The sequence below is a fragment of the Shewanella inventionis genome (assembly GCF_014641855.1).
Lineage (GTDB): Bacteria > Pseudomonadota > Gammaproteobacteria > Enterobacterales > Shewanellaceae > Shewanella > Shewanella inventionis.
The window spans coordinates 1-57,671 of sequence record NZ_BMII01000004.1; the positions used below are offsets into that span (position 1 = coordinate 1).

39 protein-coding genes, 6 tRNA genes and 2 pseudogenes (1 of these 47 running past the window's edge) are annotated in these 57,671 nt (G+C 41.9%); 24 read left to right on the forward strand and 23 right to left on the reverse strand.

Annotated elements, in window-relative coordinates; genetic code table 11:
- Positions 1–128: 128 nt before the first annotated feature.
- From IEW93_RS03050 to IEW93_RS03060, 3 genes and pseudogenes are all read left to right on the forward strand, one after another.
- A pseudogene (locus IEW93_RS03050) lies at positions 129–392 on the forward strand (BCCT family transporter); the annotation flags it as partial.
- A gap of 24 nt (positions 393–416) precedes the next feature.
- Positions 417–1,124, forward strand: a complete 708-nt coding sequence (locus IEW93_RS03055) for a TorF family putative porin (protein WP_188736814.1) — start codon at positions 417–419, stop codon at positions 1,122–1,124.
- A gap of 127 nt (positions 1,125–1,251) precedes the next feature.
- Positions 1,252–1,734, forward strand: a complete 483-nt coding sequence (locus IEW93_RS03060; protein WP_188736815.1) for a MarR family winged helix-turn-helix transcriptional regulator — start codon at positions 1,252–1,254, stop codon at positions 1,732–1,734.
- 84 nt (positions 1,735–1,818) lie between these two features.
- Here the strand turns inward: IEW93_RS03060 and IEW93_RS03065 are convergent, their stop codons facing one another.
- Positions 1,819–2,487, reverse strand: coding sequence for an SDR family oxidoreductase (locus IEW93_RS03065; RefSeq protein ID WP_188736816.1), 669 nt, complete (start codon positions 2,485–2,487; stop codon positions 1,819–1,821).
- Positions 2,484–2,798 carry a hypothetical protein gene (locus IEW93_RS03070; protein WP_188736817.1) on the reverse strand — a complete coding sequence of 105 codons (315 nt, stop codon included), beginning with the start codon at positions 2,796–2,798 and terminating at the stop codon, positions 2,484–2,486. Before IEW93_RS03070 ends, IEW93_RS03065 begins: the two co-directional genes overlap by 4 nt.
- A gap of 243 nt (positions 2,799–3,041) precedes the next feature.
- Here IEW93_RS03070 and IEW93_RS03075 point away from each other — a divergent pair, with 243 nt between their 5' ends.
- Positions 3,042–3,713, forward strand: a complete 672-nt coding sequence (locus tag IEW93_RS03075) for a haloacid dehalogenase type II (protein ID WP_188736818.1) — start codon at positions 3,042–3,044, stop codon at positions 3,711–3,713.
- 117 nt (positions 3,714–3,830) lie between these two features.
- On the forward strand, positions 3,831–4,682 hold the full coding sequence (gene yghU, locus IEW93_RS03080; protein WP_188736819.1) for a glutathione-dependent disulfide-bond oxidoreductase: 852 nt from the start codon (positions 3,831–3,833) through the stop codon (positions 4,680–4,682).
- Positions 4,683–5,035: 353 nt separating this feature from the next.
- On the opposite strand, the gene IEW93_RS03085 is transcribed toward yghU, so the two are convergent.
- Entirely contained in the window at positions 5,036–7,051 is a 2,016-nt protein-coding gene (locus IEW93_RS03085) for an oxidoreductase (RefSeq protein WP_188736820.1), read from the reverse strand.
- Between the two features lie 163 nt (positions 7,052–7,214).
- Here IEW93_RS03085 and sppA point away from each other — a divergent pair, with 163 nt between their 5' ends.
- On the forward strand, positions 7,215–9,059 hold the full coding sequence (gene sppA / locus IEW93_RS03090) for a signal peptide peptidase SppA (RefSeq protein ID WP_188736821.1): 1,845 nt from the start codon (positions 7,215–7,217) through the stop codon (positions 9,057–9,059).
- Positions 9,060–9,204: 145 nt separating this feature from the next.
- Positions 9,205–10,218 (forward strand): asparaginase, encoded by a 1,014-nt coding sequence (gene ansA, locus IEW93_RS03095; protein ID WP_188736822.1) that lies wholly within the window; start codon positions 9,205–9,207, stop codon positions 10,216–10,218.
- A gap of 84 nt (positions 10,219–10,302) precedes the next feature.
- On the opposite strand, the gene IEW93_RS03100 is transcribed toward ansA, so the two are convergent.
- From IEW93_RS03100 to IEW93_RS03145, 10 genes are all read right to left on the reverse strand, one after another.
- A complete protein-coding gene (locus IEW93_RS03100) occupies positions 10,303–10,584 on the reverse strand; it encodes a YeaC family protein (protein WP_188736823.1) in 282 nt (93 codons plus the stop codon).
- The gene (locus IEW93_RS03105) at positions 10,581–10,898 is read right to left on the reverse strand and encodes a zinc ribbon domain-containing protein (RefSeq protein WP_188736825.1); all 318 of its coding nucleotides are present in this window, start codon (positions 10,896–10,898) and stop codon (positions 10,581–10,583) included. Before IEW93_RS03105 ends, IEW93_RS03100 begins: the two co-directional genes overlap by 4 nt.
- Positions 10,899–10,930: 32 nt before the next feature.
- Positions 10,931–12,055, reverse strand: coding sequence for a M14 family metallopeptidase (locus IEW93_RS03110; RefSeq protein WP_188736827.1), 1,125 nt, complete (start codon positions 12,053–12,055; stop codon positions 10,931–10,933).
- Between the two features lie 294 nt (positions 12,056–12,349).
- Positions 12,350–13,009 (reverse strand): response regulator transcription factor, encoded by a 660-nt coding sequence (locus IEW93_RS03115; RefSeq protein WP_188736828.1) that lies wholly within the window; start codon positions 13,007–13,009, stop codon positions 12,350–12,352.
- A 158-nt stretch (positions 13,010–13,167) separates the two neighbouring features.
- Complete coding sequence (locus tag IEW93_RS03120) at positions 13,168–14,967, reverse strand: DUF885 domain-containing protein (protein WP_188736830.1); 1,800 nt, start codon at positions 14,965–14,967, stop codon at positions 13,168–13,170.
- Positions 14,968–15,253: 286 nt separating this feature from the next.
- Positions 15,254–16,570, reverse strand: coding sequence for a DEAD/DEAH box helicase (locus IEW93_RS03125; RefSeq protein WP_188736833.1), 1,317 nt, complete (start codon positions 16,568–16,570; stop codon positions 15,254–15,256).
- Between the two features lie 193 nt (positions 16,571–16,763).
- Positions 16,764–16,853: transfer RNA gene (locus tag IEW93_RS03130), tRNA-Ser, on the reverse strand.
- A 244-nt stretch (positions 16,854–17,097) separates the two neighbouring features.
- Positions 17,098–17,730, reverse strand: coding sequence for a YchE family NAAT transporter (locus IEW93_RS03135; protein ID WP_188736835.1), 633 nt, complete (start codon positions 17,728–17,730; stop codon positions 17,098–17,100).
- 477 nt (positions 17,731–18,207) lie between these two features.
- Positions 18,208–20,259 (reverse strand): dipeptidyl-peptidase 5, encoded by a 2,052-nt coding sequence (locus tag IEW93_RS03140; protein WP_188736837.1) that lies wholly within the window; start codon positions 20,257–20,259, stop codon positions 18,208–18,210.
- 190 nt (positions 20,260–20,449) lie between these two features.
- Positions 20,450–22,006: a fumarate hydratase gene (locus IEW93_RS03145; RefSeq protein WP_188736839.1), complete on the reverse strand. Its 1,557-nt coding sequence runs from the start codon at positions 22,004–22,006 to the stop codon at positions 20,450–20,452.
- Positions 22,007–22,196: 190 nt separating this feature from the next.
- Between IEW93_RS03145 and pabB the strand changes: the two genes are divergently transcribed.
- Positions 22,197–23,633: an aminodeoxychorismate synthase component I gene (gene pabB, locus IEW93_RS03150; RefSeq protein ID WP_188736841.1), complete on the forward strand. Its 1,437-nt coding sequence runs from the start codon at positions 22,197–22,199 to the stop codon at positions 23,631–23,633.
- A 22-nt stretch (positions 23,634–23,655) separates the two neighbouring features.
- On the opposite strand, the gene IEW93_RS03155 is transcribed toward pabB, so the two are convergent.
- Positions 23,656–24,282, reverse strand: a complete 627-nt coding sequence (locus IEW93_RS03155; RefSeq protein ID WP_188736843.1) for an HD domain-containing protein — start codon at positions 24,280–24,282, stop codon at positions 23,656–23,658.
- A 285-nt stretch (positions 24,283–24,567) separates the two neighbouring features.
- On the opposite strand from IEW93_RS03155, the gene IEW93_RS03160 reads away from it, so the two are divergent.
- The 3 genes from IEW93_RS03160 (at position 24,568) to IEW93_RS03170 (ending at position 29,826) form a co-directional block, all read left to right on the forward strand.
- Positions 24,568–25,245 (forward strand): glutathione S-transferase family protein, encoded by a 678-nt coding sequence (locus tag IEW93_RS03160; protein WP_188736845.1) that lies wholly within the window; start codon positions 24,568–24,570, stop codon positions 25,243–25,245.
- 232 nt (positions 25,246–25,477) lie between these two features.
- On the forward strand, positions 25,478–27,199 hold the full coding sequence (locus tag IEW93_RS03165; RefSeq protein ID WP_188736848.1) for a phospho-sugar mutase: 1,722 nt from the start codon (positions 25,478–25,480) through the stop codon (positions 27,197–27,199).
- 233 nt (positions 27,200–27,432) lie between these two features.
- Entirely contained in the window at positions 27,433–29,826 is a 2,394-nt protein-coding gene (locus IEW93_RS03170) for a TonB-dependent receptor plug domain-containing protein (RefSeq protein ID WP_188736850.1), read from the forward strand.
- A gap of 92 nt (positions 29,827–29,918) precedes the next feature.
- On the opposite strand, the gene IEW93_RS03175 is transcribed toward IEW93_RS03170, so the two are convergent.
- The 6 genes from IEW93_RS03175 to malQ all read right to left on the reverse strand — a co-directional run bounded on the left by IEW93_RS03175 (position 29,919) and on the right by malQ (position 42,079).
- Positions 29,919–31,610: a glycogen synthase gene (locus IEW93_RS03175; RefSeq protein ID WP_188736852.1), complete on the reverse strand. Its 1,692-nt coding sequence runs from the start codon at positions 31,608–31,610 to the stop codon at positions 29,919–29,921.
- Positions 31,611–31,619: 9 nt separating this feature from the next.
- Positions 31,620–32,882, reverse strand: coding sequence for a glucose-1-phosphate adenylyltransferase (gene glgC / locus IEW93_RS03180; RefSeq protein WP_188736854.1), 1,263 nt, complete (start codon positions 32,880–32,882; stop codon positions 31,620–31,622).
- 98 nt (positions 32,883–32,980) lie between these two features.
- Entirely contained in the window at positions 32,981–35,503 is a 2,523-nt protein-coding gene (locus tag IEW93_RS03185) for a glycogen/starch/alpha-glucan phosphorylase (protein WP_188736857.1), read from the reverse strand.
- Between the two features lie 3 nt (positions 35,504–35,506).
- Positions 35,507–37,606 carry a glycogen debranching protein GlgX gene (gene glgX, locus IEW93_RS03190; protein WP_188736859.1) on the reverse strand — a complete coding sequence of 700 codons (2,100 nt, stop codon included), beginning with the start codon at positions 37,604–37,606 and terminating at the stop codon, positions 35,507–35,509.
- 44 nt (positions 37,607–37,650) lie between these two features.
- The gene (gene glgB, locus IEW93_RS03195) at positions 37,651–39,876 is read right to left on the reverse strand and encodes a 1,4-alpha-glucan branching protein GlgB (protein WP_188736861.1); all 2,226 of its coding nucleotides are present in this window, start codon (positions 39,874–39,876) and stop codon (positions 37,651–37,653) included.
- A gap of 13 nt (positions 39,877–39,889) precedes the next feature.
- Positions 39,890–42,079 carry a 4-alpha-glucanotransferase gene (gene malQ, locus IEW93_RS03200; protein ID WP_188736864.1) on the reverse strand — a complete coding sequence of 730 codons (2,190 nt, stop codon included), beginning with the start codon at positions 42,077–42,079 and terminating at the stop codon, positions 39,890–39,892.
- Between the two features lie 459 nt (positions 42,080–42,538).
- Between malQ and IEW93_RS03205 the strand changes: the two genes are divergently transcribed.
- Positions 42,539–43,114 (forward strand): CoA pyrophosphatase, encoded by a 576-nt coding sequence (locus IEW93_RS03205; protein ID WP_188736866.1) that lies wholly within the window; start codon positions 42,539–42,541, stop codon positions 43,112–43,114.
- 76 nt (positions 43,115–43,190) lie between these two features.
- Here IEW93_RS03205 and IEW93_RS03210 read toward each other — a convergent pair whose 3' ends face one another.
- Positions 43,191–43,526 carry a hypothetical protein gene (locus tag IEW93_RS03210; RefSeq protein WP_188736867.1) on the reverse strand — a complete coding sequence of 112 codons (336 nt, stop codon included), beginning with the start codon at positions 43,524–43,526 and terminating at the stop codon, positions 43,191–43,193.
- 247 nt (positions 43,527–43,773) lie between these two features.
- Between IEW93_RS03210 and asnS the strand changes: the two genes are divergently transcribed.
- Positions 43,774–45,174 (forward strand): asparagine--tRNA ligase, encoded by a 1,401-nt coding sequence (asnS, locus tag IEW93_RS03215; RefSeq protein ID WP_188736869.1) that lies wholly within the window; start codon positions 43,774–43,776, stop codon positions 45,172–45,174.
- Between the two features lie 54 nt (positions 45,175–45,228).
- On the opposite strand, the pseudogene IEW93_RS03220 reads toward asnS, so the two are convergent.
- Both IEW93_RS03220 and uvrB read right to left on the reverse strand, forming a co-directional pair.
- Positions 45,229–46,001: pseudogene (locus IEW93_RS03220) on the reverse strand (EAL domain-containing protein).
- A gap of 72 nt (positions 46,002–46,073) precedes the next feature.
- Positions 46,074–48,095, reverse strand: coding sequence for an excinuclease ABC subunit UvrB (gene uvrB / locus IEW93_RS03225; RefSeq protein ID WP_188736871.1), 2,022 nt, complete (start codon positions 48,093–48,095; stop codon positions 46,074–46,076).
- Between the two features lie 1,470 nt (positions 48,096–49,565).
- On the opposite strand from uvrB, the gene IEW93_RS03230 reads away from it, so the two are divergent.
- The 11 genes from IEW93_RS03230 to rsxG form a co-directional block, all read left to right on the forward strand.
- Positions 49,566–49,641: transfer RNA gene (locus IEW93_RS03230), tRNA-Asn, on the forward strand.
- Between the two features lie 32 nt (positions 49,642–49,673).
- Positions 49,674–49,749: transfer RNA gene (locus IEW93_RS03235), tRNA-Asn, on the forward strand.
- A 24-nt stretch (positions 49,750–49,773) separates the two neighbouring features.
- Positions 49,774–49,849, forward strand: a tRNA-Asn gene (locus IEW93_RS03240).
- 31 nt (positions 49,850–49,880) lie between these two features.
- Positions 49,881–49,956 (forward strand) — tRNA-Asn (locus IEW93_RS03245).
- Between the two features lie 27 nt (positions 49,957–49,983).
- Positions 49,984–50,059 (forward strand) — tRNA-Asn (locus tag IEW93_RS03250).
- Positions 50,060–50,532: 473 nt separating this feature from the next.
- Positions 50,533–52,431 (forward strand): EAL domain-containing protein, encoded by a 1,899-nt coding sequence (locus IEW93_RS03255; protein ID WP_188736873.1) that lies wholly within the window; start codon positions 50,533–50,535, stop codon positions 52,429–52,431.
- Between the two features lie 139 nt (positions 52,432–52,570).
- Positions 52,571–53,149: an electron transport complex subunit RsxA gene (rsxA, locus tag IEW93_RS03260; protein WP_188736875.1), complete on the forward strand. Its 579-nt coding sequence runs from the start codon at positions 52,571–52,573 to the stop codon at positions 53,147–53,149.
- Position 53,150: 1 nt separating this feature from the next.
- Positions 53,151–53,729: an electron transport complex subunit RsxB gene (gene rsxB / locus IEW93_RS03265; protein WP_188736878.1), complete on the forward strand. Its 579-nt coding sequence runs from the start codon at positions 53,151–53,153 to the stop codon at positions 53,727–53,729.
- The gene (rsxC, locus tag IEW93_RS03270; RefSeq protein WP_188736880.1) at positions 53,723–56,287 is read left to right on the forward strand and encodes an electron transport complex subunit RsxC; all 2,565 of its coding nucleotides are present in this window, start codon (positions 53,723–53,725) and stop codon (positions 56,285–56,287) included. The genes rsxB and rsxC overlap by 7 nt, the downstream gene beginning before the upstream one ends.
- A gap of 2 nt (positions 56,288–56,289) precedes the next feature.
- On the forward strand, positions 56,290–57,342 hold the full coding sequence (gene rsxD, locus IEW93_RS03275; RefSeq protein WP_188736881.1) for an electron transport complex subunit RsxD: 1,053 nt from the start codon (positions 56,290–56,292) through the stop codon (positions 57,340–57,342).
- A 2-nt stretch (positions 57,343–57,344) separates the two neighbouring features.
- Positions 57,345–57,671, forward strand: the 5' portion of a protein-coding gene (rsxG, locus tag IEW93_RS03280) for an electron transport complex subunit RsxG (RefSeq protein WP_487250666.1). Its footprint extends 318 nt past the window's final position; only the first 327 of its 645 coding nucleotides appear in the window; it begins with the start codon at positions 57,345–57,347; the stop codon falls past the right edge of the window.

Consider the following 57,671-nt stretch of genomic DNA (forward strand, 5'->3'; position numbering starts at 1 on the left):
AAATCGTCTTCAGTCAGAGACAAGCTTTAAGAAAGGAGTAAGAGCAAAACAAATGAAAGCCAATCGCAACACCGATTACCTTGAAAAGGTTATTTTTGGCAAGTGAAATTTCATGCTCTTACCCTGGCTTGTACACCGACAATTTAAACCTCACGGTTGAACGTTTTGGTAAAGTGCCCTACATCATCGGCAACATTGCATTATTAAGCGGCTTAACTTTATTGTTTAAATTAGACTTTTTAGAAATACAATGGGTAGGCGCTTTGGCCATTGCCATTATTCTTAGTTGTTTCGTTTACATATTAAAAGATCATTTAAGCAAAGTGTCAGACATTGAACGCTCACCTAAAGCGAACAAAATTGATTTTACCAAGATTGAACTACTAGATTAATACAATAAAAAACAAGGATTGATAATGAACACGAAATTAAAAACACTTGCGCTATTAGGTTTATTTACACTGCCAGCAACAATAATGGCTGATGAATTAACCAGCACAATTAACGCCACCACAGATTACACCTTCAATGGTGTTAGCCAAACAGACAATGGCCCTGCATTACAAGCTAGCCTTGATTATGCATTAGACAGTGGCTGGTACATGGGTGCCTGGGCATCGAATGTTGACTTTGGTAGCGGCGAAGACACCTGGCTTGAGCTGGATTTTTATGTGGGTAAATACATGGAGCTTACCGACAGAGTCTCACTTGATGCCGGTATTGCGTATTACACTTACCACGGTGATGATGCCTCGGATGAATATTACTACCCTGAAATTTACAGCAAATTTGGCTATAGCTCGTCGTTAGGCCAGAGCGAATTAAACTTCTGGTATTCATGGGATTACTTCGGTTTAGATGCGGGCCATTACATTGCGATGGTCGCCCATACTTTTAACATTGCTGAAGGCCATGACATTCGTATCAGTTTTGACCGTTCAACATCAAACGATAAAAATAAGTGGTCATGGGATGGCGATAAGTCTTACAACCATTACCGTGCAGAGTACATGACCAGCTGGGAAGGCTTTGATATCAATGTCGCCGTTGAAGACACCAGCATGGACACCGATTTAAGTGATACACGTGCATTGGTGTCGGTATCTCGCACTTTTACGCTGTAAACTACGCGCAATAACAAAGGCAGAATAACCCAAAAGGTTGTTCTGCTTTTTGATTTTATCCATGTGTCTTAGCGCTTTTTCTGATAAGGTGCGAGCAAAATGCTAATTCGATGGTCTAGAGGACATTATGGAAAAGTACGAACAATTATTAATTTCATTGCGCCGCGTGATCAGAGCGATTGATATTCACTCACGTCAATTAAATAAACTTTCTGGCCTAACGGGCCCACAACTGATGGTGATGAAAAAAATCCATGAGCTTGATGCCCCTTTAGCCAAACAAGTCGCAAAAGAAATCAACTTAAGTGCGGCCACGGTCACGACTATTATCGATCGTCTAGAAAGCCGTCATTTGGTGATCCGAACACGCAGTGAAACTGATAAACGCAAAGTGCATTTATCATTAAGTGACGCTGGTAAAGAATTACTCAGTGGCTCGCCCAAACCACTCCAAGAACATTTTATTAAGCATTATCAAAATCTTGAAGAATGGGAACAAAGCCAGCTTTTATCAGCCGTTGAACGCATCGCTTCAATGATGGACGCCGATGAAATAGATGCATCGCCAGTATTACTGGTTGGCCAAATCCAGCCAGAAGTACCACAGTAAACTGCCCTACTTTATTGTTAAGCATATAGCCTTATACAAAAACGCGAGCTCATGCTCGCGTTTTTTATCTGGTTTATTAGTCTATTACCAGGGAAGCTCTTGACCATTAGAGTGTTTAAATACACCCGTGGTTGCCATGCTTAACCCATCAATCAAGCCAATCAATCGTGAGGCTGACTCAGTGGCAGAAATATCACCGCCGTGGTTCACCATCTCTGTTTGCACATAACCTGGGTGGTAAATGCCCACTGCAATATCTCTTGGGGCTAAATCATGGGCTAATGACATCGACGCTGCATTTAACGCCGCTTTTGACATGCGATAACCATAACGGCCACCCGATGTATTGTCAGTAATTGATCCCATGCGAGAAGTAATCATCGCCACTTTGGCCCCGTTAACTAAATTAGCTTGTAAACTGGCCACAATATGCAAAGGTGCTATAGCGTTAACCTCAAACTGCTCACGTATGGTATCAAGGTTAAGGCGCCCTAGTCTTTCGTCGCGTAAAATACCGGCATTACAAATTAACAAATCAATCTGTACCCCATGTAAACTGTGTTGCATGGTTTCAATACCAGAGGCTTGAGTTACATCTACGCCTTCAATTACCTTAACATTATTGCCTAAGGCCGCTAACTCAACTGACGTCTGTCGACAAAGCGCATAAACAACATGGTTTTGCTGAGCATATATTGTTGTCAGCGCAAGGCCTATGCCTCGGTTTGCCCCAGTGATTACTATTGTTTTCATGATTGTTCCTTAGTTTCAGCCTGTTCAGCAATAATCATTTTGCCTTTAAATACGCCAAACAGCGCAATACAGGCACCAGCAAAAGCAGCAAATGAACACATTAACCGGTAATCACTGTTTTCAAGAAAAAAATTTGTCACACTGAATACGAGCAATATCAGCATACCGATATTTTTTACTTGCATCATTTTAGGCTCAAACATCAGCCAGGTATCGCATTTAGGGCATTGGGCTTCAACACCATGTTTACCTTTGCGAAGCACTTTTAATGCGCGTCTTGCAAATTGACTTTTGCAGTAAGGACATTCCATTTTTGTTCACCTTGATCCACTCTTTGGCAATATGATAGCGCGACCTAACTGTCTGATAAAGTTACAATGCCGTTAAATTGATCATATTAACAATCAAATCTTTACACCTAACTTGAATGCTTGCTCAAATATTATATTGAACACTTGATATTGTTGGTTTATAGTTTGGCCATTGATATACAGATCCAAAAAGAATGTCTACAGTAGATATACTTTTGGGGTCATGCAGGAATGGAAGAGCCTATGAACTATTCGATTGGTTTTGATGTGTATGGCACGTTAGTCGACCCTGTTGATATGGGGCTACATCTTGAAAATCTTATTGGCGACAAAGCCGCAGAATTTGGCCAGTTATGGCACGATAAAAAAGTAGAATATGCCTTTAGACGCGCATTAATGCAACAATATGCTGACTTTACGGTTTGCACTCAACAGGCGCTACAATATTGTTTAAATGTATATCAGCTATCTTTATCATCTACAGAACAGCAACAATTAATGGCAAAATTTGCCGAGTTAAGTGCTTTTGATGATGTAATACCAGGACTCATGTCATTGGCAAAACAAGGACATAAACTGGCAGCATTTTCTAATGGCCCTGAAGCCTCAGTACGTAAACTGATGAGCAATGCTCAAGTATTACCTCACTTACATGACGTAATTAGCGTTGACGATTTACACACCTACAAACCCAATCCTGACGTTTATCAGTATTTAATGAGACGAATGCTCGCCGATATGAACTCATGCATGATGGTGTCGGGTAATCCTTGGGATGTGATTGGTGCTAAATCTGCTGGTTTACAAGCTGTGTGGGTTAAAAGAAGCCCAAATAAACTCTTTGATCCATGGGAAATACAACCGGACTTAATTGTGAGTGATTTAGCTGAATTAGCCAAAGTACTCAATGGATAATGGTTACATTTACCACATCGGCTTGAGCATTTAGCAGATACGGCGATAACAACAAACATTTAATACAAATACGGCTTTGCAATGGCTGGCGAAAATTTATCAAAAATGAGGGATTTTATGACTAATCAATATGTTCCACCGAAAGTATGGGTTAATGAGCCAAGCAGCGCTAACAAATGGTCAAACATTAACAAACCGGTTTCGGGTGCAAGGTTCGAAAAATCTTTACCTGTTGGCGAGCATGCTTTGCAACTTTACTCCTTGGGTACACCTAATGGCCAAAAAGTCACTATTTTACTCGAAGAATTATTAGCCCTTGGGGTTAAAGAAGCGGAATATGACGCTTACTTAATTAACATTAGCGAATTAGATCAGTTTTCAACAGGGTTTGTCGCCGTTAACCCAAACTCTAAAATCCCAGCGCTAGTGGATAACTCGGGTGATGAAGCCGTTAATGTGTTTGAGTCAGCATCAATCCTTGTGCATTTAGCTGAAAAATTTGGCCACTTTTTACCAAAATCAGGTCCTGCACGCACGAAAACCTTTAATTGGTTATTTTGGGCACAAGGTTCTGCGCCGTTTCTTGGTGGTGGATTTGGTCACTTTTATGCCTATGCCGATGAAAAACAAGAGTACCCCATTAACCGATTTGCCATGGAAGTAAAACGTCAATTAGACGTATTAGACAAGCAATTAGCCCAAAATACGTTTATTACAGGTGACAGTTATACCATTGCAGACATGGCCATTTGGCCCTGGTATGGCAACCTGGTTTTAGGCAATTTATATAGCGCTGCAGAATTTTTGGAAGTTGAAAGCTATAGCAATGTTATGCGCTGGGCAAAACAACTGCTACAACGCCCTGCGGTACAACGCGGTAAAATTGTTAATACCTCATGGGGTGATATCAATTTAGCAGAGCGCCACAGTGCCGCTGACATTGACGCTGTACTTAACAGTGAAAAATAACCTGTACTAAATACGACTGGTATTTTCAAACTAATAAAAAACCTAGCAATGATTGCTAGGGTCTGTTTTCTTTCAAGGTTATTTTTGCAGCGAATTGTTGGCCATTTCTACAAGGCAGAGACTTTGAGGTGTAGTTATTCTACATAAAAAGTCGATAACGCAGTAAAAATGGCCAACAAACGCTGCCCGAAGGGTTCGGCTAAAAACGTTTTACTCTTTGTTAAATGGATTTTGCTTAGATTGCTAGGCATCAATCCATTCGCCTCGATTAAAACGTTTTTAACTCGAACAAAATTCAACCAGCAAAGAACAACAGACCCTAGGGTTTTTATTGGTTAACGGCTTAACTTGGCTTAAATCACCATGGCTAATTCGGCACCTTGACGAATAGCGCGTTTAGCGTCAAGTTCAGCGGCAACATCAACCCCACCAATAAGGTGAACAGGTAATCCTGTGGCTTTCATTTCGTCAACCAGTTTGGTGTTAGACTCTTGACCAGCACACAACACAACGTTGTCAACTGCAAGCACTTCTGTTTGTTCACCCACTTTTATGTGTAAGCCTTGCTCGTCGAACTTTTCATAACTCACGCCGGTTTTCATTTTCACTTCATGCTGTTTTAGCACGCTGCGATGGATCCAACCTGTGGTTTTACCTAAGCCTTTACCCATTTTACTGGTTTTACGTTGCAGTAAATACACATCGCGACCAGGTTGGTGTTCTGCTTCTTCAGTTAAACCACCTGCATGTTGATATGTTTTATCAATACCCCACTGCTTTAACCATTTGTCGGTTTGCAAACTGGTTGACTCACGCTCACACAAGAAATGCGCCATATCAAAACCAATACCACCGGCACCAATAAGTGCCACGGTTTGGCCAATTTCAACCTGTCCATTAAGCACTTGTTGATAATCAACCACTTTCGGATTATCAAAACCCGGGAGTTTCAGCTCACGTGGAACCACGCCCGACGAAATCACCACTTCATCAAATTTTTCAGTCGCAAGTACTGATGCATCCAATTTGGTGTTTAGGCGTAAATCAACCTTATGCAGATTAATCTGGTTGATAAAATAGCGGATGGTTTCATTAAATTCTTCTTTACCCGGTATTTTACGTGCCAGATTAAATTGGCCGCCAACTTCAGATTTGGCTTCAAACAGCACCACATCATGACCGCGGCTTGCAGCGTATACAGAAAACGCCATGCCAGCAGGCCCTGCGCCCATTACAGCAATGCGTTTTTTATGGGGGGTTGGTGTGAAATTGATTTCGGTTTCATAACAGGCACGTGGATTAACTAAACAGGTTGCCCGCTTCATTGAGAAGGTATGATCTAAACATGCCTGATTACAGCCAATACAGGTATTAATGAGTTCTGGCGTATTGGCAGCGGCTTTATTGACAAAATCAGCATCGGCTAAAAATGGCCGCGCCATTGATACCATGTCGGCTTGTCCAGAAGCAATGATCGACTCAGCTATCTCTGGCGTGTTAATCCGGTTTGTGGCAATTAAAGGAACCTTAACTTCTTTTTTAAGTCTTTCGGTAACCCATGCAAATGCGCCACGTGGCACGCTGGTTGCAATAGTCGGCACTCGAGCCTCATGCCAACCTATACCGGTATTAATGATGCTAACACCGGCTTGTTCTAACCATTTAGCTAACTTAACCACTTCATCCCATGTTGAGCCATTATCGACTAAATCGAGCATCGACAAACGGAACACAATAATAAAGTCTTTACCAACCTTTTCACGAATGGCGTTAACTATTTTTACCGGAAATTGCGCACGATTATCAAAGCTACCACCCCACTCATCAGTGCGTTGGTTTGTTCGAGAACTGATAAATTGGTTAATTAAGTAACCTTCTGAGCCCATGACTTCAACACCGTCATAACCAGCCTTTTTTGCTAATGCAGCGCTGGTTGCATAATCTTTAATTGTGCTACGTACTTGACGGCCAGACATGGCTGATGGTGTAAAAGGCGTAATGGGTGATTTTATTTTGCTCGGCGCTAGGCTAAATGGATGATAACTGTAACGGCCAGCATGCAAAATTTGCATACAGATTTTACCGCCCGCTTCATGCACTGCATCAGTCACGATTTTATGCTTACTCACCTGCCAAGAGAAACTCAATTGACACGCATTAGGCGCTAGGCGTCCGCGTAAATTAGGCGCAATACCACCAGTAACAATTAAACCAACACCGCCTTGAGCACGTTCTTTGTAAAATGCTGCCAGCTTCTCAAATCCGCCTTTTTCTTCTTCTAAGCCTGTGTGCATTGAGCCCATTAACACGCGATTTTTCAGCTGTGTAAAGCCTAGATCTAAAGGTTCTAATAAGTGTGGAAACGACATTCAAACATCCTTTTTAAACAAGTGATTTAAATCAGCATACAACGACATGACAGTTTGCTCAATCATTTAAGCAATCGTTTGTTAAAAACCTTTACAATTCAGTTTCACATTTTATTTGATTTTCAGTTAGGATGACTATATTAGACTGATAAAGGAGTGGCTAATGTCCGCTAAACCCTCGTTTTTAAAAAGGATGTTTTTACTGTTGTGGAATACAGTAAACACGATTCGTAAACTGATTATAAACTTCATTTTCTTTGGTATTTTGGCCATCATCGGGGTGGTATTACTCAGCAGTGACGACGAAATTATTGTCGAAGACCAATCTGCATTAGTACTAAACCTCTCTGGCAGTATTGTTGATCAAAAACATTATGTAGATCCTTTCGAAGCGGCATTAACCCAAGGCCAAGAGAACGATCCTAACGGTGAAATATTATTATCTGACGTGCTTTACAGCATTAATAATGCCACTGAAGATAAGCGCATCACTAGCATAGTATTAGACTTAGCCAATCTGCAAAGTGCTGGGATCAGTAAAATGACCGCCATTGGCGAGGCGCTAAACAAATTTAAAGCGGCTAATAAATCTGTTATTGCCATGGCCAATAATTATGATCAAAACCAATACTTTTTAGCCAGTTTTGCTGACAAAATTTATCTTAATAACAAAGGCATGGTGTCACTTGATGGCTTAAGCCGTTATCGCCTTTATTACAAAGCGGCGTTAGAAAAACTTAAAATTACCACTCATGTTTTCCGTGTGGGTACCTTTAAATCAGCCGTTGAGCCTTTTATTCGTGACGACATGTCTGAAGCTGATAAAGAGGCCAGTAAAGTATTGTTAGGCGATATTTGGCAGAGTTATTCATCTACAGTGGCCAGTAATCGCCAAATCGCACCCGATCAACTCGTGCTAAGTACAGATGCTTACCTTGAGCAGCTAGAACAAGCTGAGGGCGACAGCGCACAAATGGCCCTAAATATGAAATGGGTCGATGAGTTAGTGAGTGCAGAGGCATTTCGCTTAGCCATGATAGAACGTGTGGGTAGCGATAAAGAAGGTAAAAACTATCGCCAGATCAGCTTTAACGACTATCAAAGCGTTATAAAGCCAATGCCTAAATTTATTGAAAATGACTCTGTTGCCGTGATTGTCGCCAAAGGCAATATTTTAAACGGTAAACAAGCTGCAGGTCAGATTGGTGGCGAAAGTACCTCTGAGCTACTAATGAAAGCACGCTTTGACCCTGTGGTGAAAGCGGTCGTATTACGCGTTGACAGCCCTGGCGGCAGTGCATTTGCATCAGAGCAAATTCGTCAAGAAGTGTTAGCACTCAAAGCAGCAGGTAAGCCGGTTGTAGTGAGCATGGGCAGTTTAGCGGCATCTGGTGGTTACTGGATCTCAGCGAGCGCTGATTACATTGTCGCGACACCAACCACGTTAACCGGTTCAATTGGTATTTTTGGTATGTTTGCCACGTTTGAGCAGGCATTGACTCATATCGGCGTAACATCAGATGGTGTGGCAACATCAGACTGGGCTGGTTTATCACCCGCTCGTGAACTCAGACCTCAAGTTGCGGCTGTTATACAACGTCATATTGAGCGCGGATATCATGAGTTTATTTCGTTAGTAGCACAAGAGCGGAATATGACTTTAGAGCAAGTTGATAATATTGCTCAAGGTCGTGTATGGACAGGTAAACGAGCCCTCACGTTAGGATTAGTTGACGAGCTAGGTGATATGAACACCGCGCTGTCTAAAGCTGCTGAGTTGGCTAACATGGATAAATTTGACGTGAAGTTGATTGAACAAGAACTCAGCGCAGAGCAACAACTGATGCAGCAACTATTTAATGCAACGGCTTCGTACATACCAAGCAGCTTTAGCCAAAGCACTGTGGTTGAGAAAATGGTTAAGCAATGGGCGAGTGTTTATGAGGAGTTTTCAAAGTTTGATGACCCAAATAATGCCTATCTATATTGTGAAAATTGCAGCTATTAATCGATGTGTTAATGCTTCAACATTTCACCATAATGAATAATATTCAAAAAAGGCCTGCTTAGCAGGCTTTTTTATTGGGGATCTGCAAATAAACTCGTATAATTTACATTATCTTCATTAACGTTCTCTTTCGAGTGCACACTTCATGACAAAACGTTCAATCTACGTAGCTTATACTGGCGGTACTATCGGTATGCAAAAAACGGCGAATGGCTTTGTGCCTGTTGCGGGTTTTTTAACTGATTGTGTTCAATCTATGCCTGAGTTTTACCACGACGAAATGCCAAGTTTTGTCATCCATGAATATAGCCCCTTGATTGACTCATCGAACATGGCACCTACCGATTGGCAGATGATAGCCAATGATATTCATGCCAATTATGACAAATACGACGGCTTTGTGATTTTGCACGGCACTGACACTATGGCCTATACCGCGTCGGCATTGTCGTTTATGTTACAAGGCTTATCTAAACCGGTTATTGTCACTGGTTCGCAAATTCCTTTAGCGCAACTGCGCTCAGATGGGCAAACCAATTTACTCAATTCGTTATACATTGCAGCCAACTACCCCGTGGCAGAAGTATGCTTGTTTTTTAACAATAAATTGTTTCGTGGTAATCGCTCAACCAAAGCCCATGCAGACGGTTTTGATGCGTTTGCATCGCCTAACTTCCCGCTACTACTTGAAGCTGGGATTAAAATTAATGTCAAAGCAGGCAAAATCAGCTCGCCAACAGCACAACCCTTAGAAGTGGTCACGATTAGCCCACAACCTGTTGGTGTAGTGACCTTGTACCCTGGTATTTCGACCGACATTTTTATGAATATTTTGCAGCAGCCAGTTAAAGCCCTCATTATGCTGACTTTTGGAGTAGGCAATGCCCCGCAAGATAAAAACCTACTCGACACGTTAAAGCAAGCTGACGAGAGAGGCATTGTATTGGTTAATTTAACCCAATGCTTCCAAGGTAAAGTGAATATGGGTGGTTATGCTACAGGCAATGCATTAGCCAAAGCCGGTGTCATTAGCGGTTCAGACATGACCATTGAAGCGGCGTTAGCTAAATTGCATTATTTACTATCAATTGGATTGACACCAAAACAAATAAAAGAACGTATGCAGCAAAATCTAGTGGGCGAACTCACTGAAGGTTAAGTTTAATTTATTGAATTTATTTAATAAAACAAAAAGCGCAAACCACATGGCTTGCGCTTTTGCATTTAATTATTTTCACATACGTTACAAATCAGCTTCTTTAAACTCGGCAATGGCCTCGCCTTTAAACTGCTTTTTCAATTCAGATTTAGACAGTTCATTGATGTTTCCACCAGATGCGATGGTAAAGTGATCAGTTTGATTAAGTTTTCGAGCTTGATACATCATGACAACCTGTAACGTAGATTCACGTTGCTGTTCGGTTAACACGGTACCATCTTCCCATTTGCCAAGTTCAGTTGCAGACAACAAACGTTGGTACACTTCATCTGGCATTTCATCGATGACTTTATTGATATCGTTCATACTGATTTCCGTTTATGTAACACAATTCTAATTCGAGTGATCAAGTAGCCTGTAAACCCTGTCACAAAGCTTGCTATTGCTATGTATAAGGTGACACCTTGAGCAGGCTCGCCGCCCCAAAACCATACAACGACACCCGCGATAAACAAGGTTAAATAGATAAAACTTTGATTCATCAAACTATTTGAACGCTCTATATGACTAATGACAGACAAAGATTGTGTGTTTCCAGTCAGATCAGTTTTACAATGCTGGCATTGCTTAGCCTGACTCGAAATACGTTTCTGACATTTAGGACATGCTACTAACGCCATGTGAACATTTTCCTGCTTAAATTAACTGAATACTACAAGCTATCAACTACAGCTAACATGGCTATAAGTGATGCTTCGCCTAGGTAAATACTGCGCTCTGGTGACCATCCCACAAATGGGTCTGACAAATTGGCATTGTCTTTAAATGGCATTTCTAATGTATTAGATAAACATGAGAAAGTATTAGCAACCCAATTTGAACCCACGGTTAAATTTGCTTTACCTGGCTCGTCTTTATCGTAACCAAACTCAGTTTGGAAGTCTGCACTGGCAATGGTTAAGGCGCTCACAAATTGTTGTTGTAACGCTGCCATTTTATCAGTGTAGTTTGGTACCCCTTCGCATCCTGCTAAAAACACATAAGGTAAACCTTCATCACCGTGAACATCGTAAAATAGATCTACGCCAGTTTGATGCATTTTGTTCACTACATAATACACTTCTGGGCTTTTTTCTAGGCTGGGTGTTTGCCATTCACGGTTTAAGTTTGTGCCCACGGCATTGGTACGTAGGTGTCCACGTGCGCTTCCGTCTGGGTTCATATTAGGTACAACATAAAAATTTGCCTTGTCTAACAATGCCTTAGATGTTGGGCAGTCGCTATCAAGTAATCGGTTTAATAGCCCTTCTACTAACCATTCAGCCATGGTTTCACCCGGATGCTGGCGAGCCGTAATCCAAATGTTTTTCTTGTCTGGGTTACCATCTCCGATGTTAAGCAAGGTCATGTCACGACCATCTAAGGTTAAACCTAAATGCTCTAAACTGACTGCAGGATGAAGCTGGACTTCACTGATAAGATCTAAATGACGTTCATAGCTGTATGGTGCAAAGTAAGCGATTTGTATTGCTTCGCAATCTAATTGTGCTTGGATCGTTAACACGCCATTTTCATATTTTGTTGGTAATCTAAACCACGTCGCGCGGTCGTAACTGGCTACTGCTTGATAGTCTTCCCATCCCTTTGGATAAGATGCGTTACCGGCATTGAGGATATTGAGGGTATATGTTTGACCGACCTCACCTTCTAAACGAAAATTAAACCACTGATAAAATTCATCACCAAAATCTGGACGAATAGCGAGTTGAATGTCGTCGTGTTTGTCGATATTAATGACGTTAATATTGCCACCGTCAAAGTTTGCACTGATCCGCATTAGGACGTTCCTTTAATTAGCTTACGCTTATATTTATCCTGAACTCGGGATAAGGGATGACATTATGCTATTGAAAACAGCATGTTTACCCACATCAATTTCAAACGTGTTATTTGTTTGCTAATAAAACAAATAGACTCACCAATAGTTGAGCTATGGTTAGTCAATTCAGCGTTGTTAACAGGCAAAGGGCTGTTTGAAAGGTGTTTATATACCGTGCTCAAGTTACTTAGGCATTTATATGCCTTATTTTATGCGCCATAGCTTATCAAATGCGGCTATTACTGTGAACCTTTAAAAGCTAAAGCTGTAACCCTGCCCGCGTACGGTATTTATCAATTCACGTGGTAAATTACCTTGTGCAAGCTTACGTCTAGTATTGCTGATATGCATATCAAGATTACGGTCAAATCGGCCTAGTTCTTTGTGTAACACCCGTTGCTGTAATTCTGCTTTGGTTACCACTTTACCTTTATGTTCAAAAAGGTATTTAAACAGGCGATACTCTGTTTGAGTCAACACTAATGACTTATCAACTAAATGGACAGTATAGTCAGTATCATCAAAACTAATTTGCTCGCAGAAGGTATCGTTTAAAGGCGGTTGTGATCGTCGTTTAAGCACATTGAGACGCAGTTGTAACTCACGAACATTCACCGGGTGGCTAAGATAATCATCTGCACCAAGTTCGAGTGCATTAATGCGTTCAAGTTCATTATTGGCATCTGCAATCACGATAACAGGTGTTGGCGCCTTTCTGGCCACTAAAAGCCAAAACGAATCCATTTTGGGGACGGCAAAATCGAGTAAAATGGCGTCTAGAGTTAACGTTTCCATTTTTATCAAGGCATCGAACGCATTATTAACATGATGCACACAATAACCTTGTGCCGTTAATTGATAGAATAGTTTATTAGTTGCAGAGTTTAATTCAATTAATAGGATATGTTTCATACACAAAACCACTTAATGATAACGATTTCTATTTAGATTATCACATCTATTCGTGGCTGACTATGTTGAGATATCACATTAATATTAACTTTTTAAAAAGCAAAAAAATGGCCCGATCGTAATCAGGCCATTTGCAGCAATTGATGGTGATAACAGAATTACTTTTCTGTCATTAATTGCTTAATAAATTTAACTGGTGCACTGCCATAACTTAAAAATGTTTCATGGAATTGCTTTAAGTCAAAATCATCGCCCAGTAGTGCTTTTTGCTGTTCACGAAAATCATAAATTTCACGGTAACCTGCATAATAACTGGTTAACTGAACCTGGCTTAATGTTGCACGGCGCCATTTACCTTCAGCTTCTGCACGTTGCTGAAATGCTTCGTTTTCAAGTAGGCTTATCACCTCTTGCTCACCCATGCCTTTAACCTGAATGCTGTAATCTAGGATGGTGTTACAAATCACTCGTAGGTTCCACTTGTAATACATTAACCACATTTCAGGCTCAAAATTACCGTAGCCCTCTTCTAGCATCATTCGCTCAGTGTAAACCGCCCAGCCTTCAATCATGGCACCATTGCCAAATAAACTTTTCACTAAACTCGGTGACTGGTTTGAATAAACAAGTTGGGTGTAGTGGCCAGGAATAGCCTCGTGAATATTCAGTACTTGTAAAATCCAATGATTGTACTCACGTAAATAGCTTTCGGCTGACTCATCGCTCATGCTATCTAGAGGCGACACGTTATAGTAGGTATTGCCGCCTTGATCATATGGCCCAGGAGCACTGATAGATGCGCCAGCAAACCCACGCATGTATTCTGGGGTTTCACGTACTATTAACGGTTTATTAGGATCTAGCGTGACAAGCTGTTTGTCGTTAACGAACTGAATCAGCTCTGGGATCTGTTGACGCACTTCTGCTACGAAATCTTCGCGCTTAACATGCTTAGCTGATAACACATCAATTAATTGTCGAATGGCCACTTTGTCATCGGTTGGCTTTGGCGTGTTAATGTATTTAGACCAAATTTGTGTGGTAATTTTGGCCATTTCTTGTTGGATTTGGTTTTTGTCTGCGATTGCTTTTTCATATAACTGTTTAGCGGTCATACCCGATTGAATATCAAAAGCAAATTTTTCTTCGTATAAGGTTTCACCAATACGAAAATCACGCGCGCCATCTTTGGTCAGTTTTACTTCAAGCTCACTCAGCCAGTCAATATGTTGAGTAATGGCGGCTTTTGCGGCATCAAATCGTTCGGTAAACAAGGCTTTTTGTTCAGCCGTTAAACCTGAGTCTGCCACTTGCTTTGCTAATGCATCAGATAATACCGAAAACGCACCTTGGTTTTGCATAATGGCAAGTTGCGTGTGTTCTAACGTTGGGTCGCTTATGTTTGCTCTGGCGGCCTCATAATAGGCCGGCACATTTTCAAGGCGCGCAATAACAGAGGTTAATCGCTCATCAAGCGGTGCAAAATCTTCATTAATAATTTGTGCAAAACCTCCAGCAACATTGTAGTTTGATGGATCCCATTGCCAGCTTTTAAAACTGTGTATATCCCATTTCATTGATTCGGCTAAATTACTAAGCAATTTATAGTCAATTTGTTCATTGGGAGACAATGTCAGTGGATCAAACTGGGCTAAGGCGGTTTGCTGTTTGTCGACAAAAGCTAACGTCTTGTCACGGCTTTGTTTGTTGGGGATCTCTAAATATCCATCGTTAACATGTTTACCACTGTAGAGTGCCCATGTTGGCGACAATTGCCAGAGCTCATCAATAAACTGTTGAGAGTATTCACCAAAGTTAACTTTTTCGGCACCTAAAGGTGTGGCAGCCTCTTTTGCCGCTGTGGTTTGTTCAGTTGCGACACTCGCTTGATTGTCACTACAGCCGAGCAAACTTGTAAGCGCAAAAGAAATGGCCAAAGGCAATAATGCTTTCTTCATTTTATGTCCCTAAATTTATCGTTCTTGTTTTTGATTGGTATGCACATAGTTAAGCATGCCCGCTGATTTTTTGCAGCCACTTGACACCTTTTGTGACACAAAAAATGCCTTTAAGAGCAGGCAATGCTGAAGCGTCACTGGGCACGCCTTAATTCATCATGATATGACAATAAAAGGTGTGGACCTAAGGCCTGCTAAGTTAATGGTAGAAGATGTGTGCCAGACTATGCAGCTAGAAACAAGCATGGCTTAAGCGCATACCGCGCTTAAGTCATGAATAAGATTGTTATAGATTCCAAGGGTTAGGCTTTGGCCCTTTTTTTATGGGTGCTTTTTGTGTTTTTGCTTTTCTAAAATCAGTATTGTCGCCTTTAGATTTACCTACACTTAAGGTTGGCCTTTCATCTTGAGTTTTCGGTTTATTTTGCCTGCTTTTAGGCACGTAATTGAGGATAGACTCAGGCACAGGTTTGCTTGGCTCAAACCCTTCAATCACTTTACGCTCGAGCAAATGCCCTAATCGGCTTTCAATCATACACAGGTTTTTAAAATCATCTTTGGAAACAAACGATATTGCCTCACCACTCGCCCCTGCTCTACCTGTACGTCCAATGCGATGAATGTAATCATCGGCAGGATACGGCAGGTCGTAGTTGATAACCCGGGACAGATCGTCAATATCGATACCACGAGACGCTATGCCTGTTGCGACAAGATACTGAATTTTACCCGATTTAAAATCAGCTAAAATTTGTTCGCGTACTGGCTGGCTGCGGCCACTGTGAATACACTCGGCTTCAATATCGCGCTTTTCTAATTGGCTGACTAGTTTGGCGGCGCCTTGCTTGGTTTCAATAAATATCAGCGCTTGATCCCAGGCTTGGGTTTTGATCAAATGACTTAATAAAGCTGATTTTTTGTCTTTGTCGACCGTTGTGATCCATTGGTCAATCTTGGGAGCAGCGCTTTTATCGGCAATCAAAGAAATTTCAACCGGACGGTGTATGGCCGTTTTAGCCAGAGCGCGCACCTGATTTGATAATGTAGCAGAAAACAACAAGCTTTGGCGATCTGATGGCAGTTTATCGATGATTTTATTGATGTCTTCAATAAAGCCCATGTCTAGCATGCGGTCAGCTTCATCAAGCACTAACACTTCTAGCTCGTCAAAATGCACTGCGCGCTGGGTGTATAAATCCAGTAAACGCCCAGGTGTAGCAACTAAAATATCAACCCCATCAATAAGCGCTTGTTTTTGCGGCTTGTCGTCAACACCGCCATAAACCACAAATGAGGTCACGCCAACATATTTAGCATAGGCAATTATGTTGCTTTGTACTTGTACGGCTAGCTCTCGGGTAGGCGTTAAAATTAGGGCGCGAATACGCTTTTTACGTTCAGCTTGCGTGTCAGCTAAACGCTCTAATATTGGCAGCACAAAACTGGCGGTTTTACCGGTACCGGTTTGCGCGGCGGCAAGCAGGTTTTTACCTTGTAAAATGACCGGAATGGTTTGTTGTTGAATTGGGGTTGGGTTGCTGTAACTCACTTCAGCTAAGGCGTTGACAATAGTGTCACGTAATCCAAGTGTCGAAAATGGCATGAAATGAGTACTCAATATTAAAAAAAATAAACCAAATAAAAGCGTGCGGGTAAGTATAGCATTCACTCACAGGTCAATACACTTGATACCAATCAGCAATCTGTGATCACTTATTTATCCTATTGGTATGAATGACATTGAGAGTGGATAACAGAAATAAAAAAAGACGCCCAAGGACGTCTTTTTTTATATTTGGCGGTGAGCGAGAGATTCGAACTCTCGTTAGGGATTAACCTAAACACACTTTCCAGGCGTGCGCCTTCAGCCACTCAGCCAGCTCACCAATTTTGCGGAGTTAAATACGTTTTGTACATAATTCCAAATATTGCTGTGTTTACTGTGTTGTAGAGCAATTAAAAATCACGTCTACTTAGTGTTCAGTAAACCATCATTACCGCTTATGAATAAAAAAATAACCAGTGGTAATGCTAATCGTGGCGTACTTTACGCAAATGCCGATAGCGGGTCAAGCTAAATCACCCCACTATCAAACGTTTGCACAAATGCTCGACAACTTACGACCATTTCTATCCAATAAGCGTTGGAAATAAGCCCTTTACCCCTGCTGAGATAACTTCAATACCGAGAGACAACATTAATAACCCCATTAAACGAGTAATCACGTTAATGCCGGTTTTGCCCAAAAATTTAAACAGCATTGGCGCCATGCGAAATAATCCCCAGCTCACTAAACCTAAAGTGACAATGGTTAAAAACATCCCGATGAAGTTAACCATTTGGTTGTGCTCAGCCGCAAACACAATCACCGAACTAATGGCACCGGGGCCCGCCATTAAAGGCAACGCTAAGGGCACCACAGCAACAGATTCCATTGCCGATGCTTCACGGTCTTCTTCTTGGTTGCGTTTAACTTCACTGATTTTACCTTGCAACATCGACATTGCGATAATGCAAATCAAGCTACCACCAGCAATGCGAAATGCTGATAGCGAAATACTAAACATGCTTAAAATATGCTGGCCAGCAATCATAGTCACTAATAGGATCACCACCACGGCAAAGTTTGCTACCCGGTTAGTGTGTTCACGCTCTACTGCTGTTTGATGGCTAGTTAAACTCACAAATACAGGCAATAACCCTACCGGATTAATGATCGCTAACAGCCCTAAGAAGAACTTGGTATAAAGCATAAAATCCACTAACTGTACCCTCTTGATATGACCTGAATTAACGCTCGTTTCTGAGCGCGCTAATGTAGCTGAAACCCCCTAGTTTACATAATGAGATTTTTTGTTATTTCAACGCCACTTTGCCCTATAAAATCTAATCCGAATAACAGTAAAGAGTATCATTGGTGAGATCAAAGTGATTTTTATCATCATATTTTTGCGTAATTATATTTCACAATTAACAATCTTGCCGTGTTTATATGGCCTTATTGCACAATGAGCGCTGAACATTTATACAAAGCCGCTTGGTTTTTGATAATTTAGTTAACACATTTGTATGTTTGCAATACAGCTTGCCATTGAGCATAAAACAACCATGATGAAAATTACTAACGTTAAGGTAAGCTGAAGGCAAAAAAAGAGATGCCACCTTAAGTGACATCTCTTATTACTTGGGTCATACCAAGCAAGTGGTTTTTACCTTAACCCGTTAACTCGTCATTACCACTATTTTGCAGTCCAACGGTCCATCCAACCTAATACGTTTTTGTACCATTGCTGTAAGTTGTCTTGATTTAAAATCCAGTGATTTTCGTCTGGAAACACTAACAACTCAGATGGAATACCATTACGCTGCATGTAGGTATATGCCGCTAAACCTTGACCATAAGGTACACGGTAATCTTTTTCACCGTGGATCACTAACATAGGCGTTTTCCAGTTTTCAACATAGTTAACTGGGTTAAACTTCTCATAAAGTGCTTTGTTCTTGTCGTATGAGCCGCCAAACTCATATTCAGGGAACCATAACTCTTCAGTTACATAGTACATTGAGCGCATGTCAAAAAGACCGGCATGGTTAACAAGACACTTGAATCCATCGTTCCATTGGCCCTGGATCCAGTTCATCATGTAACCGCCATATGAGCCACCTAATGCACACGCATTATTCGCATCTAACCAAGGTTGTTGCGCCGTAACGGCTGCTATACCTTTTTTAAGATCTTCAAGTGGCTTGCCGCCCCAATCTTTGCCGATAGAATCGGTAAATGCCTGGCCATAACCGGTAGAACCATGAAAGTCGACCATGACAACACCATAGCCTGCACCAGCCCATAATTGCGCATTCCAGCGACCACTAAAACTGTTGCCAAATGAGCCTTGTGGACCACCATGGACTAAATACGCTATCGGGTATTTTTTACCTTCTTCATAATTAGCTGGCTTAATCCAGTAACCATGAACGGTTTCGTCATTCCAGCCTTTAAAATTAAACTGCTCGTACTCACCAAATTTGATGTTAGCCAGTTTGTCTTTGTTAACATCGGTTAACTTAGTGAGTTGCTCACCTTCTGAAGTGACGCTATAGATATCACCAGGTTCAACAAGAGATGATTTTTGGAAAATCAATTTGTTGTTAGTGACCGCAATTAAACTATTGCTACCTTGATTATAAATAGGACGCACATCACCAAATTGAGTATTCACTTCAAAAATACTGACCTGGCCAACATCTTGCGCAGCAACATATAAAGTACGGCCATCAGCACTAAAACTGATTGAGTGTGGACTACGATCCCACAAAGGTGCGACTTCTTTTTCTTGTCCGGTTACGTTATCTCTTAACATGATACGGTAACGGTCAGCTTCATAGCCTGGTTTTGTCATGGCTAAATAAGCTAGGTAACGACCATCGGCTGAAAACGTAGGTTGTGAGTCCCAAGCTGTGTTGGCTTCTGTTAAGTTTACGGTGTCGCCGCCAGTGACAGGCACTTGCCATAAATCGTAGTTAGTGGTCCAGGCTTGATCGCGACTTGGCGCTTTTGCACTGTACACTACGTATTTACCGTCTGGGGTGAAAGTCACTTCTTCCATACCAGAAAACGGTTTAGGCGGTGTTTCTGTGTCGCGATTGGCGGTCACATTAACGGGGGCGGTAATTTTTTTACCGTTAATTTGCGCAACAAATAAATGATTACGGGCATGGTCTTCCCATGTGTCCCAATGACGCACCATTAACTGCTTGTATTCACGGCCTGATGTTTTACTTTCATCAATGGCGGTGAACTTGTCTTTAGAACAGGCTAAATCAGCACACTCTGGAAACACGCGCATGGTCATGACAACTTGTTTGCCATCTTGGGACAATTTGTAACCATTCACATCGAGAGGTAAATCAGTGACAGCAATGGCTTCACCACCATTAAGGGCTAACTGATATAACTGGCTGCTGCCCGTACGGCTTGCCAGAAAGTAAATTGACTGGCCATCAGCTGAAAAGCTGACATCATGCTCAGTACCTTCTGCTGAGGTCAGCTGTTTGGGTGTGGCATTTTTATTATTTAAATCAAGTAAAAATAGATCTGAACTGGCGTTACCTTGTTCATCGATCACTTTAACGCCATAGACAAGGCTTTTACCGTCGTTTGACACGGCAGCTGAATGCACTTTATTTAAATTGACTAATTGCTGCACATTAAAAGGGGTCGGCTGAGCCGCAAGTGCTGATGTTGCCATTCCTGCGGCAACCAGTGCAAATAATACAGAGGACTTTTTCATTGTTATGGAGTCTCAATTGTTTTTAGTAGTGATTGTGAGCCGTGTTGTGCTGGCTTACAACAAAGATATATTGCAGACTAGCGAAAGCAAAACGCTCAGGCAACAGGCCTTTTGTAAACAGCTGTAAACCTGAGCGTCTTATCACATTGACACTGTAGTGAGTCTATGTGTTTGCCGTAAATAACGACGATTATTTAGCTTTGCTATTGGCAATATTCACTTTCCATATTGCAGGGCCAGTCTCGTGAGCATTAACGCCATTTGAGTCTACCGCAACGGTCACTGGCATGTCTTGCACTTCAAACTCGTAAATGGCTTCCATTCCTAAGTCTTCGAAGGCAACGACGCGTGCTTTTTTAATGGCTTTAGACACTAAATACGCCGCACCGCCCACAGCCATTAAATACACAGCTTTGTGCTTTTTAATCGATGCCACCGTTTCAGGGCCACGCTCAGACTTACCAATCATGCCCATTAGGCCGGTTTTTTCTAGCATCATGTCGGTGAATTTATCCATACGGGTTGCCGTTGTTGGGCCCGCTGGGCCAACCACTTCTTCACGCACTGGATCAACTGGGCCAACGTAGTAAATAAATTTACCTTTAAAATCGACACCTTCAGGTAGACCTTCGCCTGAATCTAATAACGATTGAATGCGCTTATGCGCCGCATCACGGCCGGTTAACATTTTACCGTTAAGCAATAAGGTATCACCGCTCTTCCAGGTTTCGATTTCTGCCTGTGTAATGTTATCTAAATTTACCCGATGGGTGTTCTCGCCCGCTTCGCGCGTGATTTCTGGCCAGTCAGATAAAGAAGGTGGCGCCAATTCAACAGGGCCTGTGCCGTCTAAATGAAAGTGCACATGGCGAGTTGCCGCACAGTTAGGGATCATCACCACAGGCTTTGACGCAGCATGAGTTGGCGCAGATTTGATTTTGATGTCTAACACTGTCGTTAAGCCACCTAAACCTTGGGCACCTATGCCTAAGTTATTAGCACGCTCAAAAATGTCTAAACGTAATTTTTCTTCACTTGTTTGAGCGCCGCGAGCCATTAACTCATGAATATCAACCGGATCCATTAATGACTCTTTTGCCATTACAGCAGCTTTTTCAGCCGTGCCGCCAATGCCTATGCCGAGCATACCCGGTGGGCACCAACCCGCTCCCATAGTCGGTAAGGTTTTCTCTACCCAAGCTGCAATATCATCAGACGGGTTTAACATCGCCATTTTTGATTTGTTTTCAGATCCGCCGCCTTTAGCTGCAATCATCACTTCAACCTGATTACCAGCAACCATATCAATGTGTACAACCGACGGTGTATTGTCTTTGGTGTTTTTGCGCACGCCAGCGGGATCGGCAACAATCGATGCACGTAATGGGTTATCTGGATTAGTGTATGCACGGCGTACACCTTCATCGACCATTTCTTGTACTGTCATATCGGTTTTGTCCCACTGTACCGACATACCAATTTTTACAAATGTGGTGACAATCCCCGTGTCTTGACACAACGGACGCTTACCTTCGGCAGACATACGCGAGTTAATCAAAATTTGTGCGATCGCATCTTTAGCGGCAGCGCTTTGCTCACGTTGGTATGCATTGTACATCGCATCAACAAAGTCTTTAGGGTGATAGTAAGAAATGTACTGTAGTGAATCTGCGATACTTTCAATAAAATCAGCCTGTTTTATCACAACAGGAGAATTAGAATGAGTTGTAGGGGTATTGCTCGACATAGTGGGCGCTCCAGCAGCCATTGCGGCCTAACATTATTATCTTTAACACACAGTTGGGTATTATCTATGAATCGCTCAAATAAATGACGACTCATTAGACGCTTACCAAACTGAGGTTAACTATTTAGACCAATATGATACTCTTTCCATCCTTTTTGGGCTACATCACATTTTTAGATAAGGGTCATCGATGTTTGCGCGGGCAAAAAATGCACTTTATGGGCAAAAATTAGATTGGCAAATTGAGACAAAACAACTGTTTGCATTATTTTGTGACACCCCATGGGCGATGTTACTCGACTCAGCTCATGCCGCTCATGCCGATGCTAAGTATGATGTTATTGCCATTAATCCCATCGCCACATTAACCAGTGATGAGGGCAAGTGTCAGTTTACTGCAATTGATCCTAATATTGCGCAGCTCAACATCGCCTTTGCTGATGCACAAACGCCACTTGAAACCTTAGCCCATATCCACCATTTACTTTATCCCGCGGTTCAAGCATGTGAACACCCTTTTAGTGTCGGTGCAGTTGGTGCTTGGGGTTATGATTTGGGTCGCAGCATTGAAAAACTGCCTGAAATAGCCAACAAAGATATTCACTTAAAAGAGATGAATATAGGATTTTATGATTTCTGCCTGCTCTACAGCTATGAGGAAAAATCTTGGTATGCATATCATTTTAATGGAAAATCTGCGCTTGATTTTGAGGTGAATTTAATTCACTCAAAAATACAATCTAAACACAAAGATAATGTAGATGCTCACGTCGGCGCACAAGATTTTAGCTTAACATCAGCATGGAAAAATCAAATAACAGAGCAAGAATACCAGCGTAAATTTGCTCAGGTGCAGCAATATTTACTCAGCGGTGACTGCTATCAAATCAATTTAACCCAGCGCTTTGAAGCGCAATATCAAGGTGACGAATGGCAAGCGTATTGTGCATTGTCTTGTGCTAACCAAGCGCCCTTTTCTGCATTTATGCGTTTACCTGAGCATTGTGTACTATCCATTTCGCCTGAACGCTTTATCCGCTTACAGCATAATGTTATCGAAACCAAACCCATCAAAGGCACCTTGCCACGTAATATTGACCCTAGCTTAGACTTGCTTGCAGCTGACACATTACGTGGATCTGAGAAAGATCGCGCCGAGAATGTCATGATTGTGGATTTACTGCGTAACGACATTGGTAAAGTCGCCGCAGCTGGCAGTGTTAAGGTGCCGTCGTTATTTGCAATTGAAAGCTTTCCTGCTGTACATCATTTAGTGAGCACGGTAACAGCCACACTGGCAGCGGATCATAACGCCTTTGATTTACTCCAGGCCGCCTTTCCTGGCGGTTCGATTACCGGCGCCCCCAAAATACGCGCCATGCAAATTATCGAAGAGTTAGAACCATCAAGACGAAACCTGTATTGCGGCAGTATTGGTTACATCAGCCAGGACGGCAATATGGACACCAGCATTACCATTCGCACCTTAGTGACCGAGCAAAACAACATATATTGTTGGGCGGGCGGCGGTATTGTGGCCGATTCTGATGCAAAAGCGGAATATCAAGAAAGCTTTGATAAAGTCAGTAAAATCTTGCCCTTGTTAGAGAATCTGAATAAACAATAATACGCTGATATTTTCTAAGCCGTTAAATCTCAGTACTTAATTGAGCCAAAAAGCTTTTCATATACTTAATTCTTTTGCTGGCTTCTATTTTTGCAGATTCGGTGTGCATGGTGTCAGCAAGCTTAAATAATTTTGTGAAGAAGTGGTCAATCGCAAAAAGCCGATCATTGGCTTGTCTGTTGATACAAAATGGGTCATCTACATGGTATAAGCTCACACCAAGGCTGGTGCTGACTTGAAGACACCTTGCAATGCCAATGGCCCCTAATGCATCTAGCCTGTCGGCATCTTGAACTATTTGAGCTTCGAGACTTTGTGGCTTAATATTGGCACTGTAACTGTGGGCGACAATCGCATGGTGAATGGCGGGCAGTAGTGTTTTGGGATAGTCAATATTGCGCAAAAACGCGATCGCTTTATCTGCCGCAAAACGAGAGCTCTGAGCACGGTCTGGATGATTTTTAGCAAACGAAAAACAATCGTGTAAATAGGCTGCGGGTACCACAACGTCCATGTTTGCACCTTCACTTAAGCATAACGATTTGGCCATGTTAACGACTCTACACACATGACGAATATCATGGGCTAAATCTTGTTGCATTTCTATTTTAATAAATTCAATCAATTGATCTTCATATTGTTCGATCATGCTATTCCTTGCGCGGCTCACTGATTTATAGTTTCTACTCATATTGGCAATGTATAAAACCAATGCCATACATCAAAGCATGCTAATGACTGATTAGCCACAATAAAACCCTTTTTCTGTTAAAGCATACACAAACAAATAAAAACCAAAATTCAGGTTATTTCTATGACTAAACACGCCATGGCGAAATAAAGGCTCATAATTTTTGACCGATTGTTCAAAATAATGTTGAGCGTTCACTCAAAATCTGTTTCAATATTAGCCCTAATAGAAAAGGAGTGACTCATGCTTAAGTTTTTTTTCCATCCAGGCCCTAACCCAATGAAAGTTGCATTGTTTCTTGCCGAAACCGGTTTACCTTTTGAACTGGTGCCTGTTGATACCCTTAAAGGTGAGCAACATACTGCTGAATTTAAAGCGATTAACCCAAATGCTAAAACCCCTGCAATTGAAGACAATGGCGTCAGAGTATTCGATTCAAACGCGATTTTATTATACTTAGCTGAAAAGTCTGGTCAGCTTTTAGGTAAAGCTGAAGACCGCGGTGAACTGCTATCATGGTTAATGTTTGTTGCAACTGGTCTTGGCCCTTTTTCTGGTCAATGTGTGCACTTTAGACACCATGCGCCTGAGAAAATTGCTTATGCCACTAACCGATATTTACGTGAAGCCCAACGCCATTATGAAGTGTTAAACGAACATTTAGCGGGTCGTCAATACCTGGTCGGCAATGAATACACTATTGCTGATGTATCTGCTTGGGGCTGGATTGACAAAGCAACGGTAGTACTAGGCGAAGAAGGCTTAACACCTTACCCTCATTTACAGCGCTGGTTTGAGAGCATAAGTTCACGACCAGCCGTTGAAACTGCCCGTAACCTCGGTAAAGATATTGCTTTTAAAGGTGAGTTTGATGAAGAAGCAAAACGAGCTTTCTTCCCGCAAAATTTCCCAAAAGCTTAACTAAACCAATATTCAGTTAACAAGCTCAAGTCATTAAAAACGCGTATTGCTTTGCATTACGCGTTTTTATTTAGCCATTTTCACCATAAAGTCCACAACGCGATGAGTGAGGTAATCAATATGCCACGTTGTGATTATTTACTGCTGATATTGCACAATTTAACTTGTTCTTATGAGGTAATTTTTCTACTGTTACTGTAGCGTTTAAATATGATTATCAATGAGGTAAATCATGAATACTCACTTACATCATCAAGTTAACCAATGGTTTGAACAAGACCCCGACCCAAAAACCCAACGGGCTTTAAAAATCCTGATTGATAACCAAGATGAAAGCACGTTAACAGATATGTTTTCTGGGCGTTTAGCGTTTGGCACTGCAGGACTTAGAGGTGTCGTAGGTCCTGGTCCCATGGCCATGAACCGCTTAGTTGTTAGGCAAACTACCGCAGGTTTGGGGGCATATTTATTATCACAAATAAGTTACGCCGCTTCGCGCGGTGTAATTATTGGGTATGACGGTCGCCATGATTCATACACTTTTGCCCATGATGCTGCTAGCGTGCTCACCGCAATGGGCTTTACCGTTCGATTAACAGCGCAGGTTGCACCAACGCCACTCGTGGCATTTGGGGTAAAACACTTTAATGCAGCAGCCGGTATTGTCGTTACAGCGAGTCATAACCCACCACAGTACAACGGTTATAAAGTGTATTGGGAAAATGGCGCACAGATTATTCCACCGCACGATTCAGGTATTGCAGCCAGAATTGAGCATGCAGCAACTCAAACGATCCCATTTATGGATTTGGAACTGGCTGAAGAGCAAGACAAACTCATTTGGCTCAAAGATGAGTTTTATCAAACTTATCGTCATGGCATACACAATGCGACTATTTTACAACAGCATGCCAACACAAGTAAGGTCAGTTTAGCCTACACCGCCATGCATGGCGTGGGCGCTAATATGGCTGAAGCGGTGTTACACGATGCAGGCTTTAAACAAGTTTATTCTGTAGAAGCTCAACGCGAGCCAGATGGCGACTTTCCCACCGTCAACTTCCCAAACCCTGAAGAAGAAGGCGCAATGGATTTAGTCATAGCAGAAGCGAACAAGCATCGAGCCATGCTGGCTTGCGCTAACGATCCAGATGCTGACCGCTTTGCTGTTGCGGTACGTACTTCTGATAATGACTATAAAATGTTAACTGGCGATCAGGTAGGCGTATTACTTGGCGAATATTTGTTATCAAACGCACCAGCACATCAACGTTTAGTCGGCACGACGATTGTCTCTTCAAGTTTATTGTCTAAAGTCGCTCAGTCGTTTCATGCAAGCTGTTATACCACGCTCACCGGATTTAAATGGTTAATGAATGTGGGCATAAACAGATGCGAAGCTGATAACCAATTTTTATTTGCCTATGAAGAGGCCCTTGGTTATACCGTAGGCAGTATGGTATGGGACAAAGACGGCTTGTCAGCCCTGGTTGCTTTTGCTCAAATGTGCGCAAAACTGGCAGAAAAAGGCCAAACAGTTTGGGATAAGTTAGAGCAAATTTATCGCCAACATGGCTTTCACTTAAATGCACAGATAAGTATTGCCCTTAAACCTGACACGCCAAATATTGGCGAGTATTTACGTCAACAACCACCTGAAAAAATTGCCGATTATACGGTGCAGTTCTGGGATGACTTGAGCCAATCACGTCGTACATTTTGCGATGGTAGCACCGCTGTGATTGATTTACCTAAAAGCGATGTATTGATTTACAGTTTAGAAAATGACGCCAGAGTGATAGTGAGACCCTCGGGGACTGAGCCTAAAATTAAGTGTTATTACGAAGTGGTAGAAAGCATGGATGAAACAGATACCTGGGCCACAGCACAAATGCGCGCTCAACAAACAATGGCAAACTTTATTAAAGCTCATCAAGCCAGTTTGCCTGAGTAATATATTTATATTTAATGGGCAAATGTTAAACACCTGTTACATTTAACAGGTGTTACCACTTGTTTAAAACATTAATTTAACACATTGTGATCATTAAAAAAATTCACTATAACTGTGTGTCATTAGTTATGCATCTTTAAACTAATTGACAATAGATTAAACTGATCTATTAAACGGTGAATTTACTCTATAATGTTATAAAAATTATCATAACGTTATAGCAGGATGATGAAATGTATAAAAGTCTCGTTAGTGTGGCCGTTGCTGCAAGTATCACAGTCCCAACAGCGTTCGCTGCACAAGAAGGTGAGAATTTAGAACGTATTCAGGTAGTTGGCTCGCGCATTGCACTGCGAACAGCAACTGATAGCCCGACGCCAGTGGACATTATTACTGCTGAGCAACTCGAAGCCACAGGTATAACAGAAACCGCAAAGGCACTGCAATTTGCAGCCCCAAGTTACAGCTTCCCTTTTTCTTCAATTACCGATGGTAGTGATGCGGTTCGTCCTGCCAGTTTGCGCGGAATGTCGCCTGATCACACCCTAGTGTTAGTCAATGGTAAACGTCGCCATGGTTCTGCACTAGTTCATTTATCAGGAACTGTGGGTAAAGGCTCTTCAAACGTTGACCTCAACGCAATACCAATGACAGCCATTAAGCGTATTGAAATTTTGCGCGACGGCGCATCTGCACTATATGGTTCGGACGCCATTGCTGGTGTGATTAACGTTGTGCTTAAAGACAGCGACGAAGGTGGCAGCATATCAACCCAAATTGGTCAAACCTATGAAGGTGACGGCGAACAAGTCCGTGTGGGTGTTAACCAAGGTTTTAGTATTAGCGATGATGGTTTTGTTAACGTATCGCTTGAAGCCCATCAAAAGAACGCCACAAACCGTGCAGGCCTGGACTCTCGCCAACAATATCCTACATTAGATGACGGCAGTTTAGACCCTCGCGAAGAAACCTTTGATCGGCAAAACCACCATGTTGGCGACAGTGATTATGATAACTACGGTTTATTTGCCAATGCCGAGCAAGCCATTTCAGACACCAGTAAAGTGTATGCATTTGGTGGAATAAGCAAGCGCAACTCAACTTCTGGTGCATTTTATCGCCGTGCGATAGATTCTCGTAATATCATTGAAGTCTATCCAGACGGATATTTACCGCAAATTAGCCCTGAAATTATCGATTTTTCTTTGTTACTTGGTTACGACTTTGAAATTGGTAAATGGACGATTGATGCCTCAGCAGGCTTTGGCAGTAACAGCTTTGAGTATAACGTTGAAAACACCATTAATGCTTCGTTAGGTCCCACCAGCCCGACGGATTTTTATGCAGGCACCCTGTCAAATAGCGAACTCAATTTAACGTTAGATGCGTCAACTTATTACGACTTTTATAATGACTCTGAATTGATGGTAGCCACAGGTGTGACGTTCCGCGAAAGTGGTTATGAAATTGAAGCAGGCCAAGAAGAGTCGTACATTCAAGGTGATTATGAAGGTAAAGCGGGTGGCAGCCAGGGTTTTGGCGGCTTTACTGAAGAGTCTGAAGTGAATGAAGATCGCACCAATGTTGGTTTGTATATAGAACTTGAAAACCAATTAACTAACGAATTTTATTGGGCGGCTGCTGTACGCTATGAAGATTATTCTGATTTTGGTAGCAACACCAGTTGGAAGTTGTCTGGGCGTTATGATCTCACCGATAAGTTAGCGTTTCGTATAACCACTGATACAGGTTTCCGCGCGCCAAGTGTACAACAGTTATACTTTACTAACGTGTCGACTTTCTTTGATCCTGATCCAGTCACCGGTGAATTTGTGCCTCGAGAATCAGGCACCTTTAACCAACTTTCGCCAATTAAAGAGGCGCTAGGGATCCCTGATCTTAAAGCCGAAATATCACACTCTTACAGTGCAGGCCTAGTGTATAACGGTGATAATGGTTTTACTGCCACATTAGATGCATACCAAATTGATGTAGACGACCGAATTATTTTGTCTGGTTCTGTTGATCAAGAAAGCTCCGCAGTGATAGCTGCAGCTCTTGCAGGGACTAACGCAGAGTCTGCGCGTTTCTTTATGAACGCAGTTGACACCCAAACTCAAGGCGTTGATTTAGTAATGACTCAGCAATTTGACCTGGGACAGTATGGTGATGTGTCAACTAACCTAGCCTACTCATATAAAGAAACAGACATTAAGTCGGTCAACTTACCGTCAATACTCAACGGTTTGGAAAGCGAGTTATTCGACAGAATTGAAGAAATTCGAATGACAGAAGCAACGTCTAAGCATTCTGGCAACATTGGATTTACGCATCAATATGATGACTTTACCACTAACTTACGTTTTAGTTATTTTGGTAAATACACCGTGGGTTATTCAGCAAGTGAAGTTGAATATGATGCAAAATGGACCACAGACTTAAGTACCCGTTATCAAGCGACAGATGCGCTTGCCGTAACACTTGGCGTACAAAACTTGTTTGACACATACCCTGAAAAACGTCCTGAAGACAATAACTTCAATGGTATTTTTGTTTATCCATTAACCAATACACCATTTGGTTTTAACGGTGGTTATTACTACTTAGACCTACGTTATACTTACTAATAAATATATTAACCAACGCTTAGGTTAATAATGTACCAAACAAAAAGCACCGATAATTCGGTGCTTTTTCATTTAAGCCCAACTAACTGTTGTTAACCATACAACTTATCGATGTATTCTTGAGCGACACTGTCCCAGGTAAAGCGTTGCTGTGCGGCCTTTTGTGCTACTTTTTTCCATTGAGGCGTGTCATACAGTGCCAACACTTCGCTTAAACGCATCACTAATGCGCTGCCCTGTTGTAACAATGACTCACCAGTAAACGCCCAGCCACTCTCATTATCAATAATGGTGTCTTTTAATCCACCCACGGCATGCACTAAACAAGGCTGACCTGCCCTCATCGCCAACATTTGGCTGATGCCACAAGGTTCAAATGAACTTGGCATTAAAAATAAATCACCTAATTGATATAACTCGTCAGACACTGATTCATTATAACCATGAATAAACAGCAGATTGTCATACTTTGCAGCAATCGTTTGCAGGTGTGCTGCAATGTGTTTATCACCACTGCCTAATAGCCAAAACACCCCGTTGGATTGTTGTTTTTTTAGGGTGCGAAGTAATGCCTCCAGTACAGTGATGGATTGCTGATGCCCATGACCATCAACATAGGGTTGTAATAAAATCAGCACTTTTTGTTCAGTTAAGCGCCCAACCGATGTCAACAGAAACGGGATTTGCAATGTATCTTCTCGTAACAGTTTGACACTCAATTGTGATAAACGATTCAACGCAATACTATCAATGGCGCTGACATGAGCAACATTGGCTTGCCAGCTTAACACGGCATTTTGTGCATTCGTCAGTAACTGAATATACGAGTCACGGTCTTTGGTTTCGCGTTGATGATTGTCATACACACAACCATTAATAATGCCAACCAAATCATCTTGCTGTGCTTTAACGGCTAAATCACCTTCAAGGCCTTCACCACCAAAAAAGCCTTTGCCATGATTGGATGCCATTAGCACTTCCTTGGCATAACTTGGCGACACTAAATGGACTTTATCAGACAGGACAATTCCCATACGCATTGGATTAATACAATTATCGTATCGCGGGTCAAATATGCTGACTTTAGCAATGGCTTTAAGCTGATATGCGTATTGAGGAAACCAGGCAGCAAATGAAGATTCATCGCCACTAAACGGCCTGATCCCTTGCAAGGCTAAGTTATGAATAGTATATACACAGGCGATGTCATTGAGACGCTCAAACTCATTAACGCATTGCCTTAACATGGCCACCATAGCCGCATGCCAATCATGCAAATGAAGCACCTGGTAACGAGGCAGAATATTGTCAACTAAGCAAGTCGCCACGGCCAAAGAGAATAAAGCAAATTTAGTTGCATCATCGGCAAAAGGTCTGTCATGTGCTCCGTTACAATACACTTGCCCATTATGATTAAATAACGGGTGGTCGAACAAATACACCATAGGTGGATTTTGCTGTAATTGCTCTGGCAGTAAATGATCACCGGGAAGAGAATGAATGGCTAATACATCGTCTTTGTGAGCAGGCCTTGGCATGCAAAACACCTTGATATGATGTTCCGCACCCGAAAAATGAACACTAATATTGGCATAATGCTTTGCATGATAATGCCCAGCCAAAAAGCCATAATTTGGCATGGCCACATCGGCTATAACACCACATTGCGCCAAAGCAGGCGGTAAATCGCGGATCACATCCGCCATACCGCCCACCTTCGCCCCATGTAATGCATCGTTTTCTGCCGCCACCAGCAAAACACGTTTTACATTTTCTTGGGTCATTCGGGGTCCTTATTCGTAACCAACAGCTAAACCTAACATTTTACGCGTCACCAAGGTAATCCCTTTTTCTGACACCCTAAAGCCTCTCGCCCTATCGTGGTCTTGGTTGTATCCAATAACCATTCCGTCAGGAATAATGCAACCACGGTCAATAATTGCGTTTTGAATTTTGCAATTTTTTAATACCACAACATCGGGCAGCAGCACAGAATCTTTAACAAACGAGTAGGAACACACTCTGACTTCATCAAACAACACACTGCGTTTAACTTTGGCACCAGAAATAATGCATCCGCCAGACACTATCGAATCAACAGCCATACCACGGCGATCTTCATCGTCAAATACAAATTTTGCAGGTGGTAATTGTTCTTGATATGTCCAAATTGGCCATTTAGCATCGTATAAATTTAACTGTGGTGTCGGTGATAACAGCTCCATGTTAGCTTGAAAAAATGAATCTAATGTACCAACATCACGCCAGTAAGCGGGTTCTTCAGGTACTGCACTGGTGAACGGATACGCAAACACATTAAACTGCTCAATAATGGCTGGAATGATGTCTTTACCAAAGTCTCGATCTGAATTTTCGTTTTTAGCGTCTTTCTTTAGCTGGTCAAATAAAAACTTAGTGTTGAATACATAATTACCCATCGAAGCAAGGCATTTTTCTGGATCATTGGGCGTAGGTTTAGGGTTAGCCGGTTTTTCTTCAAAACCAATCACACGCATATTGCCATCAACTTCCATAACACCAAAAGCACCAGCGGCTTCTGCGATCGGCGTTTCTAAGCAACACACTGTCATGTCGGCACCAGACTCAGCATGAGCGGCGAGCAATCCAGCATAATCCATACGATAAACATGATCGCCAGATAAAATCATCACGTATTTGGGGATTTCATGGCGAATAATGTCAATATTTTGAAATACAGCATCTGCAGTGCCTTGATACCAATTACCCGAGGTTTGTTGTGATGCAGGTAAAATCTCGACCGATTCGCCTAGTTCTTTTTTAAAATGGCCCCAACCACGAGTAACGTGACGAATGAGTGAGTGTGATTTGTATTGAGTCACCACACCAACACGGCGAATACCTGAGTTAATACAGTTAGACAGTGGAAAGTCGATAATGCGAAATTTTCCGCCGAAGTATAAGGCGGGTTTTGCACGCCAATCGGTTAACTCATATAAGCGCGAGCCCCGGCCGCCGGCTAAAATGATTGCATAGGTATCACGAGTTAAATTACTAATATAACGAACATTACTCATAAACAGACTCCATTCGGCTTTATAGTTAAGCCACGATTAATAAGCATATATCCACGCCTTGCTGTACAACTTGGCGATGCTGCCATCGCCTCCTTGTTTTACTTTTTCATCCAGATATCATCGCGATAACCTGAAATGGTGTTATCACTCGAAAAACGCCCGCTGGCTGCGCTATTTCGAATACTGATTTGTTGCCATTTAGCTTGATCTAAATAAGTCGCAGACACGTTTTCTTGGGCGATTCGATAGCTGTCAAAATCTGCTGCGGTCATCCACTGATCAAAAGGATCAACAATGGATGCGATAATGTGATCAAATATGCCGGGTTCAACTAAATTGAAATGACCACTTTTTAGCATGTTCATTACCCCTGTTAGGGCTTCTGACTCAGCAATTATCTGTTGTGGTTGGTAATGTGCTTTAGTTTGTGCCACTTCTTGGGCATTTAAACCAAATAAGAAGAAGTTATCTTTACCAACCTCTTCTAGCATTTCAATATTAGCGCCATCAAGCGTGCCAATGGTTAATGCACCGTTCATCATAAACTTCATGTTACCAGTGCCTGAGGCTTCTTTACCTGCGGTTGAAATTTGTTCTGACAAATCGGTGCCTGGGCAAATTTTCTCCATTGCACTGACGTTATAGTTGGGTAAAAATGCCATTCTAAGATAAGGGGTAACTAAAGGATCCGAATTGACCATGTGAGCCACATTATTGGCTAATTTAATGATTTGCTTGGCCATGGCATAACCAGGTGCAGCTTTACCGCCTATTAACACACAGCGGGGAGCCATACCTTGGGTGTCGCCATTTAAAATGCGGCGGTATAAATGGATAACATGCAAAATATTAAGTAACTGGCGCTTGTATTCGTGTATACGTTTAACCTGCACATCAAACATCATTTGTGGGTCAAATGTAACGCCACATTGTTGTTCTACAAATTCACTTAATGCTTGTTTGTTGGTTAATTTAATCTCAGCCCATTCTTTGACAAAGGCCTTGTCGCTGGTAAAAGCATTGAGCGCGGCAAGATGGGTCAAGTCTGTAATCCATTCTTTGCCTAATCGACGGGTAATTAAGCCTGAGAGTTTAGGATTACAATATGCAAGCCAGCGTCTTGGCGTTACACCGTTGGTTTTATTGTTAAATTTATGCGGCCATAGCTGATAAAAATCGCTAAACAAACCTTGCTTGAGCAGTTCAGTGTGCAGCCCTGCAACACCATTGACAGAAAAACTGGCCACTATCGCTAAATACGCCATGCGAATTTGTTGTTCTGGGCCTTCTTCTATAATTGACATATCGGCCAATTTTTGAATATTACCAGGCCAATGATGCGCTACTAACTCCAAGTATCTTGCGTTGATTTCAAAAATAATTTCAACAATACGCGGCAGCATATTTTTCATCATCGGCACTGGCCAGCGCTCTAATGCTTCTGGTAATAACGTATGGTTGGTATACGCCATAGAACGGCTGGTAATATCCCATGCCTCATTCCAGCCCAATCCATACTTGTCCATTAATAAACGCATTAACTCAGGTACGGCAATACTGGGATGAGTATCATTTAACTGCATAACATTGCGACGACTAAATTCACTGAAGTCTTCACCGTATTGGTCTACATATCGAGCCAGTAAATCTTGCAAACTGGCAGACGATAAAAAGTACTGCTGCCTTAACCTTAACTCTTTACCATTGACGCTGGCGTCGTTGGGGTATAACACCATGGTAATTTGTTCTGCTAGGTTTTTGGTCGCCACCGCTTCTGCATAATCACCATCATTAAATTCTTCTAAATCGAATTCATCGTTGGCTTCGGCTTTCCATAAACGTAAGGTGTTAATCCGGCCATTATTAAAGCCTGGAATTGGCATATCATAAGGAACAGCGAGCACATTTTGTGTATTAGTCCATACATGATGACGGCGCCCATCTTTGTCTACATAGGTTTCGGTATGACCAAAAAATGGTACCGTCACAATACGGTTTGCAATGCGAACCTCCCATGGATTGCCGTGACGCAACCAACGATCTGGACGTTCAACCTGATAGCCATCAATGATTTTTTGTACAAACATGCCATATTGGTAACGAATACCATAGCCGGTTACAGACAAGTCAAGACACGCACAGCTGTCTAAAAAACACGCAGCGAGGCGACCTAACCCACCATTGCCCAAACCTGCATCGTGCTCGACCTGCTCAAGATCTTCTAATGTGGTGGCGTAATCGGTTAGTACCTTTTGGGCTTCGTCGGTAAGATCTAAGCTAAGTAATGCATTACCTAACGCGCGGCCCATTAAAAACTCCAATGACAAATAAGCAATCTGCTTTTGCTGATATTGATTGTCTTTAATGCGTGTTTCTCGCCAATTGTCGAGCATTTGCTCTTTGACACTTTCTGCAACCGCAGTAAATAACTCCTCTTTTTCGTGTTCATCGCGGCAAAGGCCATAGCGAATATGGCGAGCAAGAGAAGCCCCTAGAGTGTCACACGGCTCACAAGGCTCCGATGTTTGTACAACTGAGGTTGCAGGCTTAGTTGTTTTAGTGGTCTTTTTACGTGTCGTCGTGGCTTTTTTCACGCTGGCGCTTTCTTTAGCTGTGGTCATCCATCACTCCTTGGTAAATTCGGTATGAAATAACATTAAACTGCGGTCCATTAATACAAGTTGTTGGCTAGCATCAACCTCAGGCTCAGACGCTTGGGTATGCAATAAACAATGCCAATGCCTTAAATGCGCAAATTGAGGTAATGTAAAGGTGTGCGATTGGCTATCAGCATTAATCATTAGCAGCAATGCTTCAGTGCTTTCGGGCACAGCGCCAATATCAGCATGACCTAAATTACCTGTCACAATCACACTCAATGTACGAGTATGGTGTTCACACCAATGGGATTTTGTCATCGCTTCACCCTGGCGATTAAACCAAGCTAATCCGTTGTCGAATAAGGCTTCTGGTTTATGAATAAAGGCCTGATGGCATAACATTGGAAACCGTTTGCGTAGGGTAATTAACTGAGCCGTAAAGTTAACCAATGCCCAATCGATGTTGTCCCAGTTGAACCAACCAATGGGATTATCTTGGCAATAAGCGTTGTTGTTACCTTGCTGGCTTTGTCCAGACTCATCTCCGGCAAGCAACATAGGTACACCTTGTGATAGCAGCAAACAGGTCAATAGGTTGCGTTTTTGACGATCGCGAATCGCGTTAATTTCGGCATCATCCGTTTCGCCCTCTACACCATAATTATCACTGCAGTTTTCTTGGTGACCGTCGCGATTATCCTCACCATTGACCAGATTATGGCGATCGCGATAACTGACCAAGTCGTGCAAGGTAAATCCATCATGACTGGTAATAAAATTAATACTGGCTGAAGGACCACGGCCATTATGTTCAAAAAAGTCGCTTGAACCATGAAATCGTTTAGCAAATTCTGGCAGTAAACCACTGTCACCCCGCCAAAATCGGCGCATTGCGTCACGGTATCTGTCGTTCCATTCACTAAAAGCAACCGGATAGTTTCCAAGTTGGTAACCGCCCGGCCCTATGTCCCAAGGCTCGGCAATGAGCTTAACTTTACACAATATTGGATCTTGAGTAATGGCATCAAAAAAACCACTGCCAGGGTCAAAACCATATACCTCACGTCCAAGACAACTGGCTAAATCAAAACGAAAACCATCAACGCCCATCACCTCAACCCAATAACGTAATGAGTCCATCACTAACATAAGCACTTGTGGATGGTTTAAGTTAAAGGTGTTACCACAACCGGTATCGTTAATATTAAAACGTTTATCGTTAGGCAATAATCGATAATAACTGGCGTTATCTATACCTCTAAAACTGTAAGTTGGCCCAAGATGATTACCCTCTGCAGTGTGGTTAAACACCACATCGAGTATCACTTCGATACCAGCTTGATGCAGCCTCGATACCATGTGCCGAAACTCGGCTATGTCACCTGTTTTATCCGCTATATAGGCATTGTGTGGCGCCATAAATGTAATGCTGTTGTAGCCCCAATAATTATTGAGTTTTTTTTCTGTCAAAAATGGTTCATCAAAAAAACCATGTACTGGCAACAGTTCTACACAGGTGATGCCCAGGTTTTGCAAGTAATCTATGACGACTTGGCTGGCAAGGCCGGCAAATGTACCTTGTTTAGTCGGGGCGATTTGAGGGTGCAGCTTAGTAAAGCCTTTTACATGGGTTTCAAATAACACACTTTTATTTAATGGTTTAGCTAATGGCGCAATGGGAATCTCGGCAGAAAAATCGCAATTCACCACCTGACATTTAGGCATGTAAGCGGCACTGTCTTGGACATCAAAAGACAAGTCTTGGTTTTTGTCTGTGACATCGTATCCGTACAATGCAGGATGTTGGATCACCTTACCGACAAGCTTTTTGGCATATGGGTCAAGTAATAATTTATGATGATTAAAACGATGACCTAACTCTGGTTGATAAGGGCCAAAAACACGATACCCATACAATAATCCAGCTTTTGCCCCTTTAAGATGGCAATGCCAAATTTGGCGAGTATTTTCACGCATCACATATTGTGCAACTTCAACCTGGCCGCTAGGGTCAAACAAGCACAGCACCACTTTAGTGGCATTAGCCGAAAACAACGAGAAATTTACCCCGTTATTGTCGAGCGTTGCCCCTAATGGATATGGGTAGCCACTGGTCATTTCCATAACAAAACCCTGTAAGTTAGCAATCTAACGAGCGTCATGAGCCTTTATTCAGCCTCAACCAAAGACTCTGGTACAAAATAAGCACAACCCAATGGTGGTACTGAAATCACGATGCTATTTTCCATGCCTTGCCACTGTGTAGATGAGGTAATACACATTCCATCATTGATGACATGACTGCCGCCGTAATGGCCATGATCACTGTTAAGTATTTCGATGTAGTTATCACAACTTGGCACCCCAACACGAAAACCGTGGTGCACTTGCGGTGACATATTGACCACGATAATGACGTGCTGTTGCTTATCTTTGGCATAACGGCAATAAACCAAAATGTTGTTGTCTGCATTATTGCAATCAAACCAGGCAAAACCGTCACTTTGATGATCGCATTCATAGAGTGCAGGTGTTTGTAGATAGCACTGGTTAAGATCACGAACCCAATCTTGAATACCTTGATGCGGTGTATATTCGAGTAAATGCCAATCAAGGCTTTGGTTATGATCCCATTCATTGCGTTGAGCAAACTCATTGCCCATAAACAACAGTTTTTTACCCGGATGCGACCACATAAACCCATAATAGGCTCGTAAGGTCGCAAATTTTTGCCAGTCATCGCCGGGGATTTTATGCAACACGGAGCCTTTACCGTGCACAACTTCATCGTGGCTAAGTGACAATATAAACTGCTCTGTAAAGGCATAAACAAGGCTAAAGGTCAGTTCGCCATGGTGATAGCGTCGGTAGAGCGGATCGCAACTTATGTAACGCAAGGTATCGTTCATCCACCCCATGTTCCATTTAAACCCAAAGCCCAGCCCATTATGATCGGTTGATTGAGTTACACCGGGCCATGCTGTTGATTCTTCAGCAATCATGTTGATACCGGGAAAACACTGATACATACGTGCATTTAATTCTTGTAAAAATTGTATGGCTTGAAGATTTTCACGCCCGCCAAATTCATTAGGTACCCATTGATCAGCATTACGGCTGTAATCGAGATACAACATCGATGACACAGCATCTAATCGTAGGCCGTCAAAATGAAATTCATCGAGCCAATAATGGGCATTACTGAATAAAAAGCTGCGCACTTCAGCACGGCCATAATTATAAATGAGGGTATCCCAATCTGGATGCTCACCTTTGCGAGGATCTTCATGTTCGTACAAGCAGCTGCCATCAAAACGAACCAATCCATGAGGATCACGAGGAAAATGGGCAGGCACCCAATCGAGTAAAACAGCAATATCTTGCTGATGACATGCATCAATAAACGCTTTAAGGCCGTTAGCGTCACCAAAGCGATATGTCGGCGCATATAAGCCTACGGGTTGATAACCCCAAGAACCATCGAATGGATATTCACTGATTGGCATTAACTGCAAATGGGTAAACCCCATTTCTTTTACATAAGGCACTAATTCACTGATTAACTGTCCATAATCGGTATATTCCTGCCCTGCCTCACCCGTACGGCGCCATGACGCTAAATGAACCTCATAAATAGACATGGGTTGCTCATGGCTTTTACTGAGCATTCTTTGTTGCAACCAGCCACTATCTTGCCATTGATAGCACTCTTCAGAAGGCGTGATTGAGGCATTATGAGGTGAAGGCTGCATTGACACTGCATAAGGGTCCGATTTAACCAAGGTATGGCCATTTGCATCAGTTATCGCAAATTTATAGTGTTGGCCAGCCTCAACATCGACCACAAAAATATCCCACAAGCCACTGGCAGGATGAAAACGCATAACATGTCGCTTTGCGTCCCACACATTAAAATCACCGATTAGCGCCACTTTTTGTGCATTCGGTGCCCACACACAAAAATGAATGCCCTTTACACCTTGATGTTCACGCCAATTAGCACCTTGAAAACGGTAACCCTGTAATTGACTGCCTTCACCAAATAAGTACACATCTTGCGGATCCAGTAAACTGTCATATTGATAAGGGTCGGTGATGATTTGTTCGCATAATGGATACTGAACTCGCAGAGTATAAGCAAATGGCTTCACTCTTCGGCCCATTTTTCCAGCAAACACACCCTGGTTATCCAGCGGCTCTAAACTGGCCACTTTACGACCATCTTTAGCACTCAATACATCAACCGCGGTTGCGCCAGGAATAAAACAACGAACGATTAACGATTTGCCCTCATTGGCACTGTGCATACCCAGTAAAGAAAACACATCGGTGTATTCACCATTGACTAAAGCGATTTCGCTACCTTGTTCAAAATATGGAGTGGCTACAGTCATATACAATGATCCATTATTGTTCTGAGTTATTGGATAAAGACACATTTGCAGCAAATGAACGGCTGCATGCCTGTCTTGCTAGTTGAATTACTCTGATCCTTTGTTGCACTTTGCTACTTTGAGCAATTTGCTCAATGCTCAGCGGTAATCGTCTCTGCCAGTTAGGGAATTCTTTCCATGTGCCTGGGATATTCACACCGTGTTTGTCTGCGACAAGATCACTAAGTTGGACGCTAAATAATTGCGCATTCCCTTTGGCGACGACATCCAGCCATGCCAAAATGACGCAGTCAAAATCAATTAAATCAATATTTTGCTCCATGCTGGCATCTAATGCACCTTGTCGATTGAGTAAGGCAATAAGCTCAAATTTTTCTTGCTGTCGCTCATCCAAGGCATGTTGTAATTTATCGTCCGAATCAATTAACGCTAACTTGCGTCTTAATTTGAGATCGTCTCCCGTCCACCATGCTGTAATCGTAGGTACATCGTGATTAGCCAACATCATTAAGCTTTGATGTTTGTAATCTCTAGGCGATTTAAATCCATTGTGGTCTTTGCAAAAATAAAATAACTCGTTAGAAAAAATTCCCGCTTTGTGCAATCGAGACACGATTTCCGGCGGCACAATCCCTAAATCTTCACCAATCACAATGCAACGAGCTCGCTGACTTTCAAGGCACACAATAGCCAACAGGGTTTCAACCGGATAATACACATAGCTACCTTGACCCAATTCTTTGTTTAAAGGCCACCACCATAGTCGTAATAGCCCCATGACATGATCAATACGTAATGCACCACAGCTTTGCATATTACTTCTAACCAATTGAATAAAATGGCTAAAATCGTGTTGTTTTAATTTAACAGGATCAAAGGGAGTTAATCCCCAATTTTGGCCTTGTTCAGCAAATGGATCTGGCGGTGCACCAATGCTGGCGTTATCACAAAACATCGCTAAATTTTCACTTACTTCAGCACCATGACTCACCGCACCCACAGCCAAATCCCTAATCAAGCCAATACTCATGCCACATTGTTTTGCATTTAAATGGCAGGCTTCAAGTTGTTCATTTGCCACAAATTGCAGGTACAAATAAAACCCCGCATCTTGATTGAAATATTTTGATGCTAACTTTATTTCACTCTCAACAAACTGCATTAATGCCGGTTTGTCTTTTTCAACAAAAGCTAAATAAGCTGAGCATCTTGCGGTTTCACGTTTAACATGTTCCTGACAAAAAATTTGATACATCTTTTCAAAAATAGCATATTTAGTGCTTTGCACTTCTTGATAATTAATCAATTGAGATTGATTAATGGCATGCTTTTTTTGTAACCATTTTTGGCTAGTTAATTCTGGCTCAATGGCTTTGTATTCATAAACAGATTCAATTTGAATATACAGCGGGTTTAACCGACGACGGTCGGTTGGACTATAAGGGCTGGGATTTTCCGGCTGACTAATATCCAGTGCATGTAACGGATTAAGTAAAATAAAATCTGCACCTGCGTGTGCCGCATAATCGATCAACTCGGCAAGATTGCCAAAATCACCTATGCCCCATTGCTCATCGCTACGTAAGGCATACAACTGTGCATTGATCCCCCAGGGCTGCTGAGTACTGGCCGACACCTGCGCCATACGGCCTTGATAAGCCATTTGAGGCGCGATCATGATTTGCCCATATAAGGTATGAGCGCGAGTGGCATCACCAATAAAAGCCAAACTCAGATGATGGTATCCTAAATGCAAATTGGGCTTATCTAACTGCAACCGATACTGGCAATAGCGCAGACCATTAATGTGGTACTCACCGACAACAGTACACTCATCGCACTTAACCGTTACAGACAAGGTATCAATACTTTCGCCAAATACTGTTAGCTGTATTGGATAGGGGTAGTTTTCTGGTAACTGAATATCAATATGAGGATTATCAATTTCGCACCATTGAAATCGATGTAATGGTACCAACCAAGGAGACACATCAAGTAACTCAATACGTTGAGCGACTTTTTCATCGGTAATTAATCCAGCATATTCGCTGGGATCACATTGATGTTGATTAAATGATGTTGGTAGCAACATCGTGGTTAAAATACCCTGCCTATCCTTAGCAGGAATGTTCACAAGATTACCGAAACAATCGATAAACTCTGCTCCAACGCCTTGCAAATATAGCAACTTCTCAAGTCCCATATTTGTCTTCCCTCGCGATTATTAACTGCATGAAATCCAGCAGATACCATGCCAGTTAATGGTAACAAATTGACTACAGTAAAATGGCAATAACATGACAAGAATATGTTATTTAGAATCATCTAGTTAGTGAAATAATTGCCATTGAAACAACTGTTTAAGACAAGTGTTTACGAAAAACCATTCGCACTAAATTTGTGCAGAAGAGGCAAAAAGAGTGCAGTAAGTTAACTAAAAATTTGATTATTTGCGATAAAATGGCGCAGCAATTTGACTTAACACAAACATTTACGTTTTTACTGATTGACCAAGCTGAAAACCACATAAGGTAAAATATTGCGAGGCATAAAACAGATCATTGTTATAGGCAATACGAAGGGGTTGCAGACTTTGAGACACAACGCCACCCTGCTATGATGACATCACGCAAAACCCTGTGGCTAAGAGATAAATCCATCAATGAATAAACACGAATTTACGCTACGCTACAAATTACATCAGTTAACTACAGCCATCACTTCTGCACCGTCAACCTATTTAGGTCGTAAAGCTGCGGTTTTAATTCCGATAATAGAGCGGGATCAGCAACTGCATCTTTTATTAACTCAGCGAGCCATGCACCTTCGCCATCATCCAGGGCAAATCAGTTTTCCCGGTGGAAAGGTAGAACCGTATGACACCAATGCTGTTGAAACCGCATTACGTGAAGCTCAAGAAGAAATAGGCTTAATGGCAGATAATGTTGAAGTATTGGGTGTTTTTCCTGCACATAAAACGTTTACAGGCTTTGAAATCACCCCAGTAGTCGCTCTGGTAAAACAGCCATTTGAATTGATCATCGATCCTGGAGAAGTTGCAGACTGCTTTACAGTACCGTTGAGCTTTTTTATAGATAACAACAATCGGCATCAGGTATTTCACTACCGTCATGGCAAACGCTATCACGTACATTTTATGCCATTTAACGATCGTTTTATTTGGGGCGTAACAGCCGCAATAATTGATTTATTATGCCGCCATGTCGCTCGCAGGTAATTTAGCGCCTTGCACTCTCACAAGGATACATACATAAAATAAACGCATCGATATAAAATAATACATAACCAAATACTTATATTACATAGCGAATGTATAAACCAGCAGAAAGCGACACCACCAACAACAAAGGAATGTTAACCCAAAAGCCAATTTTGGTAGTGGTTTTAGCGTAAAAGTTAACTAACAGATTTAAAAAACTGACACCTGCACACCACCAGATTAAATATTCTAATTTAATCGTTAAATCAGGATCCCAATACAAACGTACCGACACCCCTTTACTTAAAAAGTAGCCCACGGCTCGATCGGGTCTGGCTTCACCATAAATAATTAGCGCATAAATGGCTAAGCTCCAGCCCAAAATCGACAATACCGTCAACACCACTTGCAACACACCTAATCGAGACATATCCAAATCCTTGGTTTACGCAATATAATCACTCAAGCTTGTCATTATTATCCAATGACACTTTCAGCAATTACCTTGTTCGGCTTTAGCTTAACTTACACATTTGCCATATATTTAACCGACTTATTCAAAAGTAACACATTAATCAGTATAGAATAGCGTTTTCAGCTTGAGAAAAGCCACCAGCAAGGTAAGATAAACCCAAATTTTATATTCATAATTCGATATGTTGGAGAATTAAGCAACAATGAGCATTACATCTGTCGCTTCTGTATTTAAAGGTGAACACGCCATCGGTTCGCAAGTCACTGTACGTGGCTGGGTAAGAACACGTCGTGATTCTAAAGCTGGTATTTCTTTCTTAGCCGTTTATGACGGTTCATGTTTCGATCCCATTCAGGGCGTCGTGCCAAATAGCCTAGACAATTACAATGACGATGTATTGAAATTGACAGCAGGCTGTTCAGTGGTTATGACAGGTGAAATTGTCGCCTCTCCAGGCGCTGGCCAAGCATTTGAAATACAAGTATCGAACATTCAAGTTACTGGCTTTGTTGACGATCCTGATACATACCCAATGGCCGCTAAACGCCATTCAATTGAACATTTACGCGAACTTGCCCACTTACGCCCTCGCACTAACATTATTGGTGCAGTAGCTCGTGTGCGTAACTGTTTATCGCAAGCTATTCACCGTTTTTACCATCAAGAAGGCTTTATTTGGGTGTCTACACCGCTTATCACTGCATCTGACTGTGAAGGTGCTGGTGAAATGTTCCGTGTATCGACATTAGACATGGAAAACTTACCTCGCACTCCAGCAGGAAAAGTAGATTACGACAAAGACTTTTTCGGTAAAGAATCTTTCTTAACCGTATCAGGTCAGTTAAATGCCGAAACCTATGCTTGTGCATTGTCTAAAGTCTATACCTTTGGCCCTACTTTCCGAGCAGAAAACTCAAATACCACTCGTCACCTTGCTGAGTTTTGGATGGTTGAACCAGAAGTGGCGTTTGCCACATTAGAAGATGCCGCAGAATTAGCTGAAAAAATGCTTAAATTTGCCTTCAATGCAGTATTAGAAGAGCGCATGGACGATTTAAGCTTCTTTAACGAACGTGTTGATAATACCGTCGTTGAACGCTTGCAATCATTCGTTAACAGTGATTTTGCTCAAGTTGATTATACTGATGCAGTTGAAATCCTTAAAAACTGCGGCAAAACATTCGAATTCCCTGTTGAATGGGGTATCGATTTACAGTCTGAGCATGAACGTTATTTAGCTGAAGAACACTTTAAAGCACCGGTAGTTGTGAAAAACTATCCTAAAGACATTAAAGCCTTCTACATGCGTTTAAATGACGACGGTAAGACGGTTGCCGCAATGGACGTACTTGCACCAGGTATTGGTGAGATCATTGGTGGAGCGCAGCGTGAAGAGCGTTTAGATGTATTAGATGCTCGCCTCGCAGAAATGCAATTAAGCCAAGAAGATTACTGGTGGTACCGTGATCTTCGCCGTTATGGCACTGTGCCTCACGCAGGTTTTGGTTTAGGTTTTGAGCGTTTAGTGTCTTACGTGACAGGTGTTAATAACATTCGTGATGTTATTCCATTCCCACGTGCGCCTCGTTCAGCTAACTTCTAATACTGAGCTGTAATACCAATAAAAACGCGCCTTGCGGCGCGTTTTTTTATTGGTTTAGAGCATTAATGCATCAAAATCAATGTCAGGTAAAGATTCAAAACCTGGTTTTGCGAATAAATAACCTTGCATTAAATCAATACCGATACTTTTTAGCCACAGATATTCTTCAATTGTTTCAATGCCTTCTGCCAATGCAGTGATGTTTAATTCATGCATCATAGCCAAACAATGTTTTACAATAACTTGCCTTGTTTTATCTGTATGAATATTCCGGATCAATCCCATATCGAGTTTAATAATATTGGTTTGAAAATCCGCTAATAAGTTTAAGCCTGAAAATCCTGAACCAAAATCATCTGTGGCGGTTTTAAAACCCAAAGCTTGATAATAATTGACAATTTTTTGATGTGATTACTGTCTTCAATTTTCTCAACTTCAGTAAACTCAAACATGATCTGCTCTGTTGGAAACTGATATTTTTTAGCCGCTTCGAGCGTAGTACGAATACAGCGTTCTGGCTTGTATATCGCATTAGGTAAAAAGTTAATGCTCAGCATTGAATCAATACCCAGTTTTGCCGCGAGGGCAATGGCTTTAATACGACAAAGCTGATCAAATAAATATCGATTTTCGTCGTTAACCTGTGAAATAACCGAATAAGCAGACTCATTGTTTACACCACGCACTAACGCCTCATAACCAAACACTTTCATGGTTTGGCAATTAATGATGGGTTGAAACGCCATTGTAAAATCAAAATCAAGTTCTGGGGTGTCACTGCATTGATTACAAACAAGTTTGTCACAATGATTTTCGTCTACTTTCATATTTTATCCATAACAAACGTTTGATGTAATAACTGTAGTTTACGCCAGAAAATTAAGGCATAAAAATGCATGTTAGCTGTTCAATATAATCTGTTCACGAAGGTGTTTAACCTCATCACGTAAGGCTGCGGCTTGTTCAAACTCAAGGTTTTTTGCATGCTCATGCATTTGTTTTTCTAGCGCGTCGATTTGATGGCTTAGATCAGCAACACTAGAGTACTTGGCACGTGTATCTGCCACTTCAGCAAAACGAGTTTGATGCTTGTCTTGGCCTTTAGCTGACTTAGGATCGCCAACGTCCATCACATCAGTAATACTTTTAACTACACCGCGAGGAATGATGCCATTTTCAAGGTTATGTTGATGCTGTTTTTCCCGTCGACGTTCAGTTTCACCCATGGCTTTGGCCATTGAGTTTGTGATCCTGTCTGCATACAAAATCACTTTACCATTAACATTACGCGCCGCGCGGCCTATGGTCTGAATAAGCGAACGTTCTGAGCGTAAAAACCCTTCTTTGTCTGCATCAAGAATACACACCAGAGAAACTTCAGGCATATCGAGCCCTTCCCGAAGTAAATTAATACCAACCAATACATCAAAGTGACCTAAACGCAAATCACGAATAATCTCAACCCGCTCTACAGTATCAATGTCTGAGTGTAAATAACGTACTTTAACGCCATGTTCATCGAGGTATTCAGTTAAATCTTCTGACATACGTTTGGTTAACGTAGTCACTAATACCCGCTCGTTTACCGCGACCCTTTTAGCAATTTCAGATAATAAATCATCGACTTGAATTGCCACAGGGCGGACTTCTAATACAGGATCAAGAAGCCCTGTGGGGCGCACGACTTGCTCTGCAACTTCACCGTCACTTTTATCTAGCTCATATTGGCTTGGTGTGGCAGACACAAAAATGGTTTGTGGCATTAAGCGTTCAAACTCTTCAAACATTAATGGCCGATTGTCTAATGCCGAAGGCAAACGAAAACCATACTCGACTAGGTTCATTTTACGACTGCGATCGCCTTTATACATGGCACCAATTTGCGGCACTGTCACATGAGATTCATCAATAATTAATAAGCCATCTGCAGGTAGGTAGTCGAGCAGTGTTGGTGGGCCTTCACCTGTACTGCGACCAGACAAATAACGAGAGTAGTTTTCGATGCCCGAGCAATAGCCTAACTCAACCATCATTTCAATATCGTATTGTACTCGCTCGGAGATCCGTTGCGCCTCGATTAACTTATTATTGTCGAGTAAAAATTGCCTACGGTCGCGCAGCTCTTCTTTAATTTCTTCAGTTGCCGCTAATATTTTTTCTCTAGGCGTTACATAGTGGGTTTTAGGGTAAATAGTGGTACGGGCAATGCGTTTATTAATGTGCCCCGTTAACGGATCAAATTCACTTAAACGTTCAATCTCATCATCAAATAATTCAATCCGAATGGCTTCTCGTTCAGATTCTGCCGGAAAGATATCGATTACCTCACCTCGCACCCGATAAGTGCCTCGCTGCAGTTCAATATCGTTGCGAGTATATTGCAACTCGCTTAGACGAATAAGTATGTCACGCTGCCCCATAAAATCACCTTGGCGCAAGTGCAGCAACATTTTCATGTAGGAGTCAGGATCACCAAGACCATATATAGCCGACACAGAAGCAATCAGCACGACGTCTTTACGTTCTAACAGTGCTTTGGTTGCCGACAATCGCATTTGTTCTATGTGGGCGTTAACCGACGCATCTTTTTCAATAAAAGTATTAGATGCAGGCACATACGCTTCTGGTTGGTAATAATCGTAATAAGACACAAAATATTCGACGGCATTGTGAGGAAAGAATTCTTTCATCTCGCCATAGAGTTGAGCGGCAAGGGTTTTATTGGGAGCCATAATAATCGTAGGTCTGCCCATTTGCTTAATCACATTGGCAATGGTGTACGTTTTACCCGAACCGGTTACGCCCAGTAACGTTTGGCTGGCAATACCAGACTGTAAACCCTCAACGAGTTGCTTAATTGCAGTGGGTTGATCGCCTGCTGGCTCAAATTTGGACTCTAAGGTAAAGACTGACTCTGACACTACGCGGCTTCCTTTTTGATTCAACTTGGTATCATATACCTAAACACTGATTGGTTGCGATAGCTAATGATGATTGATGGCTGATGGCCGTTAGTTGTTAGTTGTTAGTTGTTAGTTGTTAGTTTAAAAGCATTTCAATTAATAAGGTGAACAATCACAGTCACGCAAACTTTCAGCTTAAAGCGCATTACGAGCCTTTTGGTATAAATACCCAGTATCGATGTGCGGTGATTCATTAAACGGCAAGTCAATAAACAATAGCGATTGGCTTACGCCCTAGTCGGCCCATGTTCAGGCATTTTATGTATTGTTTAGGGATGATGACAAATTGGCGATCATTACATGAAATTAATATACAGACCTAAAGATCGGTTAAAAACAGTGTATAAATCGATGAAAAACTAATCTAAATCTCAATTTAATACACAATCTACAATGCAAACATATTACAATTTTGCAATACACAGAACAGTGAACTTACAAAACAGTTGATTTTTATATCTGTTTGAATTTAATCAAGTTAACTCACTGCTAATGAATAGGTATATTTTAACTACAAACCATACTCAGCAAGGGCTTGGAGGATATTTACAGCAGAAGTCCACAAGCTTATCCACAGAAATAGTGGATAAGTCACTAAACATCAATGTGGCTGCGGGGTAGCGCGTTTGTGGGATTCATAAAAACGTAAAGATGTCATGATGAAATTTTATTACATTTGAAAACAATACGACTTATAGAGACAAGCAGTTCACAATTAAGTTAAAACAGGCTCTAAAAAAAAGTAAAATAAGTCGCGATCTTTAGCATGTCGATCACGATTTATTGTCGTAGATAAATTGATGAACGTATAACACACTAGGTGCTAATACTTCTTATTGCAAAGAGTGTCCTATTAACTCGCCCATTCATTGCAGAGCGCAGATTAGCCTCGGGCAACCCAAGCGCTATTGAACAGGCTAAAATATTGTATAACACCATATCTAAACCAAGTCCCTATAGGCATATGCAAACATGCAACAAGCATTGTGAAGATCATGTTGCCTCAACGAAAAATGCACACATGTCTATTATCGACACCACATCGAGCGGCTACGAGAGATTCATGTTCCACTTTAGGCCACTAAACCTTGACCTAAAAGTTCGGAATTGAATCAGCATAGTGATTAAAGTGGCTATTGCTACTAACGATTGCGACTAACGATTGCACTTAAGTATTGTAACCGCACAACGAAGAAAGCCCTGTTGATTTAATGATTTGTTATATTGCACATCCAAAGGTTGAGATTAAATCGTTAATCGCATTATTGATTGTGTAAAAAACGACATTAATGTCCAAAACTCGTGCACGATGTGTATTTGATAACCAATTAGTCACATAAATGCGTTTTTTTTTATAACTCGAGTTGACTCAGTTACCAGAGCGTTTTACTATGCGCTCCGTTCTCAGCAATACATTGCTAAAACGATTCCCCAGTAGTTCAGTCGGTAGAACGGCGGACTGTTAATCCGTATGTCACTGGTTCAAGTCCAGTCTGGGGAGCCAATTTAGTTAGTGTACAGAGAAATAAACGTAATTCCCCAGTAGTTCAGTCGGTAGAACGGCGGACTGTTAATCCGTATGTCACTGGTTCAAGTCCAGTCTGGGGAGCCAACGTTTATTGTTATCGAATTCGATTCCCCAGTAGTTCAGTCGGTAGAACGGCGGACTGTTAATCCGTATGTCACTGGTTCAAGTCCAGTCTGGGGAGCCATCGAGATAACACAGAAAATTGAATACACAATTCCCCAGTAGTTCAGTCGGTAGAACGGCGGACTGTTAATCCGTATGTCACTGGTTCAAGTCCAGTCTGGGGAGCCAATTCAATTAAACACAGTAATGATCAATTCCCCAGTAGTTCAGTCGGTAGAACGGCGGACTGTTAATCCGTATGTCACTGGTTCAAGTCCAGTCTGGGGAGCCATTATTGTTAGCCAGAGTTAGTACCCTAGACTGCTAATACCAACACTGCTAATGCCAACACTCAAGCAACATTTTCCATCACAACTCCCCCACTTTTTACCTTATTGTTTTTCAGTGTTATGACCTATTGCTTGTATATTTTCTTTGCGCCACAGCTATACTGAATTCCATCTAATGCCAATTAGGATAGAATAAGGCAGAAATTGCAGCGAGCTCGTTGTTCTACCTTCAACATGTCTAACGACATTATAAGCAATGTTAGCCATTAGGAACGATCGCACTCTTGAATTTCATCTTTGTTTTTCCTGTTATTATAGTGCTTTAGGTTAATTAAAATTTTTTATTCCATCTGCTATGATAGTATTGGTTATTATATGAACTATTACTTTAGCAAAATGCCTTTCAGATAAACTCGCAATGAATGCACATGCTGTTTAAGGCGCTGATTGACAACTCGTAGGGAATGGATGTTTTATGGGCTTATCAAAATCCTTTCAACTGGTTCTATTTATTGTTTTCGGTATTTTACTATTCCGACTTTATTCAGTAGAAAATATTGAAGTACAAGAACAAGGTGAAATTGCACGCACACATTATGCGAAATATGTGCAAACCTACCGCAGCTGGGATAGCAGCGGCGAAGCCTTGTATCAGCAAATGTCAAAAGATTTTACTTTTCAATTTTTTCAATTTATCCATAGTACTGACAGTAATCTCAATTTCACCCATGGCAGTTTGCAACGTCAAAAGGATGATTTTGCAAGTAAAATTTTTAATATTGAACTAGGCCACATTGAAAACCTTTCTCATGCTCGCTTGCAGGTAAGATTAGATACCGCCAGTGTATTGTCTGCCAGTGTTCATGATTTAGAAGAAACAGCTGTGATCATCATTGGCATCTATATTGTGTTAATGCTGATGTTTGCTGTATTAGTGCAATTACATAAATCACGCATCAAGTATGCGGCCGAATACATTACTCACATCCCCGACTTATCATTTTTAGCCTTAGAGCGCTCACGTTTTCCTGGGGTTTTGCGCCCATTAGGAGATGCGCTAGAGGCCTGCCGCAGCCAATTAAAATTGAGTCTTGATCGTGTTAGAAAAGAAAATGAGCAACTGACAAAAGCCGCTTACCAAGATCCTGTCAGTGGTTTTTCTACTCGCCAACGTTTTACACAACATTTAGAAGAATTGAGTCAGTCAGATAAACAACAATACGGTGTATTGCTTATGGTAAAGGCGGCTGAACTGGCTAACATTAACCAATTGCACGGGCGTGCAGCGGGAGATGACTATTTAGCAAAGTTAGCCAATTGCATTCGAAAAGCGGTTTCATCATTAGGTGTAAATGAGTGCTTTAGAGTATCAAGTGGTGATTTTGCTGTATTTGTTGACAGTCTGACATTAAAAGAAGGTGAAAAGTATTTAGACATACTCAAACGTCACCTAGATGAATATGCCCAAAGTACTCGCAGTGATTCAATTGCCCATGCCGGCATGGTGCCGTATAAAGAAGGTTGCGAGCCTCTAGCGTTAATGGCCTTAGCTGATACCGCAGTCAGTATTGCACAAACACTGGGCCCTAACCGCTATTATCAATTAGAAAAGCTCTCAGGTGATGAGCAACTCGGTGAAGATCATTGGAAATTAACCATCGATGATTTAATCAATCGTCGAAGTATCAATTTTTACCAACAGCCCATACAGCCTTGTAATAATCAAACCGATGTTTATCGTGAGTTATTAGCGCGCTTTTATAATGCCGAAGGTAAATATTTGCCAACCACTACGGTTATTGCAATGGCCGAGCGGTACAGCTTAAACGTTGAGCTTGATAAAATGATTGTTATTCAAACCATTAAAGTGCTCAGTGAAAATCCAACCATTGTCGGAAATGTAGGTGTTAACATCAGTGCATTATCGGCATTGCAAGACAGTTTCACGATTTGGCTCAAAGACTTATTAACCAAACACCGTCACATAGCATGCCGAATTATTTTCGAATTGAATGAAGCGGGCATGCAAGCAAACCTAGTGTCTGGTCGCCAATTTGTTAGCGAAATGCACAAGGTGGGTGCAAAAGTGGCCATTGAACGTTTTGGATTAGGGTTTACTTCATTTAAATTCTTTCGTGAAGTTCGCCCCGATTTCATCAAGTTAGACAGTAGTTACAGTGACAACATTGAACAAGATAACAACAATAAATTTTTTGTTCGTATGATGGTGGATATCGCAAAACGAATTAGCATTAAAGTGATTGCGACAGGAGTTGAAAAACAAGATGAAAAACTCACGTTAGAAAAATTATTAGTTGATGGTCTGCAAGGTTATTATATTGCCAAGCCTGAAGTTTTGGTCAAAAAACAGTAATAACTAAGTTACTATAATGTGAAATTTAGTGTTTTATTCTAAGGTTGAGCAATTTATGTTTAACCTTATTTTTTATCCGTTGTTTCTTAGGCCTAAACCTTAGATAATACTAAGATCTATTGGTCAAAAAAATGAAGCAATGACAGAGTACCTTCTTCTATTAATCGGTACCGTACTGGTTAATAACTTCGTCCTGGTGAAATTCTTAGGTCTATGCCCTTTTATGGGGGTGTCGAGTAAATTAGCGTCCGCTATTGGTATGTCGATGGCAACGACCTTTGTGCTCACTTTAGCCTCTATTTTAAGCTATCTCACCAATGAATTCTTATTACAACCATTTGACTTAATTTACTTAAGAACGATGAGTTTTATTTTAGTTATTGCAGTGGTAGTCCAATTTACCGAAATGGTCGTACAAAAAACCAGTGCATCACTCCATCGTGCCTTGGGCATTTACCTGCCGTTAATTACCACAAATTGTGCGGTATTGGGTGTTGCATTATTAAACGTAAACGAAGATCACAACTTTATACAATCTGCAATTTACGGTTTTGGTGCCGCAGTCGGGTTTTCATTAGTGCTGATTTTATTCTCAGCCATGCGCGAACGCTTGGCCGCGGCAGATGTCCCTCTTCCATTTAAAGGCGGCGCTATTGCAATGATCACCGCAGGGTTAATGTCTTTAGCGTTTATGGGGTTTGCGGGGCTAGTAAATTAATATGACAAGTATATTCATTGCCATTGCCGTATTAAGTTTATTGGCATTAGTGTTCGGCGTGATTTTAGGGTTTGCATCGAAAAAATTTAAAGTCGAAGGCAACCCAGTCATTGACCAAGTTGAAGCATTACTTCCACAAACTCAATGTGGTCAATGTGGCTACCCAGGTTGCAGGCCTTACGCAGAAGCCATTGCCAACGGCGATCATATCAACAAATGTCCACCTGGTGGCACCGCGACAATGGAAAAAATTGCCGAGCTAATGGGGGTTGATGAAGAACCGTTAAATGCCGAAGCCCAATCTGCAGTCAAAAAAGTGGCCTACATCCGTGAAGATGAATGTATCGGCTGTACCAAATGTATACAGGCCTGCCCGGTTGATGCCATTTTAGGCGCAGGAAAACTAATGCACACGGTTATCGCTAAAGATTGCACCGGCTGTGATTTATGTGTTGAACCTTGTCCTGTTGATTGTATCGATATGAACCCAGTTGAAACAACAATACAAAATTGGGATTGGAAATTAAACACCATTCCCGTCAAGGTGATTCATTCTGAGCAAGAGGAACAAGCGTGTTAACCTTATTAGAACAACTTGATAAAGGATTCTTGTGGCAATCACCTGGTGGGATCCACCCACCTCAATTAAAAACATTGTCTAATCAATCTGCCATATCTCGCTTGCCACTTGCTAAACGCTTTATTGTGCCAGTGCCATTAGTCGGTGAGCAAGCCATCCTCACCGTCTCTGTAGGTGACAAGGTATTAAAAGGGCAAGCGTTAACTGAAGGCTCAGGTTTTACCTATTTACCTGTCCATGCACCTACCTCAGGTCATATTATTGCCATTGAACAACATGCCAGTAACCATGCATCTGCATTACCCATATTAAGTTGTGTCATAGAAGCTGACGGGCTCGATACCTGGTGTGAGTTAACCTCAAATAGCCTCGAGCAACTATCAAAAACTGAGATATTATCCAAGATCAAGCAAGCAGGTATTGCGGGTATGGGAGGCGCAGCTTTTCCAAGCCATGTAAAACTTAACCCAGCCAGCGAAATTGACTTAGTAATTATTAATGGTATTGAGTGCGAACCCTATATCACCTCAGACGACAGGTTAATGCGTGATCATAGCGATGAAATTTTAGCGGGTGTGGGGATCATTCATCACCTTCTTAATCCACAGCGGATCATCATCGCAATTGAAGACAATAAACCTGAAGCAGCTAAAAACATGCAAGCTGCAATTGAACGCTCATCGTTGCCAAAGGGGCAAATTAGAGTCACTGTTATACCAACGAAATACCCATCAGGTGGCGAAAAGCAATTAATTCAGATTATTACCGGTAAAGAAGTTCCCAGTGGTGCAATACCCGCTCAGCTCGGTATTGTTGTGCACAATGTCGGCACGGCCTACGCAATCCAAGATGCTATTTACCATGGAAAACCCCTAGTTGAACGGGTCGTGACACTCACTGGCGAAAATATCGCTAAACCCGGTAATTATTGGCTACCCCTAGGTACAACCGTTGCTGATGCATTACAGGCTGTCGATTTTAAGCCATCAACACAGCAAAAAGTCATTGTGGGTGGACCTATGATGGGTTATGCACTGGCTGATTTAGATGTGCCTATTTTAAAAGGGACTAACTGTTTGTTAGTGCCCAGTCCTGAAGAAATCGCACCCGACACCACTGAAAAAGCCTGTATTCGTTGTGGAGAGTGTGCAGTCGCCTGCCCTGCACTATTATTACCACAACAACTTTTTTGGCATGCAAAAGCACAGGAATATGACAAAGCCGCCAGTTTTAACCTAAAAGATTGCATTGAATGTGGTTGTTGCAGTTATGTTTGCCCAAGTGATATTCCATTAGTTGAATATTATCGTGTGGCTAAATCTGCATTAAAAACAGCGGCTGAAGAAAAACACCAAGCAGAGCAAGCAAAAATCCGCTTCGAAGCGCGTTTACAGCGTTTAGAAGATGAAAAAAATGCACGTGAAGCCAAAGCAAAAGAAGCCGCCGCTAAGCGCCAAGCCAATATGAAGTCAAGTGACAAAGATGCTGTCGCTGCTGCAATGGCAAGAATAGCCGCAAAAAAAGCACAAGCAGAGTCAAACACAAGTGTTTCTGAAGCACCAACTGTTACTACACAAACAGCTATCGATCCCAAAAAAGCCGCTGTCAACGCAGCCATTGAACGCGCCAAAGCTAAAAAAGCTGCTCAAGCGGATACCAGTAATGTTAAGGCAGCAGACCACACTGACGCACTGCTCGATAATATAAACGCAGATGATGTAAAAACGGATGACAAACAAGCTAAAGTTGCAGCAGCAATTGCGCGCGCCAAAGCCAAAAAAGCGGCTCAAGCTAATGATGTCATTTCCAGTCAAACTGACGCCATAACGGGATCTGAGCACAATAAGGACCAAGTGACGCCACCTGATGATAAACAGGCACGCGTAGCAGCCGCAGTAGCAAGAGCAAAAGCGAAAAAGCTGGCTCAAGCAGCGGCTAGTTCGTCAGCGACAGACCCAATAGCCACACCCGATGCAAATGTTCCAACTGAGTCAACAGATGCAACAGATGCAAGTGCTGATCATTCAACAGAACCGCTTACACCGAGTAACACTATAGAACCACAAACTGCAGACTCAAGTGTGAGTGATAAACAGGCACGCGTCGCGGCCGCTGTGGCCAAAGCAAAAGCGAAAAAGCTGGCTCAAGTAGCTGCTGGTACGTCAGCGACAGACCCAATAGCCACACCCGATGCAAATGTTCCAACTGAGTCAACAGATGCAACAGATGCAACAGATGCAAGTGCTGATCATTCAACAGAACCGCTTACACCGAGTAACACTATAGAACCACAAACTGCAGACTCAAGTGTGAGTGATAAACAGGCACGCGTCGCGGCCGCTGTGGCCAAAGCAAAAGCGAAAAAGCTGGCTCAGGTTGCTGAAGATAATCAGGACCAAAGTCTTGAGAACCAACATAATGAGCAACACAATGAGCAACATACGGAGATGAGCACAGCGCTCTCTCCAGAACAAGCCAAAAAAGCTAAGGTTGCTGCGGCAGTCGCCAAAGCAAAAGCGAAAAAACTCGCTAAAAGTGCTGAGCAAGAGGAACAATAAACATGGCATTTAAAATTGCCTCATCCCCACATGTGAGTACCAGTTTACACACAAATACCGTGATGAAACGAGTCGCATTGTGTCTTATTCCTGGCCTTGTGGTTCAAAGCTATTATTTTGGTTTTGGCACATTAATACAATTATTACTGGCTGTGAGTACTGCATACCTTGCAGAAGCTGCCGTGATGAAGCTACGCAATAAAAACATCAAAGCAACATTGAGCGATAACAGTGCATTGGTTACAGCAGTGCTACTTGCTGTTGCTATTCCGCCATTAGCCCCCTGGTGGTTAATTGTCATTGGTACCCTGTTTGCCATTGTCATCGTTAAACAACTTTATGGTGGCTTAGGCAATAATGTCTTTAATCCTGCTATGGCAGCTTATGTACTGTTATTGATATCGTTTCCTGTTCAAATGACATCATGGATAGCCCCACAAACGATAGCGTTAAATCATGCTGATATATTGAGCAGCCTATTTAGTATATTTGAGTTCAGGCATTCATTTTTGGCGGAGCACTTTCAGCTCAGTATTGATGGCACAACAATGGCAACCCCACTTGATACACTCAAAACTGATTTATCGATGGGCTTAACCACCACAGAAAGCATGACAAAACCAATATTCTCTGGCATGGCCGCAGAAGGCTGGTTTTGGGTTAATATGGCTTACCTTATTGGTGGTGCCATCATGCTCAAATTAAAGGTGATTCGTTGGCATATCAGTATTGCGATATTGGCCAGTTTATTTGTGTGTGCAAGCTTTGGCTATTTAATCAGTCCAGATACTTTTGTTAGCCCGTTAATGCACCTATTTAGTGGTGGCACCATGCTGGCGGCATTTTTTATTGCAACAGATCCAGTGACTGCAGCCACCAGCCCACGGGGACGTTTAATCTTTGGCGCAATGATAGGTGTGCTTATTTATGTTATTCGTACCTTTGGAGGGTACCCTGACGCAGTGGCATTTGCGGTATTACTGGCAAATATGTGCGCACCATTTATTGACTACTATGTGCGCCCTCGTAGTTACGGCCACCGCACAGGAAATTAATCATGACCATAAACGAAAACCCAATGATTAAAAATGGCTTGTTATTAGGTCTATTTGCCTTGTGTTGTACCGGTTTAGTGGCCCTTGTCAACGCCCTGACCCAAGACACTATTGCCTTGCAGCAACAAAAGCAACTAACAGAAACCTTAACTCAGGTGATCCCAACTGCGTTACATGATAACGCCTTATTTGAGCAATGCATTTTAGTTCATTCACCAGAATTACTGGGAAGTGACGCGTCATTGCCCGCTTATTTGGCTTATAAGAATCAACAACCCGTGGCTATTGCCATTGAAGCAATCGCACCAGATGGTTATAACGGTGAAATG

Bases quoted from the DNA above. Each gene is read 5' to 3' on its own strand.
- IEW93_RS03115 (WP_188736828.1), bottom strand. From the start codon at position 13,009: ATGAAACATATCCTATTAATTGAATTAAACTCTGCAACTAATAAACTA.
- pabB (WP_188736841.1), top strand. From the start codon at position 22,197: ATGTTTGCGCGGGCAAAAAATGCACTTTATGGGCAAAAATTAGATTGG.
- IEW93_RS03145 (WP_188736839.1), bottom strand. From the start codon at position 22,006: ATGTCGAGCAATACCCCTACAACTCATTCTAATTCTCCTGTTGTGATA.
- IEW93_RS03255 (WP_188736873.1), top strand. From the start codon at position 50,533: ATGGGCTTATCAAAATCCTTTCAACTGGTTCTATTTATTGTTTTCGGT.
- IEW93_RS03075 (WP_188736818.1), top strand. From the start codon at position 3,042: ATGAACTATTCGATTGGTTTTGATGTGTATGGCACGTTAGTCGACCCT.
- IEW93_RS03110 (WP_188736827.1), bottom strand. From the start codon at position 12,055: ATGCGGATCAGTGCAAACTTTGACGGTGGCAATATTAACGTCATTAAT.
- rsxB (WP_188736878.1), top strand. From the start codon at position 53,151: ATGACAAGTATATTCATTGCCATTGCCGTATTAAGTTTATTGGCATTA.
- yghU (WP_188736819.1), top strand. From the start codon at position 3,831: ATGACTAATCAATATGTTCCACCGAAAGTATGGGTTAATGAGCCAAGC.
- IEW93_RS03100 (WP_188736823.1), bottom strand. From the start codon at position 10,584: ATGAACGATATCAATAAAGTCATCGATGAAATGCCAGATGAAGTGTAC.
- IEW93_RS03210 (WP_188736867.1), bottom strand. From the start codon at position 43,526: ATGTCTCGATTAGGTGTGTTGCAAGTGGTGTTGACGGTATTGTCGATT.
- sppA (WP_188736821.1), top strand. From the start codon at position 7,215: ATGTCCGCTAAACCCTCGTTTTTAAAAAGGATGTTTTTACTGTTGTGG.
- IEW93_RS03060 (WP_188736815.1), top strand. From the start codon at position 1,252: ATGGAAAAGTACGAACAATTATTAATTTCATTGCGCCGCGTGATCAGA.
- IEW93_RS03165 (WP_188736848.1), top strand. From the start codon at position 25,478: ATGAATACTCACTTACATCATCAAGTTAACCAATGGTTTGAACAAGAC.
- IEW93_RS03125 (WP_188736833.1), bottom strand. From the start codon at position 16,570: ATGCCATTTTCGACACTTGGATTACGTGACACTATTGTCAACGCCTTA.
- IEW93_RS03160 (WP_188736845.1), top strand. From the start codon at position 24,568: ATGCTTAAGTTTTTTTTCCATCCAGGCCCTAACCCAATGAAAGTTGCA.
- malQ (WP_188736864.1), bottom strand. From the start codon at position 42,079: ATGGGACTTGAGAAGTTGCTATATTTGCAAGGCGTTGGAGCAGAGTTT.
- IEW93_RS03170 (WP_188736850.1), top strand. From the start codon at position 27,433: ATGTATAAAAGTCTCGTTAGTGTGGCCGTTGCTGCAAGTATCACAGTC.
- IEW93_RS03205 (WP_188736866.1), top strand. From the start codon at position 42,539: ATGAATAAACACGAATTTACGCTACGCTACAAATTACATCAGTTAACT.
- IEW93_RS03070 (WP_188736817.1), bottom strand. From the start codon at position 2,798: ATGGAATGTCCTTACTGCAAAAGTCAATTTGCAAGACGCGCATTAAAA.
- asnS (WP_188736869.1), top strand. From the start codon at position 43,774: ATGAGCATTACATCTGTCGCTTCTGTATTTAAAGGTGAACACGCCATC.
- IEW93_RS03105 (WP_188736825.1), bottom strand. From the start codon at position 10,898: ATGGCGTTAGTAGCATGTCCTAAATGTCAGAAACGTATTTCGAGTCAG.
- IEW93_RS03175 (WP_188736852.1), bottom strand. From the start codon at position 31,610: ATGACCCAAGAAAATGTAAAACGTGTTTTGCTGGTGGCGGCAGAAAAC.
- rsxA (WP_188736875.1), top strand. From the start codon at position 52,571: ATGACAGAGTACCTTCTTCTATTAATCGGTACCGTACTGGTTAATAAC.
- glgC (WP_188736854.1), bottom strand. From the start codon at position 32,882: ATGAGTAATGTTCGTTATATTAGTAATTTAACTCGTGATACCTATGCA.
- IEW93_RS03140 (WP_188736837.1), bottom strand. From the start codon at position 20,259: ATGAAAAAGTCCTCTGTATTATTTGCACTGGTTGCCGCAGGAATGGCA.
- IEW93_RS03065 (WP_188736816.1), bottom strand. From the start codon at position 2,487: ATGAAAACAATAGTAATCACTGGGGCAAACCGAGGCATAGGCCTTGCG.
- IEW93_RS03085 (WP_188736820.1), bottom strand. From the start codon at position 7,051: ATGTCGTTTCCACACTTATTAGAACCTTTAGATCTAGGCTTTACACAG.
- ansA (WP_188736822.1), top strand. From the start codon at position 9,205: ATGACAAAACGTTCAATCTACGTAGCTTATACTGGCGGTACTATCGGT.
- rsxD (WP_188736881.1), top strand. From the start codon at position 56,290: ATGGCATTTAAAATTGCCTCATCCCCACATGTGAGTACCAGTTTACAC.
- IEW93_RS03120 (WP_188736830.1), bottom strand. From the start codon at position 14,967: ATGAAGAAAGCATTATTGCCTTTGGCCATTTCTTTTGCGCTTACAAGT.
- IEW93_RS03185 (WP_188736857.1), bottom strand. From the start codon at position 35,503: ATGACCACAGCTAAAGAAAGCGCCAGCGTGAAAAAAGCCACGACGACA.
- glgB (WP_188736861.1), bottom strand. From the start codon at position 39,876: ATGACTGTAGCCACTCCATATTTTGAACAAGGTAGCGAAATCGCTTTA.
- IEW93_RS03055 (WP_188736814.1), top strand. From the start codon at position 417: ATGAACACGAAATTAAAAACACTTGCGCTATTAGGTTTATTTACACTG.
- glgX (WP_188736859.1), bottom strand. From the start codon at position 37,606: ATGGAAATGACCAGTGGCTACCCATATCCATTAGGGGCAACGCTCGAC.
- IEW93_RS03155 (WP_188736843.1), bottom strand. From the start codon at position 24,282: ATGATCGAACAATATGAAGATCAATTGATTGAATTTATTAAAATAGAA.